This window comes from Lutibacter sp. (genome assembly GCF_030692605.1).
Taxonomy (GTDB): domain Bacteria; phylum Bacteroidota; class Bacteroidia; order Flavobacteriales; family Flavobacteriaceae; genus Lutibacter.
This window is the reverse complement of sequence record NZ_JAUYUD010000111.1, coordinates 1-57,671: the sequence shown is the minus strand read 5'-3', so window position 1 is coordinate 57,671 and position 57,671 is coordinate 1. Positions and strand designations below refer to the sequence as shown.

At 30.8% G+C, this 57,671-nt stretch carries 42 protein-coding genes and 1 pseudogene (1 of these 43 running past the window's edge); 6 read left to right on the top strand and 37 right to left on the bottom strand.

What is annotated here, in order from left to right; all coding sequences use genetic code 11:
• Both Q8S45_RS11910 and Q8S45_RS11905 read right to left on the bottom strand, forming a co-directional pair.
• Positions 1 to 2,219: the 5' portion of a glycoside hydrolase family 65 protein gene (locus tag Q8S45_RS11910; protein WP_305605051.1), read on the bottom strand. It extends 25 nt beyond the left edge of the window; only the first 2,219 of its 2,244 coding nucleotides appear in the window; its start codon is at positions 2,217 to 2,219; the stop codon falls past the left edge of the window.
• 11 nt (positions 2,220 to 2,230) lie between these two features.
• Positions 2,231 to 3,472, bottom strand: a complete 1,242-nt coding sequence (locus Q8S45_RS11905) for a sugar MFS transporter (RefSeq protein WP_305605048.1) — start codon at positions 3,470 to 3,472, stop codon at positions 2,231 to 2,233.
• 389 nt (positions 3,473 to 3,861) lie between these two features.
• Between Q8S45_RS11905 and Q8S45_RS11900 the strand changes: the two genes are divergently transcribed.
• Positions 3,862 to 4,881 carry a LacI family DNA-binding transcriptional regulator gene (locus Q8S45_RS11900; RefSeq protein ID WP_305605054.1) on the top strand — a complete coding sequence of 340 codons (1,020 nt, stop codon included), beginning with the start codon at positions 3,862 to 3,864 and terminating at the stop codon, positions 4,879 to 4,881.
• A gap of 159 nt (positions 4,882 to 5,040) precedes the next feature.
• Here Q8S45_RS11900 and Q8S45_RS11895 read toward each other — a convergent pair whose 3' ends face one another.
• The 15 genes from Q8S45_RS11895 to Q8S45_RS11825 form a co-directional block, all read right to left on the bottom strand.
• The gene (locus Q8S45_RS11895; protein ID WP_305605045.1) at positions 5,041 to 7,071 is read right to left on the bottom strand and encodes a glycoside hydrolase family 65 protein; all 2,031 of its coding nucleotides are present in this window, start codon (positions 7,069 to 7,071) and stop codon (positions 5,041 to 5,043) included.
• 63 nt (positions 7,072 to 7,134) lie between these two features.
• Positions 7,135 to 7,596, bottom strand: coding sequence for a hypothetical protein (locus Q8S45_RS11890; RefSeq protein WP_305605043.1), 462 nt, complete (start codon positions 7,594 to 7,596; stop codon positions 7,135 to 7,137).
• 39 nt (positions 7,597 to 7,635) lie between these two features.
• Complete coding sequence (locus Q8S45_RS11885) at positions 7,636 to 8,580, bottom strand: radical SAM protein (RefSeq protein ID WP_305605040.1); 945 nt, start codon at positions 8,578 to 8,580, stop codon at positions 7,636 to 7,638.
• Positions 8,573 to 9,901, bottom strand: a complete 1,329-nt coding sequence (locus Q8S45_RS11880; protein ID WP_305605037.1) for an asparagine synthase-related protein — start codon at positions 9,899 to 9,901, stop codon at positions 8,573 to 8,575. The genes Q8S45_RS11885 and Q8S45_RS11880 overlap by 8 nt, the downstream gene beginning before the upstream one ends.
• Before the next feature lie 70 nt (positions 9,902 to 9,971).
• Entirely contained in the window at positions 9,972 to 11,618 is a 1,647-nt protein-coding gene (locus Q8S45_RS11875) for a CRTAC1 family protein (protein ID WP_305605034.1), read from the bottom strand.
• Between the two features lie 2 nt (positions 11,619 to 11,620).
• Positions 11,621 to 15,187, bottom strand: coding sequence for an FG-GAP-like repeat-containing protein (locus tag Q8S45_RS11870; RefSeq protein ID WP_305605031.1), 3,567 nt, complete (start codon positions 15,185 to 15,187; stop codon positions 11,621 to 11,623).
• Positions 15,188 to 15,230: 43 nt separating this feature from the next.
• Positions 15,231 to 16,337: an ABC transporter substrate-binding protein gene (locus Q8S45_RS11865; RefSeq protein WP_305605029.1), complete on the bottom strand. Its 1,107-nt coding sequence runs from the start codon at positions 16,335 to 16,337 to the stop codon at positions 15,231 to 15,233.
• Positions 16,334 to 17,200, bottom strand: coding sequence for a 3-deoxy-7-phosphoheptulonate synthase (aroF, locus tag Q8S45_RS11860; protein WP_305605026.1), 867 nt, complete (start codon positions 17,198 to 17,200; stop codon positions 16,334 to 16,336). Before aroF ends, Q8S45_RS11865 begins: the two co-directional genes overlap by 4 nt.
• Before the next feature lie 10 nt (positions 17,201 to 17,210).
• The gene (locus Q8S45_RS11855) at positions 17,211 to 18,521 is read right to left on the bottom strand and encodes an ABC transporter substrate-binding protein (RefSeq protein WP_305605024.1); all 1,311 of its coding nucleotides are present in this window, start codon (positions 18,519 to 18,521) and stop codon (positions 17,211 to 17,213) included.
• A 9-nt stretch (positions 18,522 to 18,530) separates the two neighbouring features.
• Positions 18,531 to 19,124 (bottom strand): Rid family hydrolase, encoded by a 594-nt coding sequence (locus Q8S45_RS11850; RefSeq protein WP_305605021.1) that lies wholly within the window; start codon positions 19,122 to 19,124, stop codon positions 18,531 to 18,533.
• Between the two features lie 84 nt (positions 19,125 to 19,208).
• The gene (locus Q8S45_RS11845; protein WP_305605018.1) at positions 19,209 to 20,387 is read right to left on the bottom strand and encodes a hypothetical protein; all 1,179 of its coding nucleotides are present in this window, start codon (positions 20,385 to 20,387) and stop codon (positions 19,209 to 19,211) included.
• Between the two features lie 11 nt (positions 20,388 to 20,398).
• Positions 20,399 to 22,435: a beta-propeller fold lactonase family protein gene (locus tag Q8S45_RS11840; RefSeq protein WP_305605016.1), complete on the bottom strand. Its 2,037-nt coding sequence runs from the start codon at positions 22,433 to 22,435 to the stop codon at positions 20,399 to 20,401.
• A gap of 5 nt (positions 22,436 to 22,440) precedes the next feature.
• Positions 22,441 to 23,865, bottom strand: coding sequence for a hypothetical protein (locus Q8S45_RS11835; RefSeq protein ID WP_305605013.1), 1,425 nt, complete (start codon positions 23,863 to 23,865; stop codon positions 22,441 to 22,443).
• A gap of 4 nt (positions 23,866 to 23,869) precedes the next feature.
• On the bottom strand, positions 23,870 to 25,573 hold the full coding sequence (locus tag Q8S45_RS11830; protein WP_305605010.1) for a CRTAC1 family protein: 1,704 nt from the start codon (positions 25,571 to 25,573) through the stop codon (positions 23,870 to 23,872).
• Between the two features lie 445 nt (positions 25,574 to 26,018).
• Positions 26,019 to 26,927 carry a hypothetical protein gene (locus tag Q8S45_RS11825; RefSeq protein ID WP_305605007.1) on the bottom strand — a complete coding sequence of 303 codons (909 nt, stop codon included), beginning with the start codon at positions 26,925 to 26,927 and terminating at the stop codon, positions 26,019 to 26,021.
• A 260-nt stretch (positions 26,928 to 27,187) separates the two neighbouring features.
• On the opposite strand from Q8S45_RS11825, the gene Q8S45_RS11820 reads away from it, so the two are divergent.
• Entirely contained in the window at positions 27,188 to 28,459 is a 1,272-nt protein-coding gene (locus Q8S45_RS11820) for a sensor histidine kinase KdpD (protein ID WP_305605005.1), read from the top strand.
• A 3-nt stretch (positions 28,460 to 28,462) separates the two neighbouring features.
• Positions 28,463 to 29,149: a response regulator transcription factor gene (locus Q8S45_RS11815; protein ID WP_305605002.1), complete on the top strand. Its 687-nt coding sequence runs from the start codon at positions 28,463 to 28,465 to the stop codon at positions 29,147 to 29,149.
• A 114-nt stretch (positions 29,150 to 29,263) separates the two neighbouring features.
• On the opposite strand, the gene Q8S45_RS11810 is transcribed toward Q8S45_RS11815, so the two are convergent.
• The 4 genes from Q8S45_RS11810 to nrfD all read right to left on the bottom strand — a co-directional run bounded on the left by Q8S45_RS11810 (position 29,264) and on the right by nrfD (position 38,860).
• Positions 29,264 to 30,793 carry a RagB/SusD family nutrient uptake outer membrane protein gene (locus tag Q8S45_RS11810; protein WP_305604991.1) on the bottom strand — a complete coding sequence of 510 codons (1,530 nt, stop codon included), beginning with the start codon at positions 30,791 to 30,793 and terminating at the stop codon, positions 29,264 to 29,266.
• A gap of 12 nt (positions 30,794 to 30,805) precedes the next feature.
• Positions 30,806 to 33,898 (bottom strand): SusC/RagA family TonB-linked outer membrane protein, encoded by a 3,093-nt coding sequence (locus Q8S45_RS11805; RefSeq protein ID WP_305604988.1) that lies wholly within the window; start codon positions 33,896 to 33,898, stop codon positions 30,806 to 30,808.
• Between the two features lie 327 nt (positions 33,899 to 34,225).
• Complete coding sequence (locus tag Q8S45_RS11800; RefSeq protein ID WP_305604985.1) at positions 34,226 to 37,138, bottom strand: molybdopterin-dependent oxidoreductase; 2,913 nt, start codon at positions 37,136 to 37,138, stop codon at positions 34,226 to 34,228.
• Positions 37,139 to 37,243: 105 nt separating this feature from the next.
• Positions 37,244 to 38,860 carry an NrfD/PsrC family molybdoenzyme membrane anchor subunit gene (nrfD, locus tag Q8S45_RS11795; RefSeq protein ID WP_305604982.1) on the bottom strand — a complete coding sequence of 539 codons (1,617 nt, stop codon included), beginning with the start codon at positions 38,858 to 38,860 and terminating at the stop codon, positions 37,244 to 37,246.
• A gap of 157 nt (positions 38,861 to 39,017) precedes the next feature.
• Between nrfD and moaD the strand changes: the two genes are divergently transcribed.
• Entirely contained in the window at positions 39,018 to 39,260 is a 243-nt protein-coding gene (gene moaD, locus Q8S45_RS11790) for a molybdopterin converting factor subunit 1 (RefSeq protein ID WP_305604979.1), read from the top strand.
• On the opposite strand, the gene Q8S45_RS11785 is transcribed toward moaD, so the two are convergent.
• Complete coding sequence (locus Q8S45_RS11785; RefSeq protein WP_305604976.1) at positions 39,257 to 39,532, bottom strand: DUF3817 domain-containing protein; 276 nt, start codon at positions 39,530 to 39,532, stop codon at positions 39,257 to 39,259. The genes moaD and Q8S45_RS11785 overlap by 4 nt on opposite strands.
• A gap of 164 nt (positions 39,533 to 39,696) precedes the next feature.
• Here Q8S45_RS11785 and Q8S45_RS11780 point away from each other — a divergent pair, with 164 nt between their 5' ends.
• Both Q8S45_RS11780 and Q8S45_RS11775 read left to right on the top strand, forming a co-directional pair.
• Positions 39,697 to 42,159 carry a DUF5686 and carboxypeptidase regulatory-like domain-containing protein gene (locus Q8S45_RS11780; protein WP_305604974.1) on the top strand — a complete coding sequence of 821 codons (2,463 nt, stop codon included), beginning with the start codon at positions 39,697 to 39,699 and terminating at the stop codon, positions 42,157 to 42,159.
• A gap of 42 nt (positions 42,160 to 42,201) precedes the next feature.
• Complete coding sequence (locus Q8S45_RS11775; RefSeq protein ID WP_305604971.1) at positions 42,202 to 42,624, top strand: molybdenum cofactor biosynthesis protein MoaE; 423 nt, start codon at positions 42,202 to 42,204, stop codon at positions 42,622 to 42,624.
• Between the two features lie 29 nt (positions 42,625 to 42,653).
• Here Q8S45_RS11775 and Q8S45_RS11770 read toward each other — a convergent pair whose 3' ends face one another.
• The 15 genes and pseudogenes from Q8S45_RS11770 to Q8S45_RS11700 all read right to left on the bottom strand — a co-directional run.
• A complete protein-coding gene (locus tag Q8S45_RS11770; RefSeq protein WP_305604968.1) occupies positions 42,654 to 43,733 on the bottom strand; it encodes a HesA/MoeB/ThiF family protein in 1,080 nt (359 codons plus the stop codon).
• Positions 43,720 to 44,844 (bottom strand): NTP transferase domain-containing protein, encoded by a 1,125-nt coding sequence (locus tag Q8S45_RS11765; RefSeq protein ID WP_305604965.1) that lies wholly within the window; start codon positions 44,842 to 44,844, stop codon positions 43,720 to 43,722. The genes Q8S45_RS11770 and Q8S45_RS11765 overlap by 14 nt, the downstream gene beginning before the upstream one ends.
• Positions 44,837 to 45,316 (bottom strand): cyclic pyranopterin monophosphate synthase MoaC, encoded by a 480-nt coding sequence (moaC, locus tag Q8S45_RS11760; RefSeq protein ID WP_305604962.1) that lies wholly within the window; start codon positions 45,314 to 45,316, stop codon positions 44,837 to 44,839. Before moaC ends, Q8S45_RS11765 begins: the two co-directional genes overlap by 8 nt.
• A gap of 50 nt (positions 45,317 to 45,366) precedes the next feature.
• Positions 45,367 to 46,563 carry a molybdopterin molybdotransferase MoeA gene (locus tag Q8S45_RS11755; RefSeq protein ID WP_305604959.1) on the bottom strand — a complete coding sequence of 399 codons (1,197 nt, stop codon included), beginning with the start codon at positions 46,561 to 46,563 and terminating at the stop codon, positions 45,367 to 45,369.
• A 3-nt stretch (positions 46,564 to 46,566) separates the two neighbouring features.
• Positions 46,567 to 47,229 (bottom strand): phosphoribosylanthranilate isomerase, encoded by a 663-nt coding sequence (locus Q8S45_RS11750; protein ID WP_305604956.1) that lies wholly within the window; start codon positions 47,227 to 47,229, stop codon positions 46,567 to 46,569.
• A 31-nt stretch (positions 47,230 to 47,260) separates the two neighbouring features.
• A complete protein-coding gene (gene moaA, locus Q8S45_RS11745) occupies positions 47,261 to 48,250 on the bottom strand; it encodes a GTP 3',8-cyclase MoaA (RefSeq protein WP_305604954.1) in 990 nt (329 codons plus the stop codon).
• A gap of 78 nt (positions 48,251 to 48,328) precedes the next feature.
• Positions 48,329 to 49,093, bottom strand: coding sequence for a Crp/Fnr family transcriptional regulator (locus Q8S45_RS11740; protein WP_305604952.1), 765 nt, complete (start codon positions 49,091 to 49,093; stop codon positions 48,329 to 48,331).
• The gene (locus Q8S45_RS11735) at positions 49,077 to 49,661 is read right to left on the bottom strand and encodes a hypothetical protein (protein ID WP_305604950.1); all 585 of its coding nucleotides are present in this window, start codon (positions 49,659 to 49,661) and stop codon (positions 49,077 to 49,079) included. The genes Q8S45_RS11740 and Q8S45_RS11735 overlap by 17 nt, the downstream gene beginning before the upstream one ends.
• A gap of 13 nt (positions 49,662 to 49,674) precedes the next feature.
• Positions 49,675 to 49,854, bottom strand: a complete 180-nt coding sequence (locus Q8S45_RS11730; RefSeq protein ID WP_305604948.1) for a twin-arginine translocase TatA/TatE family subunit — start codon at positions 49,852 to 49,854, stop codon at positions 49,675 to 49,677.
• A 71-nt stretch (positions 49,855 to 49,925) separates the two neighbouring features.
• The gene (locus Q8S45_RS11725) at positions 49,926 to 53,171 is read right to left on the bottom strand and encodes a molybdopterin-dependent oxidoreductase (protein ID WP_305604947.1); all 3,246 of its coding nucleotides are present in this window, start codon (positions 53,169 to 53,171) and stop codon (positions 49,926 to 49,928) included.
• A 2-nt stretch (positions 53,172 to 53,173) separates the two neighbouring features.
• Positions 53,174 to 54,085: a 4Fe-4S dicluster domain-containing protein gene (locus Q8S45_RS11720; protein WP_305604946.1), complete on the bottom strand. Its 912-nt coding sequence runs from the start codon at positions 54,083 to 54,085 to the stop codon at positions 53,174 to 53,176.
• An 11-nt stretch (positions 54,086 to 54,096) separates the two neighbouring features.
• Positions 54,097 to 55,101: a hypothetical protein gene (locus Q8S45_RS11715; RefSeq protein WP_305604944.1), complete on the bottom strand. Its 1,005-nt coding sequence runs from the start codon at positions 55,099 to 55,101 to the stop codon at positions 54,097 to 54,099.
• 298 nt (positions 55,102 to 55,399) lie between these two features.
• Positions 55,400 to 56,758 carry a sigma-54 dependent transcriptional regulator gene (locus Q8S45_RS11710; protein WP_305604942.1) on the bottom strand — a complete coding sequence of 453 codons (1,359 nt, stop codon included), beginning with the start codon at positions 56,756 to 56,758 and terminating at the stop codon, positions 55,400 to 55,402.
• Positions 56,759 to 56,767: 9 nt separating this feature from the next.
• The gene (locus Q8S45_RS11705; RefSeq protein ID WP_305604940.1) at positions 56,768 to 57,553 is read right to left on the bottom strand and encodes a sensor histidine kinase; all 786 of its coding nucleotides are present in this window, start codon (positions 57,551 to 57,553) and stop codon (positions 56,768 to 56,770) included.
• Positions 57,546 to 57,671: pseudogene (locus Q8S45_RS11700) on the bottom strand (IS982 family transposase); the annotation flags it as partial. The gene Q8S45_RS11705 and the pseudogene Q8S45_RS11700, both read right to left, overlap by 8 nt.

The following is a 57,671-nucleotide window of genomic DNA, read 5'->3' as shown; positions in this document are numbered from 1 at the left end:
TTAATTTTTATACTTAAAGGTATTCCTTTTTCCAACTTAATATTAATAGTATTTCTTTCTAAATGACATTTAAGGATCCGATTCTTAAAATTTATTTTAAAATCTAAACTTTTCCATTTTTTAGGAATATTTGGATGAAAATTTAATACTCCATCAACTAATCTCATTCCTGCAAAACCAAATACAACCGACATCCATGAGCCTCCCATACAAGCTGTATGTATACCATCTTTTGTGTTATGGTGTAAATTATCCATGTCCAATCTGGCAGTATTCATAAAGTAATCATATGCTTTATCATGCGATCCAATACGATTTGCCATAATACTAAAAATGCATGTAGACAACGAAGAATCGTGTGTTGTAATTTTTTCGTAATAATTATAGTCGTTTTTAATCGTTTCTAAATTGGATTCGTTTTCTAATAAAAAATGACCTAAAATAGTATCAGCTTGTTTACAAACTTGGTGTCTGTACAACGTTAAAGGATGGTAATTTAATAATAGTGGATATTTTTCTTTTGGTGTATTTTCGAAATCCCAAACTTTTTTATTGAAAAAACTATCGTCTTGCGGTGTTAAATTCTGTTCTTCATCAAAAGGTAAAAACATTTTAATTCCGGCGTTTTTAAAATCGTCCAATTCACTTTCTACGAACTTTAATTTTGATTTTAAATTGTTGGTTACATCAATAGATAAATCTGACCAAATTTTACCAATATTATTGAACAAGTTTTTTGTTAAAACATTGGTGTAATAATTATTGTTTACAATACACGTATATTCATCTGGACCTGTAACTGCGTCTATACAGAATTTATCATTTCTATTGTAATGCCCAATATGATGCATTAATCTTGCTATTTCTATCAACATTTCCATTCCTTTTTCTGACATAAAAGTAATGTCTTCACTTACTTGATAATATTGAATAATGGAATAAGCAATGTCAACATTTATATGATATTGGGCGGTTCCAGCAGGGAAAAAAGGTGAACATTCATCACCAGCAATCGTACGCCAAGGATATAATGCTCCAATAGTATGACCCATTTGTTTTGCGCGTTTACGGGCAAAATCTAAAATTGTAAATCTATAATTCAATAAATTTTTTGCTAAATCTGGATTTGTAAATAGGAAAAACGGAAAAATATAAATTTCTGTATCCCAAAAATAATGACCTTCATAACCTTCCCCAGAAAGTCCTTTTGCAGAAATATTACTAAATCTATCTTTTCCAACAGATTGCACTAAATGAAATAAATTAAAACGCAATCCTTGTTGCATTTCTAAATCTCCATCTATTTGGATATCAGAATGTTCCCAAAAAACATGTAAATATTCTTTTTGAAGATTTTCAAAATGCTTAAAATCATATTTTAAAGAAGTTTCTAAAAAAGAGGCATTTTGTTTAAGTTCATTTTCATGTCTTCGAGTATCTGTATAAACAGCATATTTTGTAAACTCAATTTTTTCACCTTTTAAAATTTGACCTTTAAAAGAATGAGTAATTTTTTGTTTTCCCTTTTCAATAGTTTCATCAAATTTAGCTGAACATTTATGCGAAATACTACCAACAACGGCTAATTTTGAATGTTCAGTAGTCGCTTTTACAAAAGATTTATTTGAATCAACAATTACTTCAACTACTGATAATGCTTTTGCATTTGAAGTTCCAATTCTAGGATCATCTTCAGAAACAATATTAGAAACATCACCATTAACTGAAGAAATAAGTTCTAATTCTCCACTAAAATTAATAGGCTCAATAGAAATGTTGATTAAAAACAATTCTCTTTGAACAAAGGAAGTTAAACGTTTAAAAACTAATTTAACCTCATCTCCATTTGATGATTTCCAATGAATTAATCTTGTTACAACACCTTCTTTTAAATTAAGATTTCGTTCATAAAATAAAACAGTTCCATTCTCTAAAGAGAAATTTTCTCCATTAATTTTTATTAAAATTTCTTGTGTATCTATAACGTTTAAAATACTTTGACTTCTATCTGGAAAACCATGTAGTTTCTCTCCATATGTTATTTCTTCACTCTCATAAAACCCATTTATATAAATTCCTCTAACGCTTTTTATTTTTTTACTTAATCCTTCTTCAAAACTTCCTCTAACACCCAAATAACCGTTTGCTGTACTAAAAAGTGTTTCCTTTAATTGATACGATTCTTCAAAATCAGTATCTACATAACTCCAACTATCCATATATTTTTATTTTAATTACTTGATTTTGCTTTATCAAGTGCCATTTTATTTGTTAATCTATTCAAAATTATAAAAGCAATTATTAACATTGCCATTGGAATTAGAATATAGTAAAAAGCAGTATCAGCACCAACATTTTTAAATAACCATCCTATTATTCTTGATCCTAAAGTACCTCCTAATGCTGAAAAAATAACAATAAGCCCTGTCATTGGGCTATGTAATTTGTTTGGTAATACACTTAATATTGCCGAATTTAATAATGGGTAAATAGGTGCAATAAATAATCCAACAAGCGGAAAAACAAATCCGATTAAAGGAATATCTGTAATACTATTTATTTCAACAACTGTTATACCTATAGCCGAAGGAAGAATTAGCACTAAAATAAGCATTGCTATTATTGTACAAACAATTACAACATAGACCCAAGAAACATATTTTGTAATAAGCCCAGCTGTTAAACGCCCCACTGCTAAAGAAATAGCCAAAATACTTGCCATCATAATTCCTACATTTTCAGGTAATTTTAACACCCGAGAATTAAATGTAGGCAACCATGTCATTATACCTTGCTCTACCATTACAAATAAGAAAGCGCTAATTATAAATACTAAAACAAATATCTTTGTCAACAATAGCATCATTTGCTTGGCGTCATCTATTAAATCTTTTCCCGGAATTTCATGTCCTTCATCAAACTTTGTATATACTAATATTATAAAAGATAAGGTTGATATTGCGGCTAATAACCAATACACGTTTAGCCAAGAATTTGGATTATTCTCATTATTAAATGCTGGAAATAAAAAGTAGGCCAATGCAATACCAATCATAAAAACCCCTTCTATTGAACTCATTAAACTATTATGCTCCTTTTGACCCTTTGCCACTAAACCAATTAAAGAATAAACAGATATTTTTATGAGCGCAAAAGAAACACCCACCATAGCAAAAAGAATTCGAGCTCCTAAAAACGAATTCATAAAGTACATTTGAATGCTTCCAATAGTTACTAAAAATAAGCCTGTTAACATGGCGTTTTTATAACCTATTCTAGGTAAAAAAGATGCAATAATAAAAGAAACTATAGCAATTGGTAAATCTTTAAATAATTCTAAAGTACTTGCCGCTACTTCATCTACTCCATAAATATTTTGTGATTTTAAAATAACTATACCAACGCTATTTAATAAAATTGCAAAAACAAAATAGTTTAAATATAGGGTAGCTTTAATTCCAAAATTTTTCATTTAAAATGGTTTATTTAGTTGGTTAAATTAATTAAAATACTGCACTCACAAAACCCAATAATTTAAACTCTTTAAATTATTTTTTATATTGGTTTAGCGAGTGCAGTAAGGTTTCTTCTACTATAGAGCACTTCACTTCTCTGTTTTAAATTAACCTTATATTATCTTTTATTACTTAAAATTTTTATTTTTATTGCTTTAGACTAGTAAGTTATGCATCTTTAAATTACAAAACTGCTCTTAAATTCCGAAATCGTTTTTGAAGATTCCGAAATCGTTTTCGGAATTTTACGTTTTTCATTAATAATTAATGATTTTTTATGCTTAAATTAGACTCCATTCATTTTTTTTTAATAAAAAAGTAGTACTATACTATGGGAAAATTTAAAATAAAACCAACAACGCTTAAAGATATTGCAACAGAATTAAATATATCCATTGCTACGGTTTCAAAATCATTAAAAAGTTATAGCGATGTTAGCCGTTCTACCCGTGCTGCTGTTGTAAAAATGGTAAAAAAAATGAATTATAATCCAAATGTTGCTGCTGTAAATCTTAGAACACAGCAATCAAAAACAATTGGAGTCATTATACCTACTGTTGCTCATCAATTTTTTTCTGAAGTTTTAAGTGGTATTATAGAAGAAGCCGAGAAAAACGGATACTTGGTAATTACGTTACAATCGAATGAACAAGTTGATTCTGAAAAAAGACAAATTTTACTTTTGCAACATAAAAGAGTTGATGGAATATTAATATCACTTTCTAATGAAACATACAAGTTTAAACATATTGAAGAAGTTATTCAAAATAATATTCCTGTGGTTTTATTTGATAAAATAAGCAAAATTGTTAATTGCTCTAAAGTTACAATTAATGATTGTCAAGCTGCCTATGATGCCGTAACCTATCTAATTAAAAAAGGCTACAAAAAAATTGCACACTTTAGAGGCTCCTTAAAACCTCAAAATTCTATTGATAGATTTGTGGGTTACAAAAAAGCATTGGTCGATAATGGGATTAGTTTCGACCCATTACTTGTTTATTTATGTGACAATAATGACGATTTTAATGATGGATTCCAAAATGCTAGAAAATTATTAGATGAACAACCAGATGTTGATGCCATTTTTGCTATAACAGATTCAGTTGCAGTTGGAATTTATAACTGTTTTCATGAAGTTGGTATTAAAGTGCCAGAAGATATTGCTATTTTTGGTTTTAGTAATTGGTTTATGTCTTCGGTTTTAACTCCTAGCTTATCGACTATTCAACAGCCTGGTTTTGAAATGGGTCGAAAATCTTGTGAAATATTATTAGAAGAGATTAAGAATTTAAAAAACGATATCTCATATAATTTTCAACAAGTTGTATTACCAACATCGTTAGTTATTAGAAATTCTACTTAATATTTAATTTTATTATTGATGCTCTAATCTGCAAATTGCGATAAATTAAATCTGTAATTTTAAAAACCATAAAAATTTACATAACTTTGCTTTTTAACAAAAAATAACCCTACAATAAAAAAATTCATCATAGGGTTAATGTAATCAATGTTGTTCAAATTATTTTATTACAAACGTCTTTTTATCTTTTCCAACACCTGTTATTGTAAGTGATTTCCATTGTTTAGGTAGAATTGGATTTTGCTGAATAATCCCTTCATCTGTTAAATGTAATCCACCAAAGCCAAAAAGTAAGGTCTGTAGCATTCCCCCAGCTCCTGTTGCAAAATATGGATTGTTACTTGTTGGTGATTCACTTAAAGCTCCAAAAGGAGCTTTTTTATTTGGCTCATAACTCTCTTTATATAACCTATATGCATTATTAGAATCTCCTAAACGGGCATATATTACAGCAAATATAGATTTCCCCATAGCTGGCCCTTCATCTGCAATTTTTGGTTCATAATATTTTAAATCTTTAAGAAGTGTAGCTTTATCATTTACAATTTCTAAAGGATAGGCCAACAAATTTACATCAGCTTGTTTAATTCTATCTCCGTTATATTTACTATGCTCCATTGTAGTACCATCGAGAAATTTGTGAATTATAATATTTTTTGCCACCAATTCCCAATTCGTATCAACTTCAAGGCTAAGTTCTTTTGCTGCCAACACTGCAAATTGCAATGAAGTAATTGCAGATCCGTTGGTAAAAGCATTATCATCAATATTTTGAGCAAATTCATTTGCTCCAACTACATTTTTAATTGAAAAACTTCCATCCTTGTTTTTTGTAACACGACTTACCCAATAATCAGCCACTTCTTTTAACATTGGAAATCCTCTTTCTGTTAACCATTGTTTATCTTTAGTAACTCTATAATAATTCCAAAAAGCAATAGCAACATCAGCCGTAATATGATGCTCAAAAGTTCCTGTTAAAGCCCAAGCTGGAGTAGCTTCTTCTCCTGTATCATCACTTTCCCAAGGAAACATTGCTCCTTTAAAACCAAAATTAATCGCTTTCTTTTTGGCCTCATCCAACCTGTTAGATCTGTAATTTACAAGTGATCGTGCTATGTCTTGGTTTAGAACTAATAAAGGTGGGTACATCCATAATTCGGTATCCCAAAAAATATGCCCATTATAACCTTGTGAAGAAAGTCCCATAGGCGCAATACTTAAATTAGAATCTCCACGGCTAAACGAATATAAATGATACAAGGCTAATCGGGCGTCTTGCTGAGATTGTAAATCACCTTCTATAATAATATCGCCTTCCCAAAGGGTTTTCCATAAAGCTTTATGTTGATCTAAAAGGTCTGTTTTAGGAGTTAATAAATTAAAAATAACAAATCGTTCCGATTCAGTTTGAGGATCGTAAAAATCTTGCGTAGAACATTGAGCCGCCGTCCAAGCAAAATCGAGCGATATCCCTTTTTTTATTTCTTTTTCAAAAAATAACCTATTATCATATTCTGAAATTTTAGTATGAATTAATTCTGGACGTTGATCTTCTCTTGAAGAATTTATAGCATGCCAAATAAACGTAGCAGATGTCCCAACAGTGTGCCTCCCTAATCTACTTTTAGCAACTGTTTGAAGAATTGGCATCGTAGTTTCCATGTCTTTCAAAATTCTAAAAGTGCTCATAGGATTTTGGTACTCGGCTGGCGTTTGAATTTTACCAGTAACTTTTGTTTTAATTGTTTTTTTTGCATCAATGGTAACGTCAATATATCCAGCATAAGGAACATTTCTTAAAGCATATATACTATAAGTAATAACCGCTTTATCTCTATAATTAAACGAAGTTGTAAACTTCGCTTCCTTCATATTTAAGGTTTGTTTCCAATTAGTACTATTTGCTTCTGATACTTTTTCTCCATCAATTTCAATTTCAAGATTTCCAAAATTCATACCTAATAGAATTTTGCTTACACCTAACGGTGACTCTTTATCAAACACATTATTTAATATAATTTGTTCTACTTCTAAAAGTTTTACAGATGGTAATATTCCTATTCTCCCATTTGCAACTACAACTCCAGTGTAATCATTGCTATTAGAAGTTGAAATATTCCAACCATCATTTTGTGCATAAATTGATGTGCTAACTATTAATATAAGTGAAAATAGTATATTTTTCATATTGTGATTATTTATAATTTTTTATTTAAGTACTTTGTATTTCAATTTAATTAAAATCTCATTTTAAACATCAGAATTTTCAACCAATGGTATTATTTCTAAATGTCTAATTTCACCTCCAGTTGTTCCTGCTTGTATAGCATAATAGAAAACTACAAATAAATATACCATAATTGAATAACCAAGTAAATTGGAGAATGATTTTTTTTTCCAATTTGCCCATAAGCCAACTATTGAAAAAGCGCCTAAAAGATACAGAAAAAACAAGAAAATAAGTGCTGTTTTTTCATGAGTTATTATGGAAATTTTATTTACGCCTTTAATTCCTTCAATTAATGGTTTAGATCCTTCACCCGTTTGAAAGGTTACAAACCCAAATAGAGCCGCTAAAATAAATATAAGATATGCTATTCTTTTAGCAATATCAGATTTAAATAAAAATCCGAAAAGCATCACGATAAAACCAATAATTACAAATGTTATTGATAAATGGTTAAGCAATAAATGTAAATGCGCGTTATTCATTATATTAAATTAAAAGTGTTATTTTAATAGTGTTGCAAATTAATTACAATCACATTGGATTTTACTTTCTATTTTTTGATTCAAATTCATATCAATTAACCTTTCTGTTCTTAACTCAACGCATTTTTTACAATTAGAAAACAAACCTAAATCCCAAACATCGGCAAATACTCTACCAGCGTTAAGTGCAATACCATATTCTATAACTGTTTCTAAAGAATGAATATTTGGTGGGCTAAAATCACCCGTTTCTTGCAGTAATTCCATAGCTCCATTACCACCTCTAACAGGAATAACTGAACAACATTCAACACCAACTTCAAAAGCAAAATCTATTGATTTTTGTGCCCAAAAAATTCCTTCCTCTTCCGTTAAAAATGGAGGGCGAAGCAAAATAAAAGCTCTTGAAGAAATTCCATTTTCAGAAAGAAAATCAACTGCTGTTTTAAAATCGTTGAGATTCATTTGTTTATTCAGCTTAAAAAGAACTTTCGTATTTACAGTTTCTAAACCAATTGCAACCTGTAATTTAGGTTTTAACAAATTTTTAAATCGAAGACACTTTTCATTGATAAATTTCGGATGACTTTCTACAACAACTGTCTCAAAATCTTTAATTAAATCTGCTATTGGTTCATAATCTTCTTCAGGAATAGCCTTCCCATCAAAAAAATTTCCGCTATTATAAAGTTTTAGGTTTTTAACCTGTGGCATTTGTGATAAAGCCCATTTTAGTTGATTTGGAATAGCCCCAATTGGAATCGATTTATTGGTTGTATTCTTCCATAAATCACACATTAAACATTTAAAAGGACATTCCTGATTGGTTAAAAAAATAGTTGCTACGTCCTCAATTTTTCCCAAGGATTGCCGCTCTTTTTCTACCAACCAAGCATATGGTTTTTGTGAATCAACAATATTTTTGATTCCACGATTAGAAACTATCCATTTATTAGATATAATTGGGTTTTTATTCTCACTCATATTTTGACAGAAACTCTTTTCTGTAATCCAATTCTTTAATTGGAAATAATTTTTTAAAATCATCCATTGAAGTTACCCCATGCTGAAAACGTCTTTTTTCAAAAACAGGCATATCCATTCCAGTCACAGCTTTTACACCTGCAGCTACAATATCTCCTTTTAAATCGTATAGTTTTTTATGATCCCAATTGGTCATTTCTATATAAGGAATTCCTTCCGAAATTTCAATAACATTTGGCAATGTATATGGGCTAAATGTTTCAAAATCTAATACATCTGCTGGCGAATAGGTTCTCATATAACCTCTGCTTAATCCTCCAGAATAAGTTAAGGAATGTTTGATAGACTCAACTCCCCAACCTTCGTGATACAACATTAAATTATTAAGTACGCTTCTAATAGTTAATTCGGGATTATCTTCTATCGGATAATCTTTTAAATTTTCATCACCACCATCTCCGTCTAAAATATATTTCCATTCAGGATAACGAGATTTAATTCCTTTTAAAAGTGCCAAATTCATTGTAGCAGATTGAATATCTAGTGGTTTATAATCTTCAACAACATTTATAGCTTCTTTCCAATCTAATGCTGAATGATCTAATTCTATAGGCTCTAAAAATAATTCAAGATTCAGGTCTTTTAAGAACTTTTTAGCTTGGGCTAAATCTTCCCCTCCTCCTTCAATTGAAAGTGTAAATGCCTTTAATCTTGATGGGCTTTCGCCAAGTTCTAAAAGTGCATGATAGGTAAGTAAAAACACTGAGCCACTATCAATTCCGGCTGAGAAAGTTACTCCAATTGGTCCTGATGTTGCTCTATATTGAAGCCACTTTTTAATTTCTTTATAAACTGCATTTATGTAATCTGCACCAATTTGATTTGCGCTATTTGGTGCATATTTATTTCGTTGTGGTGTAAAAAATCGTGTATAAATTGGATTGGGATCTGGACAACCTAATAATTCAATTCTTGTAATATAATGTGCCGGCACCATTCTGGTATAAGAAGGATGAAACTGATCTTCCATACCTTCTTTTTTTAAATAATCGAATATTACATCAATGCGCTCAGCAATCACCAATTGAGGTCCAACTGCACGTTTTGCTATAAAATAACGCATTGGTCTACCTAAAGATCGAGCCATTTGAATTGTTTTCCCTTCTACAGAAACAAGAGAAAATTGACCATCAATTTTTCGCACTGCCTCTACATCACCCGATTTAACTACATTTACAGCTTCTTCATGCGTCATATTATAAATGACATTTTTTTCAGGATTTGTTAGATCCACTACTTTACTAACATACATACTATTCATGTTCATTATTTTTTTTAATTATATTTTTTCGTTATAATTCCAGCCAATTTTAAAAGATAAATTATTTATTCTATTTTTTTACAAATCCTTTTCCTTCTAAAATTATTACATATTGGTTGGTTTTAATGTTCTTATAAATTTCTTTATTGCCATTAGTCCAATTTATTTCTATGGAATCAATTATCTTATTTTTACCAAGGCCTATATGAAGTCTTTGATCATTGTTTGAAAGATAACTTGTTGCCCATTGATTAACAAACACTTGCTTTTTTCCACCAGAGGTAACCACTACTGTAGCTCCAATTGTTGAACTAGGTCCATTTTTACCTTTTAACGTTAGCCCAAGCCATTGATTGCCATTATCTCCACTATTTTTAAGCAATGAAGGAACTCCTAGCTTGTCTAGATGTGATATAACAATATCTAAAAATCCGTCATTATTATAATCCAATATTGCTAAACCTCTCCCAGAACGTTTTGTTAAAAAATAAGAACCATGTTTTTGTCCTATATTCTTAAAATTCCCTTTTCCATCATTTTCCATTAATAATGGATATTGTAAAATAAGCTTTTCAGCGGTTCCGTTTGCTGCAACCAAATCGAGATCTCCATCATTATCAAAATCAAATAATGCAGCTCCCCATCCTCCTTTTCCCAACATTGCAGCTGCTACACCACTTTTAACTGTAACATCTTCATACAAACCATTTCCCTTATTTAAGTACAGAGCGCCATGATCAAGATCAGAAACAAGAATATCAATTAAGCCATCTCCATTTATATCCCCAATTGTTGGATGCATTGAACCAGTTCCTATTCCTTTATTATTTGCAGCAACTCCACTTTGAATAGCTACATCTTTAAATCCATCCTTTTCTTTTTTAAATAAGAAATTTAACTGATGATCATTTGCTTGAAAAATATCTAAGTCTCCATCATTATCGAAATCAAATATTGATAATCCCATACATTTCGACTGTGGAAATAACAGGTTATTCTTACTTGTAACATCTAAAAATTTTCCGTTAGATTGTTGTTCATAAAGAAAGGAAGCCTGTCCATCATATTCTGCAGGGCTTGGCATCATATCTGGTGATGATGGTGTAAAATAACTTGGGTTGAACGCCATAAAATTACCAACCATTACATCCAATTTGCCATCTTTATTATAATCCCAAAAGGATGCTCCAATACTCCACTTTGTAAATCCATTTAATTTATCTGGACCGCTCAAATTTAAGGATGTTGTTATGTCACTAAATGTTCCATTTCCATTATTATGGTAGAAAACATTTTTGCCAAAATTTAACACATACAAATCTTGAAATCCGTCATTATCTAAATCAATGGCACTTGCAGCCATACCCCAATAATTTCCTTCAACTCTGGCTTTTTTAGTAACATTTGTAAATGTGCCATTCCCGTTATTTTTATACAGTTCGTTATGAAAGTTTTTATATATTTTACCTTTTGAATCTGAAATTCCTTCCAAATAGCGTCCGTTCAAAAGATAAATATCCATAAATCCATCATTATTATAATCAAAAATAGTTATGCCTGAACCACTACTTTCAAGAATATTTTGATAACTGTTATCACCAAAAGTATATCTAAAATTAATACCTGCTTTTTGGGTTACGTCTGTAAACATAATTTTCTGTCCGTAAGCAGTGCTGAAAAAAATAAAAAAAATAAAAACTGTATTTCTAAATTTCATAATTAGTTTAATTTTTTAAGAACATTACGATAATCATCAGACGTAATAATTCTAGTATTATATTCTTTATTGTATTTTTGAAGTTCTTTCGTGCTAGGATATACGTCCATTTTAGTTGGCGGATAACTGCTCATTCCGTGAAATGGAAGTGGTAAAACGGTACTTCCTAAAGCTGTATTAATATCACCATCTTTAACCCAACCTACGCTATGAATAAGAAAATCTCTCTTCCATCCTTTTTTCAAGGGTGGTAACATGTTGGCATTAAATTTTAATGTAGTTTCATCGCCTCCATTGGAAATAATGTATTTGTTATCCGATTCCAAAAGCAGCGGCAATACATCTCCATATCGTGTGTAATTACCAATCAAATCTCGCCATTTTTTATTTTTGTCAACGTTGTAATAATCAAACCAATGAGGACCGTAACGACCTCCTTTTTTATATGTTTGAGAAAATCCTCTATAATGAATATTTGCATAGGTGGGATTTAAAACTGTTGTTTCTATGGATGCATTTGGATTGCTATTTGAGAAAAATACATAGTCCCAATAAATTTCCATATTGGTTTGAATTCTTATTCTATGGTCATTAGATAAAAATTTCCCTGAAAGATTTGCAATTACGGTTTTATCTTTCCCCATTGGAAATCCTAAATTTTCAATAACTGTTTCCCACTCTCCTTTTTTATTTTTAACTTGTATTGAAGGTTGAATTAGTTTAAAATTATCAGATTGAGAAAGCGCTACATTAATACTTGCATCTGTTGGGAATATCCATCCGTTTAGAAATAGGTAAAGTTCTTTACTTTTTCCAACTTCTCCTGGATCAATAATTAAATCATGTAACTCGGTTGTTCCTTGATATTTCCATGGCTTAAAGTTTGAAATGTATTTGTCATCTTTTTTTGTTATTAATGAAAGTACATCATTTCCAAAGTCATCTTTTGCAGAAATAGGTTCAATTTTTTTCTCAACCTGATAGATATCCATTCCTGGAAAAGGTGGTGGAGAGAATTGTTCTGGAACAAAAACATCAATATTTTCAGGATGATCTACTGCTATCAATTGTATTTTATCCATATAAATAGTTTCCCAAAGTTCAGATGTTAATTGTAATATATATTCACCATTTTTAGGTTTTAAAAGTTCGCCTGGTATTTTAATATAATCATCGGAAGCATTCGCGAATGCATGCATGGTATTTCCGCCCATGATACCAAGAGGCATCCCAAGTGCACTTCTCCAAGTTATGTCTTTTACAAACTCAAATTTATTGCCGTTCCATCCATAAATAAAAGGACAAGAGCCCTTTAATGTTTGAGCCTCTATTAAAGCTTGATCCGCTTCAGGTAAAAATATATTTTGAGGCACACCATTAGTCCAAGTTATTCTAATAATATCAGCTCTCGTTCTATTTCCAAGACCAAAATAGACATTAGGACTAGTAACAATCATAGTTTGGTAAAGATCCCCAGATCTAACCTCCACTTTTGAGCCAATTCCAAAATAATTGTTTTTGGCGCTTCCTGTCCTTAAACCAACAAGTTTCATGCTTAAATAATGATTGTTATTTCCTCCGTCATTTCGTAAAAGTGAAATTCCGCCATTCAATTTTGCTATCACTAAATCTAAATCACCATCATCATTATAATCGAAAAGTTTAATTTGCTTTCCAGATTTTAATGTTTCGGGTAATAAGTGAGATACATTTTTAAATTTTTCAGATCCTTCATTGTGGTATAGAAAAACTCCTTGACCTCCTTTTTGTTTAGATTCACCAACAATAATTATGTCCAATAATCCATCGTTATCAAAATCAAAAAATTTAGAGTCGAAAACTTTTACATTAATTAATTTATCAAAAAAATTATTTGTCCCTTTTATTAGTTCAAATTTAGCATTTCCTAGGTTTTTATATAATTCAGAAGTTTCACCAGTACTTGATGTTATAAACACATCTAAAAATCCATCGTTATTAAAATCTCCAACAGCCAATGAACTGGAACCTCTAGTCTCTTTTAATCCTGTATTTTTTGTTATATCTCTAAAAATTCCTTGGCGTTGATTAGAATATAAAACGTTCTTAGTGTTTTCATTTGCAACTAAAAGATCAATATCTCCATCATCATCAAAATCTCCAAATGTGGCATTACTACAATTAGTCCCTGTCCCAAATAATCCCATTTTGTTAGTATTATCTGTAAAGGTGCCATCACCATTATTTTGAAAAACAACATTAGAATTTAGTTTTGATACGAATAAATCAAGATCTCCATCGTGGTCAAAATCTACAAATAAACTCTTTTTCCCTCCTTTTGAATTTTCGAGTTTAGCTTTTTTTGTAACATTTTCGAAAATGCCTTTTCCAACATTTTTATACAATAAATCGCCTTCTTCTCTTGTAATAAAAAGATCCAAAAAACCATCGTTGTCATAGTCCGCAAAAATTGCTGACGATTCATTTCCTGTAAATTTAAGTCCAACTTCTTTTGAAACATCTTTAAAGCGTGCCATATCATTATTAAAAAGGTAATGCTGAAATGTTTTAGTTGTTGGATTAAAACTTCCTACATAAATATCTATTTCTCCGTCTCCATCGTAATCTGCAATTTCAATAAAAGTAGAATTTTTGTATTCTAAAAATTTACCTTCTTCAAATGTTGGTACAATATCTAAACCCGCAGATGCTGTTATATCTGTAAATTTTATTGCCTCAATAATAGATTTAGAACTGCTTAATTCTGTTGAAGAATCTTGTTTATCAAAAGTAATTAGTGGGAAACCAATAAGTGAACCTCCTGGCCCCTTCAAATCCATAATTCCATTTTGATAAGGAAAGGAAACTTTTAAATAATTATGAAAAATCATAAATTGCGTTAGCGCGTTTTCTTCATCCTTTTTTTTCAATAAAGACATTGTTTTGTCAAAGTACGGAATTGCTTCCTTCGGAAATTCAGGAAACTGTTTTTGTATAATTTCTAATTGTGCTAAGGCATTATCTGTTTCTCCATTCTTAATGTAAATTTCAGTTATATTAAGTTGCGGAACTATGTTTCCAGCTGCCTTTTCGACCAATAATTTTAAATAATCGAAACGCTTTTTTTGAGATTCATTATTAAATTCAAGTGTATAAAATTCAGTAAGTTCGTAGAGAATTTTTATATGATCTGGTGCAAACTTTAATGCATTTATTAACGTATTTATTGCTTTTTCATTTTTGCTGTCCATTTTATAGACTGTTGCTAAGAGCAACATTAAATCCGCATCTTTTACGTCTATTTCAATTGCCTTAAAAAGTTGTTTTTCGGCATCTTTATAGTTACCCATTCTTAAATAAGTAAGTCCTAAATTGGCATATCCTAATTTTTCATTAGGTGCCATTTCTATTACTTTTAAAAACTCTTTTTCTGCGTCTTCTAATTTAAACTCTTCTAAATATGCCAACCCCAAGGTTTGTGAGGTCATTAATTCAACGGCCTTTCCTTTATCCTCTTTTTCAGAATTTTTACAGCTTGATAAAGCTACTATAAAAAGTGTTAAAACAAATAAATTTAATATGTTCTTCATAATTCCAAATTTAAGAAATAATAGTAAATCAAATCTATTGGTGTTATTTTATAGTAACAGGAATCCCGTTTTTTATTTTTACAAGTCCTACTTTTCCTTTACGATTGCCTTTATTATCGAACTGAATAGTACCTGTAACACCATTATATTGAATAGTTGATAATTCTTTCTGAAGGTTTTCTTTAATATATGACGATTTTTTAATTGCTTCAATAATCATATTTACACTATCAAAGGAATATGCAGCTACTGCATTTGGAACAATCCTATATTTTTTTTGATAATCCCTTCTAAAAACGAAGCCGTCTGAATCCATCCAATTGCCGTAATTTGCTATAATAAGATTTTCATAATTTACCAAATTTATATTATTGAATTCATCTTCTCCCATAAGAGACAACGTTCCAAAAACTTGTTGCTTCATTTTTTTTTGCTTCATTTCAAGAAAAAATTTTGTTGAATTAGCAGGCTGTCCAAAAAAGATAACACCTTGAATAGATTCCTTATTTAACCTCTTTATAATTTCGATGAAATCTTTATTCGAATCTTTATAAAACAACTGCAAAGGGGTATTGGTCTTTATCTTTTCTGTTTCTCTTAAAAAACTTTGTAATCCTAATTTTGAATCATAACCTAAATCTGATATAGTAGAAATTTTAGTAATTCTTCTGTTGTTATAAATTTCGTCCACTAATGCTTTTGCTTGTTGATTATCATTAGGAACACAACTAAAATACCAAGGAACGAAAGCCTGAGATAGGGTTGGATCACTGGCCCATGCTGATAAAAAAACGATACGCGTTTTTGAAATTACTTGTTCTACCAAATGTGCATTTCTACCATTATGAGAGCCTATAATTGCCCATACTTTTTCGTTAAAAATAAGATCTACTGCCTGTTTTGAACCTATTCCCCAAGCGCCATCCATAGACCTAACAACTAATTGAAATTGAAGTCCATTTTTTCTTTCTTTTTCATTTGCTTTTTCTATTGCTAATTCAGCAGCGTTTTTGGCAAATAATGATTTCTCATCACTTATTAGCATTCCAATTTTTATTATTTTAACTTCTTTTGAAACGTTTTTTTGCGAAAAAATATTTTGAATAAAGAAAAATAAAATGGCTATTATAAAAAAATGTGTTCTTATCATAAAATTTCTCGACCAACGGCACTTGCTATTTTTCTCATATCACTCATTAAATTTGTAAATTCTTCAAGATCAAGAGATTGACTCCCATCGCACAATGCTATTTCTGGTTTAAAATGAACTTCAAGTATTAAACCGTCTGTACCAACGGCAACCGCTGCTTTTGATAAATCTGGCACCATCCATCTCAATCCAGTGCCGTGGCTTGGGTCTACAATTACCGGTAAATGACTTAAATGTTTTAACATTGGCACAGCGCTTAAATCTAGTGTGTTTCTAGTGGTAGTTTCAAAGGTTCTAATTCCTCTTTCACAAAGAACAACCTGATTGTTACCTTGATAAAGAATGTATTCTGCAGCATTTAAAAACTCTTCGATAGTCGCCATTAAACCCCGTTTTAATAAAACCGGTTTGCCACATTTTCCAGCTTCTTTTAACAGTGGGAAATTTTGCATATTTCTTGAGCCAATCTGAATCATATCGGCATACGAAGCTACTAATTCTAACTGTCTAGTATCCATAACTTCGGTTACTATTGGTAAACCCGTTTCTTTGCTAATTTGACTTAAAAGTTTTAACCCATCTTCGCCCATTCCTTGAAAACTATATGGAGACGATCTTGGTTTAAAAGCTCCACCTCTTAATATTTTTGCGCCACTTTTTTTAACCGATCTAGCTGTTTCAAAAAGTTGTTCTTCACTTTCAACAGCACAAGGGCCTCCAATCACAATAACTTCAGATCCTCCAAATACAACATTTCCCACTTTTACAAGTGATGTTTTTTGTTCTTTTTTAAGACTCACTAAAGTTGGAATTATAATTTTTGAAATAGTTAAATTATTACAAGATTTAGCTTCCATATCCATATATTCTATTTTAGTTTTTAGCACCCTTTATTTTAGTGCCAACATTTTCATTTGCATCATTTAGTATAAAAGTAAATTTCCCGTTTTTAACTTTCGCAAGCCAAATATCACCAATATCATTCCAAGTGGCATCAAAAACTATTTTACCTGTTATCCCTTGATAATTTTGAAAAGTTTTAAGATCGAGCAAATAATCTCGAATTAAAACTCTGTTAAGTCCTCCTTTATTAATAGCTTCAATTAAAATTTTCATTCCATCATAGGCATGTGCAGAAAAAGCATCGGGTTGTTGTTTAAAACGCTTAAAATAATTGATTTGAAATTCTTTTAACTTAGGGTTATTAGCCTCAGGGTTATATGGAGAAGTAGAAACAATTCCTTCCGCAAACGGTCCAGCAATTTCAAGAAATTCTTTAGAAACTATTCTATCTGAACAATAAATTGGTTGTTTTAAGCCCATTGAACGAATTTGTTTTATAATAAGTGCCGATTCTTTAGCATTTCCCCATATTAGAATGGCTTCAGGTGTTAGCTGCTTAATGCTTTCTAATTGCATTTTAAAATCGGTTTCACCGGTGTCAAATCGTTCTTCAATCCTAATTGGATGCCCCATTCGTTTTGCAATTCCATAAAATTCGCCCACACCAACTCTTCCGTATCTTCCACTATTTCTCATAACAGCAACACGTTTGTGTTTCATTTTTTCAAAAATATATGCACCTATAGCATAACCGCTTTGTCTATCATCACTTATTACACGAAGGGTCCAAGGAATATTAGTTTCAGTATATGTTGGATCTGGATTTCCGGTACAAACCATTGGTATTTCCAATTTTAAAGCTGCTCTTAACGCTACATGAGATACAATATCATCTATTGAACCTAAAAAAGCCCATACTTTTTCATCGTCCATTTTTACAACTTCATTTGCTGCAGCTCCCCATAGTCCAGCATCATTATGTACCATTAATTTATAAGGAAGACCCTTATATCCTCCTTTTTTATTGGCCTCTTCAATAGCTAACATTGTTCCTTGTAACATTTGTTTTCCTAAAGAAACTATTGCAGAACCTTCCAAAGGTCCGAGGAAACCTATGCGAACTTCTTTTAAATCTTTTGGAGGAAGTTTTTCTCTTCCTGCTCCGCTAAATTGAATGGGATCAATAAAATGATATTTATAAGCCTTCTCAAAATTATTATATGGGAACAACCTATCAGGTGTATTGCCATACATTTTACTTTTATTTTGTGCAATCAAATTAGAAACCGATAGTAACAGCATGCATAAAATGATAGCCAAATTTAGAATATAAGGTTTCATAATTACGTTTTATTTTGATTTACAAATAGCATAAACTTCTATTTCAACAAGAAGGGTTTCCCAACATAATCGTGCTTGAATTCCTGTACTTGCAGGTAAAGGATTTAAGTTTAGCCATTGAAAAAATGTAGTACGAATTTTATTGAATTCTTCATAATCTCGTTCAATATCTCTCAAGTAGTTTGATGTCCTAACCACATCGTGCCACGACATATCTTCTGCCTCTAAAAGATTTGTAATATTCCGATAGGTTCTCCAAAGTTGTGCTTTAAAATCACCAATATGTTCTGGCTTTCCTTCTTCATTAACACTAGCTGTTCCAGATATTAACAACACCTTATAATCACCTAAATCTAAACGCAAAGCTCTTGAAAATGAAGATGGTTTTTGGTAGTCATAGGCCTCATTTATAATATGCGGTGCATGAACAACATGTTTTTCTATTGCTGGTCTTCCAATATGTATATCAGGGTAAACTGAATCTATTATTTTATTTGTATCAGATAAGATTCCTAATTTTTTCATTTCAATTTTTTCGCCATCAGTTAATTTAGATAAATCTATTAACACTTTTTTAGTATCACATGCTATTGCATTTTCCATAATTTCTATTATTTATATTGAATTTTTATTATTATTTAATTTTGCTTTATTTTTACTTTTTCAACCATACTTCAACTTATAAATCTACTGTTTCAATAGTTCTCCTCGGCTAATACCCTTTGATGTTGCCACCCAAATTATATCATCTTTAACATCAACTCCAATAATAAAACTATGTGAAATTGAAGATGAACTTGCTGTTTCTGTTATTTTCTCCTCCTTTGTTATAAAAACTTTTCCTTTAGAATTATTATCATTTCTTTTATAAGTAACCCAGTTTGTGCCATCGGTAGTACTCAATCCTTTATCTGTACAAAGAAAAACAACTCCTCTATATGCTTTTAAACTATTTATAAAATTGCTAGCTAAACCACTATCATGGTCAAAATAACCTTTCCATTTTACACCATCGTACCTACTTAGCCCAAAATAGGTTGATACCCACAAAAATCCATTTGACCATGATGTTCCTGTAGTAATATCATGTACAATCCCATCATCAGGAAAAAGGTCTATTTCCATATTACCATCGGGGTCATGATAATCTCTAAATGTTCTTGTTTTTTTTGTGTATTCTATAACACCTCCACCCCAAGCAGCAATAAAAATTTTACCATCTCCTTTACTAATACCATACGTCCAAGGTTCGTGCATTGGTGCATTTTTTTCGGTAAAAATTTGCCATTTTTTGGTATAGGTATCATACGCTCCAGCTCCACCTCCTGTGGCAACCCAAACATCTTTACCATCACAAACAACTGAATAAACCAAATCATTTGGCATACCACTATTAAGTTGTGTAAAATTTTCAAATTTACCAGCAGACCATCTTGATAAACCTCCTAAAGTTCCTAACCAAACATCACCCGTTAATTCGCTTACATCTATCGATATAACACCATTGTGAGCCAAACCATCTTCTTTGGTATAGGTTTTCCATTTCTTGTTTTCATAAACAGCTAAACCTCCGTGAGTTCCTACCAAAATTCGTTCTCCATCTATACGTACGCAATACGTTTTATCATCGGGAAGTCCATTTTCTGAAGTAAAACTTTCCCAATTTCCGAAAATTGGCATTGATTCGAAATTCTTTTCAAGATCCTTTTTGTTGTCAGCAACAGAAAAAGTCGTGTTATTTTCATTTACTTCATTTTTTACCAAATTATTGCTTGATTTTAGGTTATTAATCAAAAAATATCCAGCTCCTAAAAAAACAATAGTAAAAATAAAAATTATCAGGTATTTAAATGTTTTTTTTGTCATAATCATTTGAATTATTTAGATTTATAATGTGTTAATTGTGAATTTTTTGAATCATCTTTATTATATTTTGGTGCTCTTATTGATTTTAAATAATCAACCAATTCGTTTAATTCTATTTTTGATAAATCGTTAACTACACCATGTTTTTCATCTGTGCCATAAACTGTCCATATTTCTTCTAATGTTTTAGCCCGTCCATCGTGTAAATATGGTGGAGAAGCATCAATATTAATTAAATGTGGTGTGTCAAAAAGTGTTGAGTCATCAGATGTTCCTAAAGTGCTCACATCTGCTAACTTTAAGTTTGTGAAATAGGGAGCTGGATGACACGTCACACAGCGATTATTTTTTGGAATTAATGTGCCAAAATTATTCTTAGATCTTTCAAAAATTGCTTTACCTCTAAGCTGTGAATCGGTATGTTCTCCGGTTGGATTGTAAATTAAATTTGGAGGGTTTTTTATCCCAGTTCTAATATAAGCAACTAGCGCATCTAAATCGCTGTGACTAAACGCTTCTGTTCTTGTAAGAAAAGTTGAAAAACGTATTCCGTCTTGTTTATAAATACTATGATTTGTTCCTGTCCATTTATAAGGGCCTGTTTCGCTTATGTCGCGTAACGTCATTGTGTTTGTTAAATTTCGCCCCATACCAGCTCCTCCCATGTTATAAATAAGTCCATCTTCATGCGTATCTGGATGACATGTATAACATGCATATTGGTTTTGAAAAGTATGGCTCGCATTATTAAACAGGATACGTCCTCTTCGTGCTACAGTAATTTTTTTTGGCCCCTGCAAATCAATTGAATTTATAATCTCATAAGTTGCCGTATTAATCACTAATATTCTATCTTGAAGTTGTTCTGCAATAAATAATTTTTTACCATCAGCCGAAAGTGCTAAACCTTTTGGGTTTGCTCCTGTTTTTATTCTTTTCACAACATACTTACTACTTATTCCCAAATTATTCGAGTATTTTTTTAATAATTCAGGTGATGCTTTTGAAATTATCGCACGAACTGAATCAATACTTATTACTGAAATTACATCAACTCCTGAACTTGAAACAAATGCCTTTTTACCATCAGGAGTAATTACAATATCAAAAGGATCAGAATAAAATGAATTTGGTTCATCAATTAAGAACTGAACTACATTTCCTTCTCCTTTTTGGTCAATAATTCCAATACCATGATTCATCATCCAGCCTTGTTCAACTTGAATAGAAGGAATGTTATTTTTAGGTCTAATTAGCGTTGTAATTGCAAAGTCTCCCGAAGGTGTATATGCAATATTTTCAAGCATATATGCCGATTTAACATTTATCTTTTTTATTACAGATTGTTTGTTGATGTCAATTAGGGTAATATCGGATGAAATCAGTTCTCCGTAATTATCTATATTAGCTCGTCTTGCTGAAACTAGCAGATTCTTACCATTTGGTTCTATGGCAATTCCTGTTGGATTACTACCAGTAATTAATCTTTTAACCTCAATTTTTTTCGTCAGATCAATTACTGATAGATCGGAGCTAAAGGTATTTACAACATATAAAAAATTCCCATCAGGACTTAATGAAAGTTCTGCCGGACCATTACCCGTTTTTAATTTAAATAGTTCCTTTGATAATTTTAAATCTATAACAGACACAGAATCTTCCCACTGATTACTTACATAAGCAAATTGTTCATTTTTACTTAAAATTACACTATGCGGATGCTCTCCAACTTTAATTTTATTTAAAACTCTATTGTTTTCGGTATCTAAAATCATTAATAAGTCTGCATCTTGAGCAATAACATAAACTTTTTTGCTATCTTTTGAAACCACTAAATTAAAAGGAGAATAATAATCTTCGTTAATAAATTTTGTGATAAAACCATCATTTTGGTTGTATAAATGACAAGAAGTACATGATAAGGGATGGTCTTTAACAGCCGTTTCATAATTTACATGCGCTCTAGCCAACTGACGAACAGGGGAATAAATTATCAAAATAGCGATAAAAATTACACCAAAAATCATTAAAAAACTATACTTTTTCATACTTCTTAAAAGTCAACTTTAATCTGGTTATTTTCTTTTTTCTGAACAAAAATTGAAATTGGTTCCTTTCTTACCGCAAGTGGTTGTACATTCTCAGGTGATTGCTCCTTATCTTCGTGGCAACCAATACAACCTCTTCGTTCGTTTGGGCGTAAATATATCCAACCGCTTGGTCCTTTTACAATATTTCCGTTCTTATCAAGGGTTTTAATCCTAAATGGTGTATTAGCTGGAACTTTAATATAAAAAGAACCATCTTCTTCAACATCGATAACCTCTCTGTAATTCTTCATCCCTTCAATCTCCACTTTTTCAGCAATTGCAATAGACTGCTTATTCGCGATATCCTTTATATCTAAAAAATTGATGTTTTGAGAAACTAAAAGCCCGGTTTCATTTTTTAAAATAATCTCGCTTGGTAGCTTTTTTGGTCTTTCCTTTTTCAAAACAACTACCGCTTGTACCAAATTGTTTTTTTCATCTTTATAGATTTTATTTCCAAGTAATTTAGTGACCGGATTAAATTCATAAAGAGCAAACGTTTCCTTAGATGAAGTACGATAAGTCACAATAAATTTTTCATGTGTAATTGGATAAACCGAATTAAAATATCCCGAAATACCAGATGATAAATTTTCATAACTATGAAAAGGCCTGTTATAATTTATTGAAACAATACTTCCTTTGTTTTCACTATCAGATTCTATAAAAACAATTTTTTCTTCAGATGTTTCGATTCCAGAACTTACAATAGTTGCATTAAATTCACTTTTATAAAACAATTCTTCTTTTGTTCCATCGGGTCTTAAAACCACAAATATTGGCGCTTGATTTTCAGGGTAAATTTGACTCGAAATAGTTAATATTCTTCCATCCCTTAAAATTGATGAACCAAATTTTTGATTTGGGTTATATGTAATTTGCATTAAATCTGTACCATCTAATTTACAGGTAAAAAGAGCATAAAAATTGTCTTCAACATTTGTTGTTTTTCTTTTGCTAAATACCACTGTCCCGTTAGGTAAATAAGCTGGATCAAAACAATTTTCTGAAGAATTTGTTATTCCATTAATTTTTAAATTAGTTAAATTCATTTCCCAAATCTGCCAAACATCATTCTTATTTTTTTGACCAGAAAAAACCATTGATTCTCCATCAAAAGAAATAGAAGGAGCGCAAGCAGAGAAGAATTCTTCAGTCAGAATTTGAGCAAATCCACTTTGTTTTTCAGCATTAAAAGCTACAATTTTTGCATTTGAAAAATAGTTTAAATAATTTTGTATGTTTAAGCTGTTGCTTTCATGATTTTCAGCTAATTGTGTGCAAATAATTGTCCCTTCTTTTAAGCTATTATCACAAGATGAAAACACAAAAACAAACCCTATACATACTATAAGAATGAAAAATTTATTTAATCTATTAGGTATCATGTATTTATATTGGCTCTTTAATTGTTAAAATTTGATTAATCTTTACGTTTTTTAATAATTGTATTTTTCCGGAAGGCCATTTAATTTCAATACTTTCAACTGTTAGGTTCTTATTCAATCCGATGTGAACTCTTGGGTCATTTTGTGAAAGATAACCACTTGTACTAATTTTTTGCATTATGTAATTTTTTCCGCCACTTACAATTTTAATTCTAGATCCTATTCCATCTCTATTACTAGATTGACCAACTAAATTTAATGTTATCCAATTATTTAGATTCCCTTTGTTATTTCTTAAAAATTTTGCTTTATTATCTAAATTTGTAATAAAAATATCAATATCTCCATCATTGTCATAATCACCCATACATGCACCACGACCAACATTTTCTTCTTTAAAATAGCTTCCTCTTTCAACCGAAACATCACTGAATTTTCCATCTCCTAAATTTTCAAAAAGTTGATCTTCTTGCCCATATCGGTGTTTTAATTCTCCATTTGTTTTAAAAATATCTGCATCTCCGTCGTTGTCATAATCTAAAAATGAAGAAGACCAACCAATAAATTGACCAGCAGCTATCGAAATACCTGAAGCATATGAATTATCCTTAAAAACACCTTTTCCTAAATTTTCATATAGCGAACAATAATTGTCATCTGAAATAAACATATCTAACAATCCATCTTGATTGTAATCTGAAAAATCTATTGCCATACTAACTGTGGCCTCACCTGCTTGGCTAAATGCAGTACCTGACATTACACCTCTATCTGTAAATCCTTTACCTGCATTATTATGCCATAAATAATTAACTGTGTGATCATTAGCAACATAAATATCCATAAAACCATCATCGTCATAATCAGCCGCACCAACTCCCATTGCTCTTCCATCAATATCTACAATACCCATTTGTTTGGTAACATTTTTAAAAGATCCATCTCCGTTATTATGGTACAAAATATCTGGTTGACTGTTATAAGCAAGTGGTCCTGGAAAACCATCTGGAGCGTAGAAGTATTTATAATCGGGATTAAATTCTAGGTAATTTCCAACATATAAATCTAAAAGCCCATCATTGTCATAATCAAACCAAACTGCACCAACGCTACATTCGTTTTTTCCACCTCCAATTTTTGCGTTTTTAGTTACATTTTCAAATGTGCCATTTCCGTTGTTTTTGAACAAAGCGTTAATCCCATAATTACTGATAAAAATATCGGGATAACCATCATTATTATAATCACCAATTGTAGATCCTAAACTATACATTGGAATGTTTAACTTAGCTTTTTCAGTTACATCTTCGAAAGTGCCATTCTTCAAATTACGATAGAGTCTATTTACAGGTAAATTATCTGGTTTATCACCATCGCTAAATCCTTCAATCCAAGTGCCACTGCACATAAAAATATCTATAAAACCATCTTGATCAAAGTCAAGAAAGGCAGTCCCTCCGCCAACAGATTCGATAATATTATCCATCTCTTTAGAACCTATTGAATGAATAAAATTTAATCCAATTGACTGACCAATTTCTTGAAAGAATTCATTATTTGAATCTGGAACCGAAAGATTTAAATTTTCAGATGATGAAGCTGATTTATTACTAAAATTACATCCTAAAAACCCAGATGAAATTATTAAAATAAAAATAAATATTTTAATTTTACTCTTGTTATTAATACCCTTTTTTATAGAATACATTTGTTGTTATTTTTTCTATATTTTAGACAAATTTTTAACAATTTTAATTAAGTAGTGAAACAAAAATAAGAGAAAAAAATTCAAGAGGCTTGTTAAAATAAGGTTTTTAATGAGTATTAATAAGACATTAACCCTTCATTAATCTTTCATTATATTTTGAATGAAATTATTGAGAAAAAGGAGATAAAAATATAAAATTACTCCTTCAAAATTACCACAAATAAGTAGTTTTATGTTTTTATAATGTGGAATTTTAAAATCAAATTTACCTCAAGGTTCTTATTTATATCACTATAAATTCACAAGATTTTCATCATTTACAAAACCTTCATTTATTTATTTTTTATGATGAAAATAATATTGAGATATCCCTGTTAATTTGTGCTTTTATATATTCAAAATTACACAAAACAGGAAATTTGTGTCTTACTCAATAAAAAATATTTCATTCTTCAATTGGAATAAATATTTCAGCCCTCCATTCCAATTCATTTCCACCCATATATGGATTATTGTAAAAAATTTCTAGAGGCATATTCGTTAATTTAATATTATTTCTAAGAGCATGATCATAAACTGAAAACCATGCCCTGTCAGAAGTTCTATAATTTCCAAAATAGGTCGTGTTCAGTGCTTTTTTGGCAGTTATTTGTTTGAAAAATACCATTGGATGCTTTGGCAAATAGTTCATTTTTTCAACTGGAAAACAATAATTAAATTTAATATTTTTATTTACAATATCCCATGAAGTAACCTCAATAAATGGATTTCCAACCATTTTAATATTATTCTCGTTTAAAAAAACCATAACAGTACTGTTATTAGCAATCATTTCTTGAGCTTTGCCTTCTAAAGTACTTTCAACATTTACATAAGCACAAAAAATTTCAGGAATTTCGGATATTCCTCTAAATTTTACCTTGTGTTTATCTAGATGTTGTTCTAATCCACTTTTAAAACTAACAACTTTATTAATTGCAAATTGTTTTATTCCATTAGAAGTAAAAGGCAACATTATTCTATTAAGAATTGAATTTTTAGCATCAATAACTCCAACGGTCACTTTTGTTATTGAATCGTTAATCCCTTCAAAATCCCAATTGAAAACAATGGTGCTATCTTTGATTTTAAATTCTTGTTTTATGTTCGAAAACGCAATTTCTTTAATTATTTTTGACTCTATTAAATCAGATTTTATTAAATTTTCATTCCATTCTAATGCCCCATGAAAAATAGTTCCAGGTGAAGTTTTTTCTTTAAATGTAACTATATAATCATATTTTTTAACAAACAAATACCAAAGTATTAAAAGTGAAAATAGCAATACAATACCTAAAATTATTTTTTTCTTCATACTAGTCTAAACTTTTTTTATTTTTATAATACTTCACAAAAATATCCATTTGAAATTCAAAAACCGTATATTTTTCGGTTAAAATTATCAATTAAAAAACAAACAATAAATTGAAAATTGTACAATTTTGTCTAACTTTAACATTTATTTATTTATTTAAAATTTTTATTTATATTCGGCTGATAATCTATCGATTACGATTAAATTAAAATTTTAAAGTGTATTGTTTATTATTTAAAATTGACAAATAATTTATTAAATTGAATAAGAGAAATATATACATCCTCATATTTATAATTTCCATAGTTGGTTTAGGAATTATTCAATATCGTTATCTTAAAATTGGATTGAATTTAGCTGAAGCTCGTTTTAATGAAAATTTAGGGCAGTCTGCAAAAAAAATAAAATTTGATTTAACATCTCAAAACGATCTTACATTTCTTTTAGGCAAAGCAATTACCAACGATAGTACTTATTTTAAATCTAATATAGATAGTGTAAGAGATGCGTCCAGTTATTTTTTAAAAGATTTTATCGCATCCAGCTTGTTAGAAAACGGTATAAAAACAGATTTTTCTTATAAATTATTTGCACGAGATACGGCTCTATTTATCTATTCTTCAAATTACAATTCTGAAGTAAAAAAGGCTAAAAGATATCCCCTTCAACTTAATGGATATTTACCAAATTTAGTTGGCAAAACGTTAATTTTAGAATTGCAATTTAATAATATTAATGGCTATTTTTTGTATCAATTAAATAGTCTTTACATACCGAGTCTGCTTTTTTTAATTGCTATTATTTTAATTGTTATTTGGGTTTTAAGATCATTTTACTGGCAACAAAGCAATATTACAATGACCAATGAATTTATCAACAACCTTACTCACGAGTTAAAAACTCCTGTTTCTTCTATTAGCCTAGCTGTTAAAATACTTCAACAGCAAGACAATGAAGAAAACAACGTTTTACTTGAAATAATTAAAAGCCAAAATGAGCGACTTAAAGTTCATATTGATGATGTTCTAAAACTAGCCAGTTTAGATAAAAAAAATATATTTAAATTAACTCTTACTGATTATTTCCCACATCTAAAAAAACTTTGTGAGGAGTTTTTTTTGTTCTCAAAAATAGAAAACATTCAATTTAATTATACCTTAAAAGATGAAAAGTTACTAATACTTTGTGAACCTAAACATTTGAGTAACGCCATTAATAATATATTGGACAATGCAAAAAAATATAACAAAAACACACCCAAATTAATAAATTTAAATGCAGAAATTAAAAATAAAAAACTAGTTATTTCCGTTGAAGATAATGGCATTGGAATTGCTAAAAAAGATCAGCACCGTATTTTTAATAAATATTTCAGAGTTTCTTCTGGAGATTTATATACTGTAAAAGGCTATGGGCTTGGTTTAAGTTATGTGAAAAAAATTATTAAACTTCATAAAGGCAGTATAGAAATACATAGCTCTCTTAAATTTGGAACCATTATAACGTTTAAATTACCTCAAATTAATCAATAAATTATGACTGAATATAGATTACTTCTTGTTGAAGATGATGACTCTTTAGGTTATTTATTAAGTGAATATCTAAAACTTAAAAAATTTTCAGTTACCTGGGTAAAGAATGGAATTAACGCATTGGAAATTCTAAGAGAAAAAAAGTTTGATTTATGTTTGTTAGATGTTATGATGCCAGATATGGATGGGTTTTCATTAGCAAAAAAAATGAAGGAAAACAACATTAGAATTCCATTTCTTTTTCTAACAGCACGGTCACTGAAAATAGATGTATTAAAAGGATATTCATTAGGTGCTGTTGAATTTATAAAAAAACCAATTGATGAAGAAGAGTTAGTAGTAAGGCTAAATAGCTTATTAGGAATATTAACTAAAGACACCAAAGAAAGAAACGATTTTTACGAAATTGGAAATTATATTTATTGTTCCATAAGTTATGAATTACAATTTCAAAATGAAAAAAGACAGCTTACTATTAGGGAAGGTGATTTATTGCTATATTTATTGAAAAATAAAAATCATACATGCACACATAGCAATATTTTGAATACTTTTTGGAAAAAAGATGATTACTTTAATAGAAAAAGTCTCAATGTATTTATTACCCGTTTAAGAAAGTATTTAGCAAAAGATGAATCTATAAAAATTGAAAATATCCATAATCAAGGATTTAAATTAATTGCTCCTTAAAAAATTGATAATTAAAATTATATGGTGGGTGCATTCTAAACCAAATAATATTAAATAAAAAAGTAGGCAAATTGCCTACTTTTTTATTTAATATTATTTGGAATTAATTATAAATTAATATCCAGGATTTTGTACCATATTAGGATTTGTTGTACCAGGTAATGGAATTGGATTCAACAAATATTTTTTATCAGAAACATACGGTTTTAAAGCTCTTACCTGTAAGAAAGTTCCAAAACGAATCATATCATTTCTTCTCCATCCTTCCCACCAAAGTTCTCTTGCGCGAACTATATTTAAATCTGCTGTTGAAGCAACAACGGTTGCACTTTCATTAGGTAAAGTTCTTACCAATGCTTGTGCACCTGCATTATCCCCTTTTCTAGACATTGCTTCTGCTTTCATTAATAAAGCATCTGCATATCGTGCAACTACATAATCGTTATCAGCATTATCACCACCAGTATAATCAGGTACATATTTAACACCCCTAACTCCAGCGGTTTCTAAAGTATTACCTCCAGTAATTAATGTAAGTGCTTTTGTAAAAACCAAATTTTGATTAAGTCTATCTTTTAAAGCTGGTCCTACACCAGGTCCTCCTGGTCCATATTGCTGTCCAATATGAAACCCAACATTGTATCCACTATTCGCTGTAACAGATGGCACCATCGTTTTTATACGAACATCATTTGGGTTAAATTTATCATAATATTCACCCAATGTTGTAAAACCATTCCATCCTGATGGAGTTTGATTGTAATGTTGACCCATAAACCATCTAGAACGAATATTTCCTGAAGATGATCCTCCAATGTTTTGAGATACAAAAATTAACTCAGAAGATGTTTCAGAGTTCTTTGGAATAAAGTTATCCCAATAATTAGCTGCTAAAGTTTTACCAGTTATAGCATTAACATTAGAAATTACTTTATCCATTTTTGCAGCATCAAAAGTTGGGCTAGCTGCATCTCCTGCAAATACCCCATAATTAAGGTACAATTTGGCCAATAACCAATATGCAGCATTTTTGTTAGCTTTAGTTGGATTAATCGACGAAGGTAAAGCTGCTATAATTGATTCCAATTCAGCAATAACCCAATCAGTTGCATCTTTTCTCGTATAAACAAGCGCATCAGCGTTGGTATCACTTCCAATTTCTCTATAAGCAGCAGAGCCATAAAGATCAATAACGTGATAATAGTGTAGTGCTCTTAAAAACTTTGCTTCAGCAACTTGACCAGCTGTAGCAGTAGTTGAACCAATAACCAAATTGGCTGCGTTTATTAAACTATACAAGTCATTATATGTGTCTTTGTTAAATCCATGATTTGGATCCATTGTATGCGTATGTATTTTTCTCCACGCACCTGCATCGTCCCAGTCACCACCTCTAGTAGGTCCAACCATTCCGTCTCCAGCCATTTCATCCAAAGCCATTAAACGAGCTTGATCTTGATAAGCACCTCTCATAGCGGTATAAGCACTATTTAATAAGGTCGACGCATCTTCGCTAGAAACAGCGTAAGCACTAGCAGCGGATTCTAGTTCAACACCATCATACACCTTTTCTTCAAGGTTTGTACAAGCTGTAAACAAAATACCACTAAGGCATACTGTAAATATATATTTTGTTATTTTCATCTTTTTTTAATTTTAAAATTTAACGTTTAATCCAAAAGTGAATGATTTACTGTTAGGGTATCCTAAATAATCAATTCCTGCAGAAGGTACACCATTTGAGTTATATTTTGCAACAGATACTTCAGGATCAAATCCAGAGTAATCAGTAAATGTCAATAAATTTGATCCATTAAAAAATACGCGTAAACTATTAATATATTTGTAGTTTGCTGTATCAAAAGTATAGCCAATACCAAGCTCGCCTAATCTAAGGAAATCTCCTTTTTCAAGATATAACGATGATGGAGTAGCAACGTCACTAGCAGATTGTCCACTATTAACATAACTTATCGGCATATTTCTACCACCATTAAATGCACTCATATAAAAATATGCGTTAGCCGTATTATTATAAATATAGTGACCATATTGACCATACCAAGAAGTTGTGAAATCAAGTTTTTTGTATCTTAAACTTGTATTGAAACCAATATTAAAGTCTGGTAAACCTGATTTACCTGATAATACTTTTTCAGGAGCATCTGATAAATCTGTTATAGAACCATCGTTTCTAATATATTGAGACAACCCATTTGAATCAAAACCTGCCCATTCTTTAAGATAATAAGTAAATAAAGGTTCTCCTTCTTTAATTATTTGAGATTGAGCATTAGATAATCCTTGTCCATGTAAGTTCCCTGTGAATTCAATACGTTTGAAATTTTTCATTTCATTTTTTAAGAATGACATATTAGTACCAACAGAGAAATCTAAATCCTCAGAATCTATTACATCATAATTTACAGAGAATTCAAAACCTAAATTTTCCAAAGAACCATCCAAGTTAATAAATCTTCTAATTGACGCACCAGGTACTCCACCGGCTGGATCTGTAGGGAAAATTAAATCTTTGGTATCTTTTAGGAAGAAATCTAACGATCCTGTAACTTTATTATCTAAAACTGAATAATCTATCCCTGCACCATAAGAAGTGGTGGTTTCCCATTTCAACTTATTGTTTACGTTTGTTGTTGGGCTAAATCCACCATTATTGTATTGACCTACAAATAATGCAGAATTGTTGTCAAATTCTTGATTACCAGTGATTCCATAATTAACTCTTAGTTTTAAGTTATTCAAGTTTCCATCACCATTTTCAATAAATTTATATGCAGCTCCTATTGCTGGGAACGTGCCATATTTTTCGTCAGCACCTGGTCTTGTAGAACCATCTATTCTTAAAGAAGCCGTTACCAATAATTTATCATTAATTACAGATTCAAATCTTCCGAAGAATGATTGTAACTCATTTCTTGATCTAAATGAAGAAGTTCTAGTTTCAGTTGCCAATCCACCTTCAATATTATCAATTAAATTTGTTTGAGCTGGATTAAAATCTCTTGCTGATACGTAAAATCCTTCTACATTATAATCATAATAAGAATATCCTAATAACGCTTTGTATGAAAAATTATCAGATACCGTTTTATTGTAGGTGAAATAGTTTTCAAAAGTTTTATTAAATCTTGTCATAGCATTCATTGCAGCAAATCCGCCTAAATTATCATCTCCATTTGGGTTATTTCTATTGTAGTATCCTTGTAATTGGAATGTTGGCAGTAAAGCACTTGCTCTTTCAGATGTTGAATAGTCAACCCCAATAATCATATTAAAAGATAAATTATCAGATAATTTAACGGTTGGTGCAACACTTGCTAAAACTCTAGTTGTACTTGTTTTGTCAGTATAAGAATTTAAATAATCTTCAGGATTTAAATAGGTATCAGATACAACATTAATTGTTCCATTTGAATTACGTAATTCTCTTGTAGGATTCCAGTATAAACCAACACCTACAATATTACCAATAAAACCAGCATTATCTGTAGTGTTTTCAGCTTGATCTTCTATTTGAGATACAGAAACTTTTGTGTTTAGTGTTATTAACTCATCAAAAGCAGTTGTTTTATTGTCAAAATTTAGTGAATAACGTTGTAGGCCTGTATTTTTAACAATACCTTCAACATCTTGTACCCCTAAAGAGAGTCTATTTTGATTACCACCATTTCCGAAAGTTGCTCCCAAACTATAGTTTGTAGAAATTCCTGTTTGTAATAAAGTTTCTTTCCAATCGTAGCTTCTTCCACCAAAATCTTGACTTAAACCTAACTCAGAAACTTTAGAAGCGTACTGATCGCCGGTCATCATGTCAATATCACCTCTTAAACTTGCAAAACTGATATTACTATTAAAATCGTATTGTGCTGCTCCAGATTTACCACCTTTAGTAGTAATAATTACAACTCCATTTGCACCTCTAGAGCCATAAATAGCAGTTGAAGATGCATCTTTTAAAATAGTAATAGATTCAATATCGTCTTGATTAATAAAGTTAAGTGCACTTTTAGCAGAAGATGATCCAACACCACCAATGTCTGCACCACCTGCAGAAACACCACCACCAGCTAACGGAATACCATCAACAACAATTAAAGGCTCATTTCCTCCACGAATAGATGAATTTCCACGAATTCTAATATTTAAACCACCTCCTGGCTCACCATTAGTTTGTGAAACTTGCACCCCTGCAACTTTACCTCTTAAGGCTGAACCAGGATTAATAGAACTTACCGCAGTAAGATCCTTAGCGCTAATTGCATTAACAGCACCTGTTGCATCTTTTTTGGTAGTAGTACCATATCCTACAACAACTACTTCATCTAATTTATTAGCATCTTCTAGTAAAACTACATTAATTCTAGTTTGACCTCCAACGGTAACTTGTTTGGTAGAAAAACCAACAAAGCTAAATGATAACACTGCATTCGCAGGTACACCTTCTAATGAATAGTTCCCATCAAAATCAGATTGAGTTCCTTTAGAAGTTCCAACAATTATGATGTTAACACCTGGTAAGGGAACTCCATTTGCGTCCTTAACATTCCCTTGTACAGATGTTTGTTGTTCCGGAGCTAAATTTTCAGAATTTAAGCCCGTTGAATTCGATAAAATACTTGAATAACTATTTGAAAATGTTAAAACAAGTAAAATAATGGAAAGGCACATTTTTAAACCCCAATAAATAGGATTGCCTTTTCGAGAATTATTAGTAATGATTTTTTTCATATTTAATATGGTTATTTATTGATTAATTTTGGTAAATCACTTTGCGAATTTTAATATTTAAATATCATTTATCACAAAGATGATCGGTGATTTTTTAATAATTTTTTTATGTAATCATACGCAAAAATGATTTTAGATTTTATTTAAGTTTAACAATTTAATTTACTACTATTTACAATTATCATTTAATTAATAAATTTAACACTATTAACCTTTCATTAACTTTTTATTATTACCGAAAACGTTTTCGGATAATCGAAAACGTTTTCGATAGTGTTAAAATAATCATGAATTTAACAATAAGTAACTATAGATAATAACAAGATTCTATTCAGAACCATTATTTGTAGGCTTTAAATAATAAGTAGAATCATCTGGTCTAAAAGCTCTGGCAAACCAAAATGGTCTTCGTTCTCCATTTGGACCTGGTGCAGGACGAGTCATTGATAACCATTCCTTATAAATCTCATGTGATTTATTGGTGTCAACAAAAATATCCCCATAGTTTTCACCTTCCTTCGGTTTTTCTATTCGAACACGTTGATGCCAAGTATGCATTCCACTTATTGGATCAGGATGCACAGCGTGTGTAATATTTTGATGAACACCGCCGTCTTTCCAAAATATACGTTTAGAATCTTTATCGCTAGATTCAAATGGTTTTATACCTGAAATGGTGTTCATTCTCCAAGCTCCTTTGCCATCACTTTCAATATTTACAGTATTTGTTGCCCAACGATTTCCTGTTTGATCCTGTGGTCTTCTCCAACGTCCAATATGATGTGAACAAGCAACAACACCCGGTTTCATACTTTGTGTAACCCAAACTTTATCTATAAAATAACCGATATCTGTATTTAATTTTACCAAATCTCCTGTTTGGAATCCCCATTTTTTAGCATCGTCTGGATGCATCCAAATTGGATTTCTATTGGAAATTTCTACCAGCCATTTTGCATTCCCAGAACGAGAATGAATTAACGTTGGCAATCTAAATGTTGGAACCAATACATATTCTCCTTTTGATTTATCTAAAACATCATTATGTATATGGCTTTTAATATAAGTAGGTGTTGCGTATTCTGGCCATTTCCAATCCACCATGGTTTGAGAGTAAAACTCATTTTTACGAGATGGTGTAGGGAAACCAACGCAAGGATTTCCATTTATCATAACACCAATTCCTTTACCATCTTTTGAAATTACATCATTCTTTGGGTCAACTATTGAACCTTTTAATTGTTCCTCAGTCAACAGTTTTTCATTCATTTTATAAGACTCTCCTTTTTCAATTTCATACGCACCATATTTTTTCATGTATTCTAATGCGGCAAATTGTCCAGTAAACCCATCTGTTTTTGCAACCTCATTTAAGCCTTTAACTCTTTCAAAAATATATTGATAATACTCATCAATGGTTATTTTTTCTCCTAGTCTATATGGCGATTCAAATGTTTTACGAATTCCCATACTTCCATCAGGGTCAATTCTCCATGATAATTCAATAAAAAATTCATCTTCTTCCCATACTTCACCCGGATTGGCTTCATACGTCAATTTCACTGGTTTTCCATTTCTTCGAGCAGCTTCTCTTAATACAGGCTGACGAAAAGCAACCCATGTACCGCCGTGTGTAGCGTAACTATTGATATCGTGACGCTCAGACGCTAATCCCATTGGTAATACAAAATCTGCAAAAAATGCCGTTTCATTCCAAGTTGGAGTTAATGCAGCATGCATTCCAAATTTAGTTTCATCTGTTAACATTTCCATCCAAGTAAATCCATCAGGATAAGTCCAAACCGGATTAAATACTCGTGAAAAATACATGTCCAATTTACCTCTTCCTTCTTTTAAGAAATGTGGCAATAACTGACTCATTTCAAAGAATGCCAACGGATATTCTTTTGGAAAATGCAATTCATTCCATTTTTTCTGAGGTGCTGGCGGATTTGGTTGGGTTGGTTTGAATTTATTCCAAGAATTTGGAGATGTTCCGCCTTTAGCACCAACTGCTCCAGTTAATACTGTTAAGAAATGTAAACAACGTGCAACTGCCCAACCACCAAGATTTGAAGCGCCTGCTGCACGCCAGTTATGAGATGCAAAACGTTCACCTGCTTCACCAATTTTACGTGCAATTTCAATAATCATATCAGCTTTTACACCTGATTCTTTTTCAGCATATTCTGGAGTAAATTCTTTGTACTCGGCAATCATTGAAGCAATATAGTTTTCAAAAGTTATTTCTTTATCTGAATGTCTTGCTTTTAAGTATTCTTGCCAGTTCGTCCAATTTTCTAAATATGCTCTATTGTACAATCCTTCTTCTAAAATGATTAAAGCTATTGCCAATAAAACAGCAGCTTCAGTTCCTGGATACGATGGTAACCAATAATCTGACATACTAGCTGTGTTGGATAAACGAGGATCCATTGTTGCCAATTTTGCTCCTTTCATTTTTCCTTCAATAATACGTTGTGCATGTGGATTGAAATAGTGACCCGATTCTAAATGTGCAGAAATTAATAATATAAATTTTGCTTCGGCGTGATCTGGTGATGGTCTGTCATATCCATACCATAAATTATATCCAAAACGAGCTCCTGAAGAGCAAATATTTGTATGTGAATTATGACCATCTATTCCCCAACCCTGTAAAATCCAGTTCATAAAATTTTCGTTACCCGGTCTTCCAACATGGTATGCAATTTCATTATGACGATCCTCTAAAATTGCCTTTCTAATTCGGGTTGCAATTGTATCCAATGCATCATCCCAAGAAACACGTTCCCACTCTCCATCTCCACGTTTTCCTTTTCTCTTTAAAGGAAATAAAATTCTATCTGGATCTGTAACTTGATTAATTGTTGCTGGTCCTTTCGCACAGTTTCTTCCTCTACTTCCTGGGTGATACGGATTCCCTTCAAACTTTTTAACTTCTTGGGTTTCTTTATCAATAAACGCTGTTAAACCACAAGCACTTTCACAATTAAAACATGTTGTAGGTACAATTTGATAGGTTTTTTTCTCTTTTTTTGGCCAAACTTTTGGATTGTACTCAACCCAGTTATCCCACTTTTCTGGTGGTGGAAAATTCTCATACATCTTAGCAACCTCTTCATCAGTAAATTGGCGCATATCTTTATCAAATTCTTGATAACCTTCTTTATGCAGATTTGGAATAATTCCTAATTTTTCTGCTATATTTTCTATAAACGATGGTTTTTTATATCCCATGACTTTTTGATTTACGATTGTTGAATTACGATTTACGGTTTTGATTATTTTAAATTGATACTGTGTTTTTCAATTCATAAATCTAAAATCGTACATCTTAAATTTTTAAGCGAGCGGCACTCGCTGTGGTGCTTCCACCCAAATCTTTTCAGTTATTAAAATTCCTATTAATACACATACTCCTGAAACAACAGTTAATATTCCTCCATTTCCAAAAAACAACAATACTAATGGAATAATGTTACCAATAAATACAGTTCCCATCCAAAACAGATTTTTATATCTTCCTTTGGTAATCATTTTAACTACAGTTTTTGCAGCTGTTGTAGGATGTGTAATTGTTAATTCAGTAACCAATGTAAATAAATTAACAACTAGTGCAATAATCATTGTATTTTTTAAAATACCCATCCAATCTTCATTTCCAAAAATTAAACCAGCTACTATAAAAATTGCAACTCCAGCCATTACGCTATGAACTAACATATGCAATGGTAACGTTGGGCTTTGCCAAAAATCTCGACCTTTTGCTTGCGCAAATAAGAAGGCTGTATAAATAGCTAGTAATACTGCAAAAACCGCTGTAATCCATAATAAAATGTTTTCTCCAGCTTTTACTTCGAAGAATGTCATAACTCCCCAAACAGTTACTAACAATCCGAAAACGGTTATGGTATAACCCCCTTTTACCAACCAAGAATTCCATTGAGGACGTAATAGAACGTTTAAAAAACGATCTGGTCTGTCTAAATCCATCACTAAGAATAATCCTGTTAAAGCTAAGAATGTTAATGAAATTCCTGCCGACCATAATTTAGCGGTTGGTGAAACTTCATAACCTAACATTATTGCTAAAAATGGAATTAAAAATGCTCCCGCAGCAATTGCTTTTGTGAAAACATACGTTGAAACTTCCCAACCCCATAAAATACCTTTATCTGGTGTATCGTAAACTCTTCTAGCTTTTCCACTTAGAACATCAATATAATTTGGGTTTTCAGAATCTTTTCGTTGATACGCCGCTTGAATATCGTTATCTATAGTCATTTGTAATAAATCAACATCATTATTTGTATGCATCATTTTTTCAGCAGCTTTTGCAAAATGACCAACACCGCGTGCTTGTGAATTCCATAGCCAGTCACCCGATTTATCAGTAGCTTCAGGAACCAAAGAAGCATCATCTGCATCAATATAAAATAAATTAGGGTTCGTACCTTTTTCAGGTTTACGAACCTTAACTGCCTGACGCGCCAATAATTGAGAAATCTCCGTAGTTGGATTGTGCATATCGCCTGCAATAATTGCATGTTCTGGACAAACAGAAACGCAAGCTGGTTCTCTACCAACATCCACTCTATGTGCGCAATAATTACATTTTGCAGCCGTACTAGTATCCGGATCAATGTATAATGCATCATAAGGACACGCTTGCATACACGATTTACAACCTATACAACGGTTGTTATCAAAATCTACAATACCATCTTCACGTGTAAAAAGTGCCTCAACCGGACAAATTTCAACACAGGGAGCATCAGTACAATGGTTGCAGCGCATGACTGAAAAAATACGACGTGTATCTGGAAATTCTCCTTTTTCAACTTGTTTTACATAGGTTCTGTTAACCCCAACAGCAACATCGTGTTCTGATTTACAAGCAGTTGTACAAGCATGGCAGCCTATACATTTTCGGTTGTCAATTATAAAACCGTACTTCATATCTAAAAAATATATTTTTGAATTATAACAAAATTACCCATTGGGACAGGCATTAATGTGATTGAAATCACATATAATATTATTTAGAATTAATCTAAATTAAGAGTTCTTTTTTTAAGTCGATTTGGTTACATTTGTACCAATTTAATACTTAAAAATGAAAATATCAATTTTGTTTTTTGGAATAACTACAGATTTGGTTGGCTCGAATTCGCAATTATTTAGTTTAGAAGAAAATGCAACAGTTGAGCATCTTAAAAACGAATTAGTAAAGCAGTATCCAAATCTGAAAAATATTAATGACTATGCAATTGCCGTTAATGAAGAATATGCTTCAAGCAGTTTGAAATTAAGGGAAGGAGATGTGGTTGCAATTATTCCGCCGGTAAGTGGAGGCTAGTTTCTTAAATATTTTTTATCAATATAAAATGTGCCAAAAGGAACTATTGATGCTACAAGAACTATCCAAAAGGTTTTAGATTTCCATTCCAATTCATATTTTATAACAATGGCAAGCATAACATAGCCAACAAATAAAATTCCGTGCGGCATTCCAAGCATCTTAACATAGGTGTCATTTCCTGCCATATATTTTATTGGTACGGCAATAAATAACAATAATATATAGGACAACCCTTCTATTATACTAACCCATCTAAATGTTTTTTTCATAAATTTTAAATTTCAATAAGAGTGGGCAAAAGTACATTTTAAAATTGCATCTAATTAAATTATTTATTGCACCTAAAAACTTTATCAAAAAAAGGAATTAATTAACAGTCTTTTATTAATGAATTAATTTTTGAGCAATTAGCTTTGTCTAAAAATTAACAATAATGAAAAAGAGCATTATCCTGATTTTACTTTGCCTAACTTTTATAAAACTTTCTGCACAAATTAGAGGAAATGTTACCAACTCAAAAAATGAACCATTACCTTATGTAAGTGTTTATCTCGAAAAAACAACTATTGGAACTACCACAAATGAAGAAGGTTTATTTGAACTACCCATTTCAAAAATAGGAAAATACACTATTGTATTTCAATTTCTAGGATTTCAATCACTTAAAAAAACGATTGAAGTTAATTCATTTCCTTACAAAATAAGTATTCAGTTAGCAGAAGAAAGTATTCAATTAAATGAAGTTCTTATTAGTTCAAAAGAAAATCCCGCTAATAGAATTATTAGAAATACTATTAATAATAGAAAGCCCTATTTAGATAAAATTAATGCCTATACCAGCGATTTTTATTCCAAAGGAATTTTTAGAATTAAAAATGCACCTAAAAAAATATTGGGACGAGAAATTGGTGATTTAGGAGGTGGTTTAGACTCTACCAGAACCGGTGTTATTTATTTATCGGAAACTGTATCAAAAATAGCATTTAAGAAGCCAGATTTGTTTAAAGAGAATATTTTAGCTTCAAAAGTAAGTGGAAACAATAGTGGTTTTAGTTTTAACCAAGCTTCCGAAGTAAATTTTAACTTCTACAAAAACACAATTGATTTAGCCAACAACGTAATATCACCAATTGCATCTTACGCTTTTAATTATTATAACTATACCTTGCTCGGAACCTTTTATGAAGGTGAACATTTAATTAACAAAATTGAAGTATTACCAAAAAGGAAAACAGATAATTCATTTACTGGTATTTTATATATTGTTGAAAATGATTGGGCAATATATGGGTTAGATTTACATATTAATGGAGCACAACTAGGACAACCAATGATTGAAATTCTAAGTTTAAAACACAATTATACCTATCAAGAAAAAGAAAAATATTGGGCTTTAATTTCGCAATTAATAGGTTTTAAATATGGAATGTTCGGAATAAATATCGATGGGCAATTTAGTACATCATATAGCAATTATAATTTTAGTCCAAAATTTGAAGCAAAAGAATTTACAAATGAAATTTTACTTTTTTCTGAAAATTCAAATAAAAAAGACGCTATATTCTGGGAATCTGCCAGACCCATTATTTTAACTGAAGAAGAAGTAAACGACTATAAAATAAAGGACAGTATACAAATTCTTAAAAAATCAAAAAAATATTTAGATTCTATAGATCAAAAAAATAATAAATTTAAAATAGGAGCTCTTTTGTTCGGCTATTCTTATAAAAATTCACATAAAAATAGTAATCTAAATTTTTCATCTATTTTATCAAATATCAATTTTAACACCGTTCAAGGTTGGAATTCTGCAATAAAAATTTCTTATAATATGTATGACAAAGAAAAAGTATCTAACTTTTCTACATATGCAAATTTTAATTACGGACTTTCTGATGAAAAATTAAGAATTGACGGTAGTGCCAGCTATTTATTTAATGGTATTTCAAGGCCATACATACAAATTTTAGGAGGGGAAAAAATCAGTCAGTTTAATGAAAATGCTCCAATTTCTCCATTAATTAATTCGGTAAGCACTTTATATTTTGAAGAAAATTATGCCAAATTTTACGATAAAAATTTTGTTAAAGTGTTTTTTTCTGATGAGTTAACAAACGGTATTAGAATGGAAAGTTCATTGAGTTATGAAAAACGTTCTCCACTAGTAAATACAACCTATTATGTTTCATTGAACGATAAACAAAAAACCTACACTTCGAATGATCCTTTAAATGAAAACAACCACGGAATTCCTTCTTTTGAAAAACATTCTGTATATTCATTTCAAACCGCAGCTTCTATCCGATTTGGTCAAAAATATATTTCATATCCAAACAGAAAAATAAATACTTTTTCTTCTGAATTTCCTTCACTAACCTTATTTTACAATCAAAATTTTGCTTCAAGTAAAGAAAATTATAATTTTGGTGAAGTTGGCGCTCGAATTCAACAAAGTTTTGATATAGATAACAAAGGGCGTTTTAGGTATAATATAAAGACGGGAACTTTTTTTGAAGCTAACGACATTGCTTTTATTGACTACAAACATTTTAACGGAAATCAAACTCATGTAAATATGTCTTCAAATTATACCGATGCATTTAACTTAATGCCGTATTATAATTTTAGCACAAATAAATCGTATGCCGAATTTCATGCAGAACATAATTTTAATGGATATTTATTGAATAAAATTCCGCTACTAAATAAATTAGGGTTTGAATTAGTGATAGGCGCGCATTCCCTTTTAACAAAAGACAACAAGGCTTATTCCGAATTAACTATTGGCCTAAACAAATTAGGTTTTGGGAAATTGAGGTTCTTAAGACTTGATTATGTGAAATCATACTATAATGGAGTATCTCAAAACGGACTTGTTTTTGGATTGACATTTTAATATATAGTACTAAATATTTATGTATTTTTACGTTATTAAAATATGGCATTTACTTCAGTAAAAATAACAACAACACCTTTAAACCAACAAGATTGTTATCAATTTGTTGAAGACGCTTCTTGTGGCGGAATTGCATTATTTGTTGGAACTGTACGCAACTCGACCCAAGGTAAATCGGTTACTTTTTTAGATTTTAGTGCTTATGAACCTATGGCTTTAAAAGAAATGCAAAAAATTGCTGAAACTGCATTGGCCAAATATCCAATTTATAAAATTGCCATTCATCATGCTGTTGGAAAATTAAGAATTGGAGAAATTCCTGTTATTATTGCAGTTTCATCAGCGCATAGAAATGCTGCTTTTGAGGCTTGCCAATATGCAATTAACACGCTGAAAGAAACAGTACCTATTTGGAAAAAAGAACATTTTGAAGATGGCGAGGTTTGGGTAAATGCACACCCGTAACAATTGCTAATTGTAAATGATAATTAAGTTTAATACTTTTCTATTCCTTCAAATAAACTAAAAACATTTAATGAAGGAAATTTATCTTTTAATTTTAAGGTTACATCATAACTTGTAATTCCTTTTGGACAAACTATAACATAGTTTTTCTTAAAATCAGGAGTAAAGGTATTTACATCAAAATTTTTATATGGTATTTTTTGAGATACTTTAAAAGGTAGCAATGTATCTACATTATTTAAAACACTTACAACTTCAATATTTTTATCGTTGATTCTTTTTTTTAATTCTTCGGAAGAAATTAACAAAGAACTATCTTGAGTTGAACAATGAATATCTAAATAATTGGAATCTTTGAAAATAGTTGAAAAAATTAAAGATTTGTTTTTCTTTAACTTCATTTTAAACTGAGTGTTTTCAAGTACATTGTAAATCAACAATTGATTTGTAAGTAATTTACCAGTTTTTGTAATGAGTTTAATCACTTCATTTGCTTGTAAAAGAGCAATAATTCCAACAATTGGATTCATTGTTCCTGCTTCTTCGCAGTTAGGAATATCCGAAGCTATTTTTGGGAAAGCATCACGTAAATTACATGTATAATCTCCATCGCCATTTAACACATTAAATGTAGCCACATACCCATCAAATTTATATAATGAACCATATACCAATGGCTTTTTAGCCAGTACACACGCATCATTTATTAAATATTTAATTTGAAGATTATCTGTACCATCTACAACCACATCATAACTAGATATTAGTTCTAAAATAGAATTTTTATCTACTGCACAATTTGTAAAAGAAACCTTAACAAATGGGGTTCTTTTTTTCATTTCTTTTGCTAATATTTCAACTTTTGCCTTTTGAATGTCTTTTATTTTATAAAAAACTTGCCTGTGTAAATTAGAAACAGAAACCATATCAAAATCAACCAAATGAATTGTTCCAACACCACTAGTAGCCAAATAAATTGCAACAGGACTTCCTAAACCTCCACAACCAATAACCAAAACTTTGGCTTTTTGCAGCAATTCTTGTCCTTGCTCTCCAATTTCCGACAGCGTAGTTTGCCTCTTAAAATATTCCTTTTTATTTAGCTCCATTATCATTAATCTCTTTATGTGCATCTTTAAATTCTTCAGGCGTATTTATATTTCTAATTAAATTAGTATCAACCTCAATAATTTCAATATCAGAATTTATCAATACTTTTCTAGGGCAAGAATATCCTTGAGCTAAATAATTAAGTAACACTGTATAACTTTTTGGCTCCCAAATAGTAATTAATGGTTCCGGAAATTCATTATTTTTACCCTTAATTGCTGTTGCAATTTTGGAAGGATTTCTATGTTTTAGCAACATCTTAATTACTTCATCATTTACAAACGGCAAATCTGTTGCAATTACCAACCAAGCCACATCTGGATTTTTTTGAAAAGCTGAACAAATTGCGCCAAAAGGACCCAAACCAACAAATTTATCTGTTATTTTGAACTCAAAATTTATAACCTGATCTTCTCGAACCGACAAAAAAGTTTTTAATTGGTGCTTCTCTAATAAATCTACTGTTACATCACGCTGATTTTTACCATAAAAATTTAAAGTCCCTTTATCCGTTCCCATCCTAATACTTTTCCCACCTGCCAAAACCAACCCTTGAATTGGTGCAATTTTTTGTTTAATAATGTTCTCTATGTGTTTCGAAATTTTTTCAATTTCATCAATATGATAACAAATTAGGTTTTTAACATGTGGCATTTTTTCTTCAAAAAATGGAAACAAAACAGCATCATCAGTCAATTTTATAACAAATTCAATATTCTTTAATTGATCCATTCTTTTAAAAACTGAAGCCTCTTTATCTTTGTCTAAAATTAATATTTGCTTTGCTCCTTGATAATGATTGCCGTTAATTAAAAGCAAATCATGTTGAGAAAATTGAGTTCTTTGATTGAATTTGTTTACAAAAATTTTTACAGAAGTAACAGCTGTTCCATTTTCGTGAAAGGTATAAATATCAAGTAAATTTTTGACAACCGAATTATTATGAGAAGCATCAAAATAGGCAATTTTATATTTCAATAATTTATTTGAAATTTGCTGCACTAAATTGCTAATAACATCACATTTTGAACCAACTAAAGCAATTTCATTGGGTGCAAAATTGTCGTTATCCCGCAATTTTAGTTTGGCGTGTTTTTGATGTTTATCCATTTTTAATATCACTTTTACCTCCTGATTTTTTAACCAATTTTACTTCTTTAATAATCATTTTTTGAGAAATAGATTTACACATGTCATAGACTGTTAAGGCAGTAATAGTTGCACCCGTAAGCGCTTCCATTTCAACTCCAGTTTTCCCTTCGATAGAAACGGTACAAAATATTTCAATATGCTCATTATCAATAATTTCAATATCAATATCAACGCCGTTAATTAATAGAGGATGGCACATTGGGATTAATTCTGAAGTTTTTTTAACTGCTTGAATTCCAGCTATAATAGCCGTTTGAAAAACCGGTCCTTTTTTGGTAATTAATTCGTTATTATTAAAATTAGAAATAATATCAGAACCCAAAAACATGATAGCTTTTGCTGTTGCTTTACGTTTGGTGATTTCTTTATCACCAACATCAACCATTTTGGGTTGGTTTTTTTTATTGATATGAGAAAATTTATTTTCCATAAGTGAAAGATTGCTTCACTGCATTCGCAATGACGATTTATGAGCTTTAATTAAAAACTCCGATACGACAGTATCGAAAAAACTTCTCCATTTGTAAAATTACTGCAATCATCTGGCAATTCCAAAAAAGCATCGGCATCAACTAAATTAGTTAAATCTGCCGAACCTTTTCCAGTAATTGGGGTCGCAAACAATTTTCCCTCTTTTTGAGTTAATTTTACTTGTAAAAAATATGTTAAATCTGGTTTAAAATAATAATCTTCACTTAAAATTGCTTGGTTTTTATTTTCAAAACTTAAACCAACCGATTTATAATGCCACGGATAAAAATATTTTAAACAATTTACAAATGTCGACACTGGATTTCCTGGAAACGCAAACACTATTTTGTTTTCCTTTTTTCCAAACCAAAATGGTTTTCCTGGGCGTTGTTTTACTTGATGAAATAACTTTTCAACCCCTAAATTACTTAAAACTTCTGGAATAAAATCAAATTTCCCTTTTGAAACTGCACCGCTAAAAAGTAACACATCATATTCATTTATAAGGGCGCTTATTTTTGTTAAAAGCGAGTTCTTATCGTCAGCCATATGAGTTACTTCTGCTTTTATATTTAATCTTTCTAATAGCGATACCAAAGTAAAAACGTTACTTCTTCTAATTTGATGTTCTTCAGGTGTATCAGAAACTTCTACCAACTCGTTTCCTGTAGAAATAATCATTACTTTTGGTTGTTTGGCAACTTTTATAGTGGATTTACCAACAGTAGCAAATACTCCAATTTCAGCGGAAGAAATTAGAGTATTTGTTGGTATTAAAATATCCCCAACTTTTCTATCTAAACCCTTTAAATGAACATTTTGAAAATTTTTAACTTCATCTAAATTTACTCGAGCAATACCATTTTCAATAGTTAATAATTCATATTGAATAACAATATCTGTATTATTTGGCAACATTGCACCAGTCATAGCTTCTATACAATTTTCAGTATTTTGAAGTATTAATTGTTGACTTCCAGCAGCTTGTATACCTTCTATCTTAAACGCTCGAATTCCTTTATTAAAAGCTTCCGAAGATATGGCGATTCCATCCATACTTACTCGGTTAAAAGGTGGAAAATCACAATCTGCAACAATATCTTCTTTTAAAACTCTACCAACCGAATTTAAAAAATCAACCTCTTCAACTCCAAAATTAATAGCATTGTTTAAAATAATTTCAAGTGCCTCTTTAACTGTTGTCATATTTTAATTTGTATTAATTGCCTTAAAAAAGGCATTTAATTTTATTACATCTAAATTCCCATTTGTTCTAACGCCACTGCATAAATCTAGGCCATAAGGGTTAACTTCATCAATTGCTTTTTGTGCATTTAAAGCATTAATTCCACCTGCTAGAAAAACTGGAATTTGAACCAATTCAATAATCTTTTTGCTTATTTCCCAGTTATGAACTCTTCCAGTACCACCAAGTTCTTTAGTGCCTAAATTTGGATTTCCACTATCTAACAAAATTACATCCACATTTTTAGAAATTACAAGTGCTTCTTCTATTGTTTTTTCATCTAAAACATGTAAAACCTGAACAATTTTCACAGTTGGCAAGGCTTGTTTTAGATGAACATGAGTTCCTTCAGTTAAGATGTCTACTATTTGAATAGTTTTGGTATTTACTTTTGAATGATGTTCAATAATTTTATCGACGCTTGTTTCGCTTGTTAATAAAAAAGTATCTATATGGCCGGGAATATTTGCTGTAATTTTTGCAATTAAATCATCTGAAATAACGCCTGGTCCACTGGGCATATTACCAACCAACCCAATTGCTGTAGCGCCAGCTTTAATAGCTATTTCAGCCTCTTTAATACTGCTTATACAACAAATTTTAATGTGTGTGAATTTTGTTTTCAAACTCAAAATTATTAATTTTCAATTAAAATAATTATCCACCAATGGTAGACATACTCTCCGAAACATCATTCTTTCGAGCTGCTTCTGCAATAAAACCATTTTTTGGTTTACGATGCACTGTTGAAATAAACAATTCTTTGAGTTCATTGTCACTTGCCCCATTTCTTATAAAATCTCTCACATTAAAAACACCTCCATCAAATAAGCAATTTTTAAATAATCCGGTTGAAGTTATTCTAATTCTGTCGCAATCGTTGCAAATAGTGCGTGTGAACGCTGGTATTATTCCAAATGTTCCTTTGTAATTTGAAATTTTATAATTTTTTGAAGTGGATGATTTCTTCGATAAAACAGGTTCTATACTTGTATAATGATTCCTAATATGGTTGATAATTTTATTGAAATTCCATACTTCATCCATAGTTCGTTGTCCTTTACCATTGAAAGGCATTTCTTCAATAAAACGCACAGCAATATCCTTATTTTTTGAAAGCTCTATAAAATCAATAATCTCATCGGTATTAACTCCCGATTGAACTACAACATTTAATTTTAGTTTTAAAGGACTTTCCTCTAATTTTTCAAGAGTTTGGTAAACATCTTTAAATACATTTCTTCGTGTAATTTCATTAAATTTTTCTTCTTGAAGGCTATCAATACTTAAATTAATGGCATTTATTCCTAATTCAACTAACTTATCAATGTGATTTGAAATTAAGGCGCCGTTGGTAGTGATGTTGATTTCTTTCAATTTATTATTGAATGAAAGTGACTCTAAAAAGTTGACAAAATCTTTTCTTACAAAAGGTTCGCCTCCTGTAAGTCTAATTTTATTCACACCAAGTTCAGATAAAACGCGTGTGATCCGATACATTTCTTTATAAGTTAAAAGCTCTTTTCTATCAACTATATCAATACCTTGTGCTGGCATACAGTATTGGCAGCGCAGATTGCATCTATCAGTAACTGCTAAACGTAAGTAAGATATTTTTCTGCCAAATTTATCTGTAAGTCCCTTCATTTTCTTTTAACTCTTTTATTCATTCCCTTGCTTCTTCAAAAACAATTATCAAATATAATGTTTTTAGAAAAAGAAGCGTTACATTAAATCAATATAACAATCATTTAAAGCATCAGGAAGTTTTTGAGAACAACAATATTTTTTAAGTTGATTTACTAATTCTTCTTTATTTAAAACGATTATTTTTTTTTCTTTTACAGTTATTAAATTTTCAGCAATTAAATTTCTAAAGATACGAATCGTATTTTCAATTGAAACATTCGCAAAGGAGGCTATTTCTCTTCTTAAAGTACAATCGGATATTTCCAACCCATTTTCAGTAACTTCACCAAACTTTGATGCAATTAATAATAAAGCTTCAATAACACGCTCTTGAGCGGGAAATAAATCCAAATATCTTTGTCTTATTTCTTGATGATGAAGTTTTATGGCTAATGCATTAACAAATAATAGGCTAAGTTTACTGTTGTTTTTTAAAATTTGTTTTAAATTTTTAATATTTATAAAGTAGGCTTCTACATTTCCAAGAGCAACTGCACTTAACCAATAATGAGAGGTGTTTAAACTTGAAAAACCAACAAGTTCCCCTTTGGTGGCAAATCTAATTATTTTAGTTTTTTGATTTGCTTCGGTATGAAATATTTTAACTTTCCCTTTAAGTATAAAGTAAATACCTTGTACAGGTTTGTTTTCATCTGCAAGTAAAAATCCTTTTTCTAATTTTTCATAACTGATTAAATGTCTAGTTTCTTTATGGCTAGCAAGTAATTTTAAATTATACTTTAAACTTTTACTTATTTTTAATTTATCAACACTGTAATTAAGTTTAGATAAAATAGGCATAATTCTCCATTATTTTTTCAAATTTTAACAACCACTTGCTATTTTGAGTGTTTAAAAATAATTCAGGCATAGAAATTTCAATACTTCTTTCTTTTAAAACTAAAGTGCTTCTATTAAGGCAGCTTAATTTATTGTTTTCTGTTATATAAGACTCAGATTCAACAAAAACTGAAATTGCAGGATTTATATATTTTGTAATACTTGCTGACTCGCAAATTACTAAGCAAGAATCTCCATAAATTTTATAGACAACTAAAAAGGCATTCAAAAGATGGGCATCATCACATTCTATATAATAAGATGCAGTTGCCCCTGCTTTTAAATACCTTCCGCTGTCTTTTGGGGTGTGGTTTAATTCCTTCCAAATGGTAAAATGAGTTGTTTCATAAATTTTATGAAGTCCAAATTTATCACTTTCCTTATGTTTAAATTTTGAAATTTTAATGGAAATTATACAATGTTGTTTTGAAAATTGTGTTATTATAGATTCTCCTAAAAATGTTTTGCCAACATTTCTACCTGAACCACAAATACTAATTACATTGCTATAATTACTTAAATTATTCATTTAAGCTTTATTATTATAATTTACTATGAGAATCAATGTCTTTGGTCGCATTTTTAAATTCTTTCAAACCTTGACCTACTCCTTTCATTAATTCTGGTATTTTTTTACCACCGAAAAGCAATAAAACTACACCTAAAATTAGCACTATTTGTGGCACTCCCACCATTCCTAAAAAAATATTTAATGTATTCATAATTTTAATTATTTGATTTTTTTGAAAGAGCTGTCCTAAAACAGGACAGCTCCAACAAATTTAAATAAACTCTAAACTTTTACTAAATTAACCTTTGTGTCATAAAATGATACACTACCACCTACGTCATCAATTAAGCAAGTATTATTGCTACCTATTGATGGATCTATCCACATAGCTGCATTTGCCATAATTCCTTTTCCTCGTCTTTCATCACCAGCAACAACTTCTCCGTTAATTAACATGTCTGCAGTACCAGATGCCCAGTTGCCAAAACCTAAAGTAAATGAAATAACTCCTGGTCTAATTCCTTCTGTAGCAATTACTTTACCAATCATTTCTTTCTTGTTACCATGTTTTAAATCATAAACACCTTCTTTGTTGGTAGAACTCACAACTTTAACCATATCGCCTGTTTGCAGACCTAATCTTACGGCATCTTGATTGCTAATAACAATTCCATTTTCTGGTTCGATTGCTGTTAACCAATAAGCTCCATTTGTTCTCGATTTTGTTTGAGTTACCGTACGACAAGTGATTAAGGTAAATTCATAACCATCTGCTAACTTATCAACTGGTTTTCCATCGAATTGTGCAACGGGAACATATTTTGGATACCCATAATAATTTTTACCAGTTCCTGCATGTTTTTTACTTGCAGTTTTTTCTTGATAAAGATTTAACAACTTACCATACTTGTTGCTCAATTGTTTCCCATTAAGTGCTTTTGAATGCTCTTGGTAACGACCACCTCTGTTAAGCACATAAACTACTTGTGCCCAATTTTCTTTACCAACAATTGATTTCCAACGCTCCTCATCAAAAACAGATTTGTTTAAGTGCCTTCTTGCTTTAGAGAAAATTTCTTGTTCTGCTCTACTTGCCATTGGTACACCTCCATTTTCAGAAGTAGCTATATTAGCCACAGCTCTTAAGTAAAAATCTTCTGGCTTATTGATATGTAAACCACTCCCTAAGGCGTCTTTACCAAATGCTTTAAGTCCTAACTTTTCATTAATTCCCATGAAAAGAGATTCTAAACTGATTGGCATTTCTTCACCATAAACCTTAACGATTTCAGGGATTGGAGAAATAGCTGGCTGACGTACGTTTTCTACCTTGTAGATATTATTTGGGTGTGAACCTTGAAACTCCCATCTTTCCAAGTATGATAGATCTGGGAAGATATAATCTGAATACATAGAAGATGTTCCAACTAAAATATCACTTGTAAAGAATAGCGGTAATTTATTTACATCTGCTAAAATATCAATATTAGTATGACCCGCAGGTAGTGCGTACGTTGGTGCGCCCATGTACATAAATAATGCTTTAACAGGATATGGATATGCGTCACCTATACTCGGAATAATTTCTTGATACGTATCTGATGCTAATGGATACCAGTTACGTTTTGCTGGATAACCTTCAAAAATGGTTGTTTTGTCGTAATCTTTATCATGACGAATAGAACTAATACCAAAAGTTTTTAATTTTCCACTTTGTTTTTTGGCATCAAAAACCCCATCATTTCCACCATCATATTTATAAGTTGCACCTGCAGACATACCACCAGCCCAGTCAAAATTACCTAACAGCATATTAACAGCCATCCAATTTAATACATTGTAGAAACCGTTTGTGTGCTGTGCTGGACCTCTATGTAAATCAACAGCTGCATTTTTACCGTAGCTTGTTAATTCTGTAGCAACTTCTACAACGGCATCTTGAGGAACACCCGCAAGTGTACACCAATCTGCAAATGTTTGTTCATTAGCAGATTCTTTTAATAGCTGCATTCCTGATTTTACGCGTACATCTTTCCCATCTTTATCTTTGATCGTAGTATCTACAAATAAATCCCCAAAAACAGCTTCATCCTCATCATTAGGATCTACCCAAGTAGGTTTTCCATTTACCATTGCTACAAAGAAATCTTCTGTATAACTGATTTCTTTGTTCTTATCTTTAGGATCGTCAACAATTCTTTTTTCAGCATCTTTGATGCCTAAAGATGTGGCACGGACTAATTTTCCAGGACCTTTTTCAGTAATTTCAACTAATAAAGAAGCATTGGTCCAGCTAAGTTCTCCTGATTCTTTGGCAGCAGCTTTGTTGGCACATTTTAAGAATTTTGAATCATAACGGTTGTTTTCAATCATCCACTGCATAATAGCCAACGCTAAAGCAGAATCTTCTCCTGGTTTAATTGGTAGCCATGTAGCTGCTTTACTTGCTAATTTTGAGAAACGAGGATCTACCACGCCTATTTTAGTTTTACCGCTTTCCAAATTATTCATCAATCTAACTGAACGGTTTGTTGGACCATAGTTAGCTTCTAATAAATTTGCTCCTACAAATAAAATGTATTTTGCATTTTCAATATCTGCTTGCCAGTAGAATTTTTGACCTTCTGTAAATTTAGCACCTATGTATTGTTCACTAATAGCTTTACAGGTAAAATATAAGGAACCTTGACAAACGGTAGTGTGACCATGTAAATTTGTTGTTCCATATGCATCACCTAATCTTTGGAAAAAGTCTTTACGACCCCCTTTTAAACGACCCCATGAAATTACAAATTGATTGTTTTTTGGGCCTAAATCTGGATGATTTGGATCAATTAACTTATCAAGGTCTGCTGCATATTTGGTTTTGAAAGCTTCAACCAATTCTTTTTTCTTGGTTTTATCTTTTTCATTGTAAATACCATCTACATCTGCAGACATAGCAGTTGCAAGATCATTATCTTTCATTGCCATGATAGAACGTAAACCTTCTACATAACGGTTTTCTTCTCCTGGTACATGAGCAAATAAATTACCACCTTCAGTAATTTCAGTAATTGCTTGATTAAAAGGAACTGATTTCCATTTGTTTTCACCTCTTTTACCGTCTCTTTTTAAAACCTGACGAATACGATAAGGGTCATAAGCTATTTGAACACCAGCTTGTCCTTTTGGACAAAGGCCACCATCAATTTTAGCAGCATCTTCAATACTGTTTTTATAATCGATATGAGGTACCATGGTAAATGGATTGTATGGGTTACCATCAATTTTAGACAACACACCATCTTCAATTTTCACTTTAATACCACAACCTGTATTACAATTTAAACAAGAAGAGTAAATAATATTTTCTGGATTATTTAATTCATAAGGCTTGGTGCCTCTTTTCTTTTTTAAAAGAGCCGTTTGTGCTTTAGCAGAGGCAGTTCCGCCAAGAAACATTCCTACCATTGAAATTCCTCCAAGAAGTGCTCCTTTGCCTAGGAAATTTCGTCGTTTTATATTAATTTTTTCTGAATTTTTCATAATTATATGATATAAGTTACGGTTGGATTAGTTCCTTTTTCTTCTAATAATTTCATTTGATTTGGTTTTGTAGCCATTTCAGAAATAAATGATGTTGGATCATTAATATCTCCAAAATAAGTAGCTCTACCTATACAAGTGGTAACACACTGAGGTAATTGCCCAACGTCCAATCTGTGTAAACAAAAAGAGCATTTACGCGCACTACCTTCAGTTGCAGAATACTTTCCTTCTCTTGTCCAGTCTTTACCATATTCCATAGTAGGTAATAGTTCATAAGGTTGAACTGAAGGTGTTTCATCGCAATAGTTTTCACCGGTATCCATAGATCTATGCTCATAAGGGCAAGCTTCTACGCAATTACCACAACCAATGCACACTTCGTAGTCTATATGAACAATTCCGTCTGGTCTTATACCTGTTGCATTTACTGGGCAAACAGGCACACAGCTTGGTGTTTCGCACTGCATACAAGGTTGAGGTAAAAATCTCATTTTAAGATCTGGGTAGGTACCCATTTCTACTGTGGTTACAGGGCGATAAATTACTCCTTTTGGTAATTTATTTTCTGCAATACAAGAAACAGTGCAAGCGTGACAACCCACACATTTACGTGTATCAATTATCATTTTCCATTTGCGTTGTTCCATTGGCTTAGCCAATGCTTTTTTAAGCTCGGCTTGCATACGAATTAAAATATCTGAATTCGATTCTACTTTTACAGACTTAAATTCGGCTATTTCTTTTATCGTACTTTCACCTATTGGAATTTCAATTTCAGGTAAAAAGCGCGATTTTGCAAAAACTTCAGAAGCAACAAGTGCACTAGCTCCTGCAACAGCTGCTGACTTAAAAAAATCTTTTCTTGAGATTTTTTTATTCAGCAATGATTCTTCTTTTTTGTTGTTTTCCATGAGTTAATTTTTTAGAATTTGTATTCTAAGTTTAAGTAAATTGCTGAATTATCACTTTTTGTAGCATCATCATAATTCCAAGTACGGTAGTTTAACGATGATTTAACACCTTTAATTGGAGCAAACTGTAAACCCGCAAGCAATGCGTTTCCGTCTTTAGATGCATTCCAATTTGCTGTAGCAGTTCCAACTTTATTAGATTCTAATTTATCATATCTTGCAAATAATTCAACCTTTTTATTTATTACATAAGTAGAGTAAATAGAAAAACCTGTTAAATCGTGGTCTTCAAAAGCGTCTGTGAATTTTTTACCGTTATTCATAATATTGTATTCTCCACCAATTCTAAATGATTTCATATCGTAACCAGCAAAAAATGCCAAGTTGCTCACAGTTGGGTTTTCTACTACAACTGTTCCAACTAATTTTTTAGAATCTTGTTTAGCATAATATGCCTTTAATGTAATTTTATCGGTAGGTGTATAAACTAAATTCCCTCCCACTTTATATTTTCCATATAAGTCTTGTACTTTTTTATACCCTTCCCCATTTAATGAAAATAAATTCATTTTTAACGTTTTATGAAGCGATAGTTCTGCATTAAAACCTAAATCGGCACTTGTACCAAAACTATGTTGATCTTGGAATGATTTATATAAATAACGGTATCCCCAAAATTTCTCTTGATCACTAAATTGGTTTAAACCAATCATACCAGCAGATAATTTTGCCCAAGAAGCAGCTTTATAGTCTAATTGAGCTGCTTTTAGGTAGTAAGAGTAATCAGTTACAGTACCTTTACCAACATCTAACGTAACTTTAGCAGAAAATTTATCGCTGAATGAATAGTCATACCCTAAATATGCTCGATCAAGTTCATAAGCACTTTTTTGAACTGCACCGTCAGTCATATCTTTATGATAATTAAAAAATAAAGACCCCGTAACTTTCCCTTTAGTTTGAGCAACGGCAGTTAAAGTGCCAAATAATACAAATAGAATAATTAGTTTTTTCATTTTTTTAATGTTTAAATTGTTTTTTATCTTTTTTAAGAGTTGATTTTAATTAATCTAACTTTTGAAGTATTGGCAAGGAGTGTACCATGGAGGATCAGCATTTTATAACAATGAGTACTTTCATACAAATGTTACCTATGTTACATATTTACAGCAAATTAAATAATTGCCTGAATTGATATTTAGAATTCTTCTAAATTAGCAAAACAAAAAAATCAACGAAAAACCGTTGATTTAGGCGGAAAACCGTTGATTTTTAATTTAAAAAATCAGAATTTTTACATCTTAGGTGAAAGATTTAACCCAATTTATATTTATCCATTTTTGTACGTAACGTAGAAGGTGGAATACCTAAAATGTCAGCAGCTTTGGTTTTATTTTGTTTCGATTTTTCTAGGGCTAATTTGATGGATGCAATCTCAATTTCTGACAGAGTTTCTTCAAGCGTTTTATTCCCTATTATTTTATTAATATCAGTTTCAATTGGATTTCTAATTCCTATTGGAATGTGTTTAACCTCGATAATTGAATCGTTTGAAGATAATATAACCATGCGTTCAGCAATATTTTTTAACTCACGAATATTCCCTGGCCAAGGGTATTTTTCTAATACATTGAATACTTCATTGTCTATTGAAGCATTTATATTATTTAAATATTTTTGAACGTAATGCTTAAATATGATTTTTATATCTTTTTTTCTCTCTCTAAGTGGCAACAAATTAATGGGGAAAATATTTAAACGATAATACAAATCTTCTCTGAACTTTCCTTCGTTCACCATTTGTCGAAGATTTTTTTTAGTAGAGGCAATAATACGTATATCAATTTTTTGGGTAGCAGCGCTTCCCACTTTTTCTATTTCACTTTCTTGTAAAACTCTTAATAGTTTTACTTGTAAATCGAGTGGAATATCGTCAATATCATCTAAATACAATGTTCCTCCGTCCGCCAATTCAAAACGACCCTTTTTATCCTGGTCTGCACCCGTAAATGCGCCTTTTACGTGTCCAAAAAGTTCACTTTCAAATATTTCACGCGATAAAATAGCACAACTTACTTTTATTAACGGTTTATTTTTTCTTTGGCTATTATAGTGTATTATATTGGTTATATGTTCTTTACCTGTACCAGTTTCACCAATTATTAAAACAGTACTGTCTTTTTCTGCAATTAAATTTATTAGATTATATATTTCTTTATTAACCTCAGATTCTCCTATGTAGGTTGAAAAATCAAATTTTTGTTCTATATTTTTTCTTAATATTTTGTTTTCATTCTTTATGGTGTGTAATTCACAAATTCGTTCTATCATTAAAAGAATTTCGTCTTTTACAAATGGTTTAAGAAGGTAATCATACGCTCCTAATTTCATTGTCTGTACAGCTGTTTCTATTGTGCCATGTGCAGTCATTACTATTACGGCTATATCAGCATTAAACCTTTTAATTTTAGATAGTAATTCAATCCCGGATAAACCTGGCATTTTAACATCCGTAATTACAATATTTGGTTCAAACTCTTTCAAATCAATTAAAGCAGCTTGTGCATTTGCATATTCTCTAACCAAATAACCTGCATCTTTAAGATCATCTGCTATGGTGACACGCAATATGCGTTCATCATCTACCACCATTATTTTGAGATTTTTCTTCATTCTGTTTATTTATTTTATTGGTAATGAAACCGTAAATTTCATTCCTCCAGTTGGGTTTAAATTTGCTGCTATTTTACCCTGATGCTGTTGAATAATATTATAACATACTGATAAACCTAAACCGGTACCTTGGCGTATTTTTTTAAACGTAAAAAATGGATCAAAAATTGCAGACAATTTATCTTCAGAAATGCCAATACCGTTATCGCTTATCTCAAATACTACAAATTGTTTGTTACAACTTAATCTAAAACAAATCTCACCAGCAAAATCTGAAGAAATTTCTTGTTTCTCATTAACAGCATCTATACTATTTAATAACAAATTTAAAATAACTTGTTCAATATTATTGGCACTAGCCATTATAAACGGAATTGGATCATCATATTTTTTAATTAGTGTAATTCTAGATTTTTCTAATTGAAAAACTGAAAGCATCAAAACGTTTTCAATAATATCTTTAATTCTAACCTCTGCAATTTCAATTTTTGGTTTTCGAGTAAAATTTAATAAGTTACTTATTACTTTTTCAATTTTCAGCACAGCTTCTTCCATCATTTCAAGGTAAACAATATTCTGTTTAAGGTTATCTGGATTATCAACAATTCTGCGCATACAATTTTTAATACCTGCAATTGGATTGTTAATTTCATGTGCTAACCCAGCAGAAAGTGTTCCTAAGGATGCCATTTTTTCGGATTGAATTAAAGATGATTGTGCTTCATTTAAATCTGCATAGGTCTGCTTTAAACGAAGCAACATTTCATTAAATTTACCCGTTGTGCATTTAGACAATGTTAATTTTTAAGTTGTTAATATTTCTCTCAAAAATAAACTTGTTAATGTATTGAATAATTGTCAACGAGGTTAATTTAGAAAGTATTCTTGTTTTAAATCCATCAAATGTTTTGGC

Excerpts from the sequence above, each read along its gene's own strand:
- Q8S45_RS11725 (WP_305604947.1), bottom strand. The coding sequence starts at position 53,171 with ATGAAAAATTCAGAAAAAATTAATATAAAACGACGAAATTTCCTAGGC.
- moaC (WP_305604962.1), bottom strand. The coding sequence starts at position 45,316 with ATGGAAAATAAATTTTCTCATATCAATAAAAAAAACCAACCCAAAATG.
- Q8S45_RS11785 (WP_305604976.1), bottom strand. The coding sequence starts at position 39,532 with ATGAAAAAAACATTTAGATGGGTTAGTATAATAGAAGGGTTGTCCTAT.
- moaA (WP_305604954.1), bottom strand. The coding sequence starts at position 48,250 with ATGAAGGGACTTACAGATAAATTTGGCAGAAAAATATCTTACTTACGT.
- Q8S45_RS11780 (WP_305604974.1), top strand. The coding sequence starts at position 39,697 with ATGAAAAAGAGCATTATCCTGATTTTACTTTGCCTAACTTTTATAAAA.
- aroF (WP_305605026.1), bottom strand. The coding sequence starts at position 17,200 with ATGGATATGGAAGCTAAATCTTGTAATAATTTAACTATTTCAAAAATT.
- Q8S45_RS11895 (WP_305605045.1), bottom strand. The coding sequence starts at position 7,071 with ATGAAAAATATACTATTTTCACTTATATTAATAGTTAGCACATCAATT.
- Q8S45_RS11810 (WP_305604991.1), bottom strand. The coding sequence starts at position 30,793 with ATGAAAATAACAAAATATATATTTACAGTATGCCTTAGTGGTATTTTG.
- Q8S45_RS11735 (WP_305604950.1), bottom strand. The coding sequence starts at position 49,661 with ATGAATAATTTAAGTAATTATAGCAATGTAATTAGTATTTGTGGTTCA.
- Q8S45_RS11815 (WP_305605002.1), top strand. The coding sequence starts at position 28,463 with ATGACTGAATATAGATTACTTCTTGTTGAAGATGATGACTCTTTAGGT.
- Q8S45_RS11890 (WP_305605043.1), bottom strand. The coding sequence starts at position 7,596 with ATGAATAACGCGCATTTACATTTATTGCTTAACCATTTATCAATAACA.
- Q8S45_RS11865 (WP_305605029.1), bottom strand. The coding sequence starts at position 16,337 with ATGATAAGAACACATTTTTTTATAATAGCCATTTTATTTTTCTTTATT.
- Q8S45_RS11755 (WP_305604959.1), bottom strand. The coding sequence starts at position 46,563 with ATGACAACAGTTAAAGAGGCACTTGAAATTATTTTAAACAATGCTATT.
- Q8S45_RS11830 (WP_305605010.1), bottom strand. The coding sequence starts at position 25,573 with ATGTATTCTATAAAAAAGGGTATTAATAACAAGAGTAAAATTAAAATA.
- Q8S45_RS11870 (WP_305605031.1), bottom strand. The coding sequence starts at position 15,187 with ATGAAGAACATATTAAATTTATTTGTTTTAACACTTTTTATAGTAGCT.
- Q8S45_RS11875 (WP_305605034.1), bottom strand. The coding sequence starts at position 11,618 with ATGAAATTTAGAAATACAGTTTTTATTTTTTTTATTTTTTTCAGCACT.
- Q8S45_RS11770 (WP_305604968.1), bottom strand. The coding sequence starts at position 43,733 with ATGGAGCTAAATAAAAAGGAATATTTTAAGAGGCAAACTACGCTGTCG.
- Q8S45_RS11765 (WP_305604965.1), bottom strand. The coding sequence starts at position 44,844 with ATGGATAAACATCAAAAACACGCCAAACTAAAATTGCGGGATAACGAC.
- nrfD (WP_305604982.1), bottom strand. The coding sequence starts at position 38,860 with ATGAAGTACGGTTTTATAATTGACAACCGAAAATGTATAGGCTGCCAT.
- Q8S45_RS11845 (WP_305605018.1), bottom strand. The coding sequence starts at position 20,387 with ATGACAAAAAAAACATTTAAATACCTGATAATTTTTATTTTTACTATT.
- moaD (WP_305604979.1), top strand. The coding sequence starts at position 39,018 with ATGAAAATATCAATTTTGTTTTTTGGAATAACTACAGATTTGGTTGGC.
- Q8S45_RS11710 (WP_305604942.1), bottom strand. The coding sequence starts at position 56,758 with ATGAAGAAAAATCTCAAAATAATGGTGGTAGATGATGAACGCATATTG.
- Q8S45_RS11885 (WP_305605040.1), bottom strand. The coding sequence starts at position 8,580 with ATGAGTGAGAATAAAAACCCAATTATATCTAATAAATGGATAGTTTCT.
- Q8S45_RS11835 (WP_305605013.1), bottom strand. The coding sequence starts at position 23,865 with ATGATACCTAATAGATTAAATAAATTTTTCATTCTTATAGTATGTATA.
- Q8S45_RS11855 (WP_305605024.1), bottom strand. The coding sequence starts at position 18,521 with ATGAAACCTTATATTCTAAATTTGGCTATCATTTTATGCATGCTGTTA.
- Q8S45_RS11825 (WP_305605007.1), bottom strand. The coding sequence starts at position 26,927 with ATGAAGAAAAAAATAATTTTAGGTATTGTATTGCTATTTTCACTTTTA.
- Q8S45_RS11800 (WP_305604985.1), bottom strand. The coding sequence starts at position 37,138 with ATGGGATATAAAAAACCATCGTTTATAGAAAATATAGCAGAAAAATTA.
- Q8S45_RS11840 (WP_305605016.1), bottom strand. The coding sequence starts at position 22,435 with ATGAAAAAGTATAGTTTTTTAATGATTTTTGGTGTAATTTTTATCGCT.
- Q8S45_RS11805 (WP_305604988.1), bottom strand. The coding sequence starts at position 33,898 with ATGAAAAAAATCATTACTAATAATTCTCGAAAAGGCAATCCTATTTAT.
- Q8S45_RS11720 (WP_305604946.1), bottom strand. The coding sequence starts at position 54,085 with ATGGAAAACAACAAAAAAGAAGAATCATTGCTGAATAAAAAAATCTCA.
- Q8S45_RS11905 (WP_305605048.1), bottom strand. The coding sequence starts at position 3,472 with ATGAAAAATTTTGGAATTAAAGCTACCCTATATTTAAACTATTTTGTT.
- Q8S45_RS11775 (WP_305604971.1), top strand. The coding sequence starts at position 42,202 with ATGGCATTTACTTCAGTAAAAATAACAACAACACCTTTAAACCAACAA.
- Q8S45_RS11715 (WP_305604944.1), bottom strand. The coding sequence starts at position 55,101 with ATGAAAAAACTAATTATTCTATTTGTATTATTTGGCACTTTAACTGCC.
- Q8S45_RS11730 (WP_305604948.1), bottom strand. The coding sequence starts at position 49,854 with ATGAATACATTAAATATTTTTTTAGGAATGGTGGGAGTGCCACAAATA.
- Q8S45_RS11880 (WP_305605037.1), bottom strand. The coding sequence starts at position 9,901 with ATGAATAGTATGTATGTTAGTAAAGTAGTGGATCTAACAAATCCTGAA.
- Q8S45_RS11740 (WP_305604952.1), bottom strand. The coding sequence starts at position 49,093 with ATGCCTATTTTATCTAAACTTAATTACAGTGTTGATAAATTAAAAATA.
- Q8S45_RS11850 (WP_305605021.1), bottom strand. The coding sequence starts at position 19,124 with ATGGAAAATGCAATAGCATGTGATACTAAAAAAGTGTTAATAGATTTA.